Annotated in this window: 53 protein-coding genes and 1 tRNA gene (1 of these 54 only partly in view); 33 read left to right on the forward strand and 21 right to left on the reverse strand. The window is 67.1% G+C overall.

Annotated elements, in window-relative coordinates; all coding sequences use genetic code 11:
• The 6 genes from K0S66_RS13870 to K0S66_RS13895 all read left to right on the forward strand — a co-directional run.
• The coding region (locus K0S66_RS13870) for an aminopeptidase family protein P (RefSeq protein ID WP_301076065.1) at positions 1–1,474 on the forward strand (1,474 nt) is incomplete at its 5' end.
• Positions 1,435–1,569, forward strand: coding sequence for a hypothetical protein (locus K0S66_RS13875; RefSeq protein ID WP_301076066.1), 135 nt, complete (start codon positions 1,435–1,437; stop codon positions 1,567–1,569). The genes K0S66_RS13870 and K0S66_RS13875, both read left to right, overlap by 40 nt.
• Before the next feature lie 208 nt (positions 1,570–1,777).
• Positions 1,778–1,852, forward strand: a tRNA-Thr gene (locus K0S66_RS13880).
• A 282-nt stretch (positions 1,853–2,134) separates the two neighbouring features.
• The gene (gene hdhA, locus K0S66_RS13885; protein WP_301076067.1) at positions 2,135–2,917 is read left to right on the forward strand and encodes a 7-alpha-hydroxysteroid dehydrogenase; all 783 of its coding nucleotides are present in this window, start codon (positions 2,135–2,137) and stop codon (positions 2,915–2,917) included.
• A 102-nt stretch (positions 2,918–3,019) separates the two neighbouring features.
• Positions 3,020–3,610 (forward strand): MarC family protein, encoded by a 591-nt coding sequence (locus K0S66_RS13890; protein ID WP_301076068.1) that lies wholly within the window; start codon positions 3,020–3,022, stop codon positions 3,608–3,610.
• 88 nt (positions 3,611–3,698) lie between these two features.
• Positions 3,699–4,001, forward strand: a complete 303-nt coding sequence (locus K0S66_RS13895) for an alkylphosphonate utilization protein (protein ID WP_301076069.1) — start codon at positions 3,699–3,701, stop codon at positions 3,999–4,001.
• 61 nt (positions 4,002–4,062) lie between these two features.
• Here K0S66_RS13895 and K0S66_RS13900 read toward each other — a convergent pair whose 3' ends face one another.
• From K0S66_RS13900 to purD, 5 genes are all read right to left on the reverse strand, one after another.
• Positions 4,063–4,527 carry a PaaI family thioesterase gene (locus tag K0S66_RS13900; RefSeq protein ID WP_301076070.1) on the reverse strand — a complete coding sequence of 155 codons (465 nt, stop codon included), beginning with the start codon at positions 4,525–4,527 and terminating at the stop codon, positions 4,063–4,065.
• 68 nt (positions 4,528–4,595) lie between these two features.
• On the reverse strand, positions 4,596–6,113 hold the full coding sequence (locus K0S66_RS13905) for an oligosaccharide flippase family protein (protein ID WP_301076071.1): 1,518 nt from the start codon (positions 6,111–6,113) through the stop codon (positions 4,596–4,598).
• A 46-nt stretch (positions 6,114–6,159) separates the two neighbouring features.
• Positions 6,160–8,940 (reverse strand): DNA polymerase I, encoded by a 2,781-nt coding sequence (gene polA, locus K0S66_RS13910; RefSeq protein WP_301076072.1) that lies wholly within the window; start codon positions 8,938–8,940, stop codon positions 6,160–6,162.
• Positions 8,941–9,010: 70 nt separating this feature from the next.
• Positions 9,011–9,766, reverse strand: coding sequence for a hypothetical protein (locus K0S66_RS13915; RefSeq protein WP_301076073.1), 756 nt, complete (start codon positions 9,764–9,766; stop codon positions 9,011–9,013).
• Positions 9,767–9,882: 116 nt separating this feature from the next.
• On the reverse strand, positions 9,883–11,145 hold the full coding sequence (gene purD, locus K0S66_RS13920) for a phosphoribosylamine--glycine ligase (protein ID WP_301076074.1): 1,263 nt from the start codon (positions 11,143–11,145) through the stop codon (positions 9,883–9,885).
• Here purD and xseA point away from each other — a divergent pair.
• From xseA to K0S66_RS13935, 3 genes are read left to right on the forward strand one after another with little or no spacing between them, the layout of a single operon-like run.
• Positions 11,144–12,511 carry an exodeoxyribonuclease VII large subunit gene (gene xseA / locus K0S66_RS13925; RefSeq protein WP_301076075.1) on the forward strand — a complete coding sequence of 456 codons (1,368 nt, stop codon included), beginning with the start codon at positions 11,144–11,146 and terminating at the stop codon, positions 12,509–12,511. The two genes, purD and xseA, sit on opposite strands and share 2 nt — an antisense overlap.
• Before the next feature lie 10 nt (positions 12,512–12,521).
• Positions 12,522–12,722 (forward strand): DUF2093 domain-containing protein, encoded by a 201-nt coding sequence (locus tag K0S66_RS13930; protein WP_301076076.1) that lies wholly within the window; start codon positions 12,522–12,524, stop codon positions 12,720–12,722.
• Entirely contained in the window at positions 12,719–13,624 is a 906-nt protein-coding gene (locus K0S66_RS13935) for a peptidoglycan DD-metalloendopeptidase family protein (protein ID WP_301076077.1), read from the forward strand. The genes K0S66_RS13930 and K0S66_RS13935 overlap by 4 nt, the downstream gene beginning before the upstream one ends.
• Before the next feature lie 9 nt (positions 13,625–13,633).
• Here the strand turns inward: K0S66_RS13935 and K0S66_RS13940 are convergent, their stop codons facing one another.
• Positions 13,634–14,458 carry a MaoC family dehydratase N-terminal domain-containing protein gene (locus K0S66_RS13940; protein WP_301076078.1) on the reverse strand — a complete coding sequence of 275 codons (825 nt, stop codon included), beginning with the start codon at positions 14,456–14,458 and terminating at the stop codon, positions 13,634–13,636.
• Positions 14,459–14,579: 121 nt separating this feature from the next.
• Between K0S66_RS13940 and K0S66_RS13945 the strand changes: the two genes are divergently transcribed.
• Entirely contained in the window at positions 14,580–14,777 is a 198-nt protein-coding gene (locus K0S66_RS13945) for a hypothetical protein (protein ID WP_301076079.1), read from the forward strand.
• A gap of 52 nt (positions 14,778–14,829) precedes the next feature.
• Complete coding sequence (locus tag K0S66_RS13950) at positions 14,830–16,683, forward strand: AMP-binding protein (protein WP_301076080.1); 1,854 nt, start codon at positions 14,830–14,832, stop codon at positions 16,681–16,683.
• Positions 16,684–16,771: 88 nt separating this feature from the next.
• On the opposite strand, the gene K0S66_RS13955 is transcribed toward K0S66_RS13950, so the two are convergent.
• Complete coding sequence (locus K0S66_RS13955) at positions 16,772–17,599, reverse strand: arylamine N-acetyltransferase (RefSeq protein ID WP_301076081.1); 828 nt, start codon at positions 17,597–17,599, stop codon at positions 16,772–16,774.
• The gene (locus K0S66_RS13960; protein WP_301076082.1) at positions 17,596–19,278 is read right to left on the reverse strand and encodes an acyl-CoA dehydrogenase; all 1,683 of its coding nucleotides are present in this window, start codon (positions 19,276–19,278) and stop codon (positions 17,596–17,598) included. The genes K0S66_RS13955 and K0S66_RS13960 overlap by 4 nt, the downstream gene beginning before the upstream one ends.
• A 37-nt stretch (positions 19,279–19,315) precedes the next feature.
• On the opposite strand from K0S66_RS13960, the gene K0S66_RS13965 reads away from it, so the two are divergent.
• On the forward strand, positions 19,316–20,245 hold the full coding sequence (locus tag K0S66_RS13965) for an L-threonylcarbamoyladenylate synthase (protein WP_301076083.1): 930 nt from the start codon (positions 19,316–19,318) through the stop codon (positions 20,243–20,245).
• Positions 20,246–20,254: 9 nt separating this feature from the next.
• Here the strand turns inward: K0S66_RS13965 and msrA are convergent, their stop codons facing one another.
• A complete protein-coding gene (msrA, locus tag K0S66_RS13970; RefSeq protein ID WP_301076084.1) occupies positions 20,255–20,800 on the reverse strand; it encodes a peptide-methionine (S)-S-oxide reductase MsrA in 546 nt (181 codons plus the stop codon).
• A 65-nt stretch (positions 20,801–20,865) separates the two neighbouring features.
• Between msrA and galE the strand changes: the two genes are divergently transcribed.
• Entirely contained in the window at positions 20,866–21,879 is a 1,014-nt protein-coding gene (gene galE / locus K0S66_RS13975; RefSeq protein ID WP_301076085.1) for a UDP-glucose 4-epimerase GalE, read from the forward strand.
• Positions 21,876–22,712 carry a CoA ester lyase gene (locus tag K0S66_RS13980; protein ID WP_301076086.1) on the forward strand — a complete coding sequence of 279 codons (837 nt, stop codon included), beginning with the start codon at positions 21,876–21,878 and terminating at the stop codon, positions 22,710–22,712. Before galE ends, K0S66_RS13980 begins: the two co-directional genes overlap by 4 nt.
• Positions 22,713–22,729: 17 nt before the next feature.
• Here the strand turns inward: K0S66_RS13980 and phbB are convergent, their stop codons facing one another.
• The 7 genes from phbB to gmd all read right to left on the reverse strand — a co-directional run bounded on the left by phbB (position 22,730) and on the right by gmd (position 32,002).
• Entirely contained in the window at positions 22,730–23,452 is a 723-nt protein-coding gene (gene phbB, locus K0S66_RS13985) for an acetoacetyl-CoA reductase (RefSeq protein ID WP_301076087.1), read from the reverse strand.
• Positions 23,453–23,486: 34 nt separating this feature from the next.
• On the reverse strand, positions 23,487–24,494 hold the full coding sequence (hemH, locus tag K0S66_RS13990; RefSeq protein WP_301076088.1) for a ferrochelatase: 1,008 nt from the start codon (positions 24,492–24,494) through the stop codon (positions 23,487–23,489).
• Positions 24,491–26,719, reverse strand: coding sequence for a molybdopterin cofactor-binding domain-containing protein (locus tag K0S66_RS13995; RefSeq protein WP_301076089.1), 2,229 nt, complete (start codon positions 26,717–26,719; stop codon positions 24,491–24,493). Before K0S66_RS13995 ends, hemH begins: the two co-directional genes overlap by 4 nt.
• A 129-nt stretch (positions 26,720–26,848) precedes the next feature.
• Entirely contained in the window at positions 26,849–28,480 is a 1,632-nt protein-coding gene (locus K0S66_RS14000) for a long-chain-fatty-acid--CoA ligase (protein ID WP_301076090.1), read from the reverse strand.
• 226 nt (positions 28,481–28,706) lie between these two features.
• Positions 28,707–29,879, reverse strand: a complete 1,173-nt coding sequence (locus tag K0S66_RS14005) for an acyl-CoA dehydrogenase family protein (RefSeq protein WP_301076134.1) — start codon at positions 29,877–29,879, stop codon at positions 28,707–28,709.
• A 35-nt stretch (positions 29,880–29,914) separates the two neighbouring features.
• Complete coding sequence (locus K0S66_RS14010) at positions 29,915–30,898, reverse strand: GDP-L-fucose synthase (RefSeq protein ID WP_301076091.1); 984 nt, start codon at positions 30,896–30,898, stop codon at positions 29,915–29,917.
• A 36-nt stretch (positions 30,899–30,934) separates the two neighbouring features.
• Positions 30,935–32,002 carry a GDP-mannose 4,6-dehydratase gene (gene gmd / locus K0S66_RS14015; protein ID WP_301076092.1) on the reverse strand — a complete coding sequence of 356 codons (1,068 nt, stop codon included), beginning with the start codon at positions 32,000–32,002 and terminating at the stop codon, positions 30,935–30,937.
• A gap of 297 nt (positions 32,003–32,299) precedes the next feature.
• Here gmd and ahpC point away from each other — a divergent pair, with 297 nt between their 5' ends.
• The 16 genes from ahpC (at position 32,300) to K0S66_RS14095 (ending at position 49,797) form a co-directional block, all read left to right on the forward strand.
• A complete protein-coding gene (gene ahpC, locus K0S66_RS14020) occupies positions 32,300–32,863 on the forward strand; it encodes an alkyl hydroperoxide reductase subunit C (RefSeq protein ID WP_301076093.1) in 564 nt (187 codons plus the stop codon).
• A 277-nt stretch (positions 32,864–33,140) separates the two neighbouring features.
• Positions 33,141–34,718 (forward strand): alkyl hydroperoxide reductase subunit F, encoded by a 1,578-nt coding sequence (gene ahpF, locus K0S66_RS14025; RefSeq protein WP_301076094.1) that lies wholly within the window; start codon positions 33,141–33,143, stop codon positions 34,716–34,718.
• A gap of 124 nt (positions 34,719–34,842) precedes the next feature.
• Complete coding sequence (locus K0S66_RS14030) at positions 34,843–35,820, forward strand: NAD-dependent epimerase/dehydratase family protein (protein ID WP_301076095.1); 978 nt, start codon at positions 34,843–34,845, stop codon at positions 35,818–35,820.
• A gap of 144 nt (positions 35,821–35,964) precedes the next feature.
• Positions 35,965–36,501 (forward strand): glycosyl hydrolase 108 family protein, encoded by a 537-nt coding sequence (locus K0S66_RS14035; RefSeq protein WP_301076096.1) that lies wholly within the window; start codon positions 35,965–35,967, stop codon positions 36,499–36,501.
• A 12-nt stretch (positions 36,502–36,513) separates the two neighbouring features.
• On the forward strand, positions 36,514–36,921 hold the full coding sequence (locus K0S66_RS14040) for a holin family protein (protein ID WP_301076097.1): 408 nt from the start codon (positions 36,514–36,516) through the stop codon (positions 36,919–36,921).
• 139 nt (positions 36,922–37,060) lie between these two features.
• Complete coding sequence (gene hslV, locus K0S66_RS14045) at positions 37,061–37,624, forward strand: ATP-dependent protease subunit HslV (RefSeq protein WP_301076098.1); 564 nt, start codon at positions 37,061–37,063, stop codon at positions 37,622–37,624.
• Positions 37,625–37,712: 88 nt separating this feature from the next.
• Positions 37,713–39,134 carry an amidohydrolase gene (locus tag K0S66_RS14050; protein ID WP_301076099.1) on the forward strand — a complete coding sequence of 474 codons (1,422 nt, stop codon included), beginning with the start codon at positions 37,713–37,715 and terminating at the stop codon, positions 39,132–39,134.
• Positions 39,131–40,423 (forward strand): amidohydrolase family protein, encoded by a 1,293-nt coding sequence (locus K0S66_RS14055; RefSeq protein WP_301076100.1) that lies wholly within the window; start codon positions 39,131–39,133, stop codon positions 40,421–40,423. Before K0S66_RS14050 ends, K0S66_RS14055 begins: the two co-directional genes overlap by 4 nt.
• A gap of 67 nt (positions 40,424–40,490) precedes the next feature.
• Positions 40,491–42,434, forward strand: coding sequence for a heme lyase CcmF/NrfE family subunit (locus K0S66_RS14060; protein ID WP_301076101.1), 1,944 nt, complete (start codon positions 40,491–40,493; stop codon positions 42,432–42,434).
• Positions 42,431–42,958, forward strand: a complete 528-nt coding sequence (locus K0S66_RS14065) for a redoxin family protein (protein WP_301076102.1) — start codon at positions 42,431–42,433, stop codon at positions 42,956–42,958. The genes K0S66_RS14060 and K0S66_RS14065 overlap by 4 nt, the downstream gene beginning before the upstream one ends.
• On the forward strand, positions 42,955–43,380 hold the full coding sequence (locus tag K0S66_RS14070) for a cytochrome c-type biogenesis protein (protein ID WP_301076103.1): 426 nt from the start codon (positions 42,955–42,957) through the stop codon (positions 43,378–43,380). Before K0S66_RS14065 ends, K0S66_RS14070 begins: the two co-directional genes overlap by 4 nt.
• A gap of 79 nt (positions 43,381–43,459) precedes the next feature.
• A complete protein-coding gene (locus tag K0S66_RS14075) occupies positions 43,460–44,254 on the forward strand; it encodes a glutathione S-transferase family protein (RefSeq protein WP_301076104.1) in 795 nt (264 codons plus the stop codon).
• 28 nt (positions 44,255–44,282) lie between these two features.
• Positions 44,283–45,638: a cytochrome P450 gene (locus K0S66_RS14080; RefSeq protein ID WP_301076105.1), complete on the forward strand. Its 1,356-nt coding sequence runs from the start codon at positions 44,283–44,285 to the stop codon at positions 45,636–45,638.
• A complete protein-coding gene (locus tag K0S66_RS14085; protein WP_301076106.1) occupies positions 45,638–46,018 on the forward strand; it encodes a hypothetical protein in 381 nt (126 codons plus the stop codon). Before K0S66_RS14080 ends, K0S66_RS14085 begins: the two co-directional genes overlap by 1 nt.
• An 83-nt stretch (positions 46,019–46,101) precedes the next feature.
• Complete coding sequence (gene topA / locus K0S66_RS14090; RefSeq protein ID WP_301076107.1) at positions 46,102–48,672, forward strand: type I DNA topoisomerase; 2,571 nt, start codon at positions 46,102–46,104, stop codon at positions 48,670–48,672.
• Positions 48,673–48,816: 144 nt separating this feature from the next.
• Positions 48,817–49,797 (forward strand): acyltransferase family protein, encoded by a 981-nt coding sequence (locus K0S66_RS14095; RefSeq protein ID WP_301076108.1) that lies wholly within the window; start codon positions 48,817–48,819, stop codon positions 49,795–49,797.
• Here K0S66_RS14095 and K0S66_RS14100 read toward each other — a convergent pair.
• Together K0S66_RS14100 and K0S66_RS14105 are read right to left on the reverse strand one after the other, a co-directional pair.
• Positions 49,720–51,009 carry a WcaI family glycosyltransferase gene (locus tag K0S66_RS14100; RefSeq protein ID WP_301076109.1) on the reverse strand — a complete coding sequence of 430 codons (1,290 nt, stop codon included), beginning with the start codon at positions 51,007–51,009 and terminating at the stop codon, positions 49,720–49,722. The genes K0S66_RS14095 and K0S66_RS14100 overlap by 78 nt on opposite strands.
• Before the next feature lie 193 nt (positions 51,010–51,202).
• On the reverse strand, positions 51,203–51,814 hold the full coding sequence (locus K0S66_RS14105; RefSeq protein WP_301076110.1) for an ankyrin repeat domain-containing protein: 612 nt from the start codon (positions 51,812–51,814) through the stop codon (positions 51,203–51,205).
• 46 nt (positions 51,815–51,860) lie between these two features.
• Here K0S66_RS14105 and K0S66_RS14110 point away from each other — a divergent pair, with 46 nt between their 5' ends.
• Genes K0S66_RS14110 through K0S66_RS14120 form a run of 3 tightly spaced genes read left to right on the forward strand, consistent with a single transcriptional unit; the run spans position 51,861 to position 53,640 of the window.
• On the forward strand, positions 51,861–52,442 hold the full coding sequence (locus K0S66_RS14110) for an SCO family protein (RefSeq protein ID WP_301076111.1): 582 nt from the start codon (positions 51,861–51,863) through the stop codon (positions 52,440–52,442).
• The gene (locus K0S66_RS14115; protein WP_301076112.1) at positions 52,439–52,870 is read left to right on the forward strand and encodes a YcgN family cysteine cluster protein; all 432 of its coding nucleotides are present in this window, start codon (positions 52,439–52,441) and stop codon (positions 52,868–52,870) included. The genes K0S66_RS14110 and K0S66_RS14115 overlap by 4 nt, the downstream gene beginning before the upstream one ends.
• Positions 52,871–52,887: 17 nt before the next feature.
• Complete coding sequence (locus K0S66_RS14120) at positions 52,888–53,640, forward strand: SprT family zinc-dependent metalloprotease (protein ID WP_301076113.1); 753 nt, start codon at positions 52,888–52,890, stop codon at positions 53,638–53,640.
• Here K0S66_RS14120 and K0S66_RS14125 read toward each other — a convergent pair.
• The 3 genes from K0S66_RS14125 to K0S66_RS14135 all read right to left on the reverse strand — a co-directional run.
• Positions 53,604–55,739, reverse strand: a complete 2,136-nt coding sequence (locus K0S66_RS14125) for a PBP1A family penicillin-binding protein (RefSeq protein ID WP_301076114.1) — start codon at positions 55,737–55,739, stop codon at positions 53,604–53,606. The genes K0S66_RS14120 and K0S66_RS14125 overlap by 37 nt on opposite strands.
• 143 nt (positions 55,740–55,882) lie before the next feature.
• A complete protein-coding gene (gene msrB / locus K0S66_RS14130; protein WP_301076115.1) occupies positions 55,883–56,278 on the reverse strand; it encodes a peptide-methionine (R)-S-oxide reductase MsrB in 396 nt (131 codons plus the stop codon).
• Positions 56,279–56,336: 58 nt separating this feature from the next.
• Positions 56,337–56,808, reverse strand: the 3' portion of a protein-coding gene (locus K0S66_RS14135) for a class I SAM-dependent methyltransferase (protein WP_301076116.1). Its footprint extends 413 nt past the window's final position; 472 of the gene's 885 nt are visible here — the last part of the coding sequence; its start codon lies beyond the right edge, outside the window; it ends in the stop codon at positions 56,337–56,339.

Here is a 56,808-nt window from a genome sequence, read left to right on the forward strand (position 1 = left end):
TGATCCGTGGCTGCACACACGCGCCTGGGTGGATGAGGCAACGCGCGCGCTGGCGGCGGTCGGCGCGACGCTGATCCCGGTAGACACCAATCCGGTCGATGCGGTCTGGCCGGACCAGCCGGCAGCGTCGGACGCGCCGCTCGCGGTGCATGACGATACCCATGCCGGGCAGTCGTCGGCCGAGAAGCGCGCCGCCGTCGCCGACTGGCTGGAGGCGCAGCGCGCCGATGCGGTGGTGCTCGCCGCGCTGGAATCGACTGCCTGGCTGCTCAACGTGCGCGGCGGTGACGTGTCGCGCACGCCTGTCGCCCTCTCCTATGCGGTGGTGAACGCGGACGGCACCGCCGATCTGTTCATCGCGCCGGAAAAGATGAGCGATGCGGTCGCCGCGCATCTCGGCAACGCCGTGCGCGTGCATGACCGGCGCGCGTTCGCCGATGCGCTCGGCCAGTTCGCCGGCAAGCGCGTGGCGGTGGATCCCGCGCTCTCGGTTGCGGCCATTCCGCTCGCGATCGAGGCTGGCGGCGGCACGGTGCTGCCGCTCCGCGACCCGACCGTCATTCCACGCGCGACCAAGAATCCCGTCGAACAGGCCGGCCACCGCGCCGCCAGCATCCGCGATGGCGCCGCGCTCTCACGCTTCCTGCGCTGGATTGCGATCGAAGGGCCCAAGGGGCGCCAGACCGAACTGTCCGCCGCCGCCAAGCTGGAGGAATTTCGCCGCGAGACGGGCGTGCTGAAGGACCTGTCGTTCGACGCCATCTCCGCCACCGGCCCGCACGGCGCGATCCCGCATTATCATGTGACCGAGGAATCCAGCCTGCCGATCGAAATGGGTCAGCTCTACCTGATCGATTCGGGCGGGCAGTATGTCGATGGCACGACCGATGTGACCCGCGTCGTCCCGATCGGCTCGCCGACTGCCGAGATGCGCGATCGCTTCACCCGCGTGCTGAAGGGGCATATCGCGCTCGCCACCGCCGTCTTCCCGCGCGGCACGACGGGCGCGCAGCTCGACGCGCTCGCCCGCCTTCCCTTGTGGCAAGCCGGGCTCGATTTCGCGCACGGCACCGGGCACGGCGTTGGCAGCTATCTCTCGGTGCACGAAGGCCCCGCCCGCATCGCCAAGCCAAGCTATCCTGGCGCCGGCCCGTCGGAGCCGCTGCTGCCCGGCATGATCCTTTCCAACGAGCCGGGCTATTACAAGGCCGGCGAATACGGCATCCGGATCGAGAATCTGCTTCTCGTCGAGGAGCGGGACATCCCCGGCGGCGAGGCGACCATGCTCGCCTTCGAAACGCTCACCCTCGCGCCGATCGACCGTGACCTGATCGATCCGGCGCTATTGACCCCGACCGAACTGTCATGGCTCAATGACTATCATGCCCGGGTCGCAGCCACGCTTGCCCCCGTGCTCGAGGGGGAGGAACGCGAGTGGATCGTCTCAAGGTGTTCGCCCATCACTGCCGGGTAACCTTGCCCTGGGCGGTGGTCGGCGGGGCGGCGCTGACCATCGCCTATCTGGCGGGCGATTTCTGCTACGCGGTGGGGCGCTTCGTCGCCGACTGATCGTCGCCTTCGTCCGCCGCGGCAGACTCCTTTGCGCCGCGCGCCTGTTCCTTGCGCCGTCGCAGGTTCGCCCGCAGCGCCGCGGCCAACCGCGCGTCCCGTTCTTCCTTGCTTTCCATGGAAACGGGCTATCGCTCGACTTTAGCGCCTTGACAATCGGTCGCCGCTCGTCTCTAGCGCCCCCTCGCCCGCCGATCGCGGGCCGAGTGCTGCCGTAGCTCAGTGGTAGAGCGCATCCTTGGTAAGGCTGAGGTCGTGAGTTCAATCCTCACCGGCAGCACCATTTTCCCCAGACCTGTTCCGGCGAGACGATCGCCCGTGGCGTAGGGCGCCCGGGTGTCTTGGACGTCCCATTCACGCGAGCGGGGACAGCAAGACTGTTCTTCAGCAGGCGACGCACGCGTCCGGCGCGTCTGACCCTGAAAGTCTTCACGCCCCGCCGCCGCCAACGCCCCTTGGGTGATCTTACTGATTGCCGCGCAGCGCCCGCGCGCCGCATCTCACGTCGCGGCGGTTGGCCTGTGCGATTGCAGGCTCGATCGTACGCTGCGGCAAAGGATGACGTGTGGCCGATCGCTTGTTTGATCCCGAACGATTTCGCCTCACCGGTCAGGTGGCGGTGATCACCGGCGCGGGCAGCGGCATCGGGCGCGGCATCGCCAGGCTCTTTGCCGGGGCGGGCGCCGCCGTGGTGGTGAGCGATCTCGATCTCGACAAGGCAGAGGCCGTCGCGGCCGATCTTCGCGCAGGCGGCGCCCGCGCGCTCGGTGTCGCGTGCAATGTCACGCTGGAAGCGGACCTGGTGAGCGCGGTCGACGCCGCGATCAGGGAATTCGGTGCGCTCACCATCCTTGCGAACAATGCCGGCGGCGGCGGGCCCAAACCGTTCGACATGCCGATGGAGGATTTCCGCCGCGCCTTTGAACTGAACGTCTTCTCCTCGTTCCGGCTGGCGCAGCTTGCCGCCCCGCACATGGCGGCGCACGGTTCTGGTGCGATCCTCAACATCTCATCGATGGCGGGAGAGAACCGCAACCGCCACATGGCGTCCTACGCCGCGTCAAAGGCTGCGGTGAATCACCTCACGCGCAACATCGCCTATGACCTCGGGCCGTCCGGCATCCGCGTCAACGCCATCGCGCCGGGTGCGACCAAGACCGATGCGCTCGCCTCCGTCCTGACGCCGGAGATCGAGAAGGCGATGCTGCGCCATACCCCGCTGCCGCGCCTCGGCACCCCCGACGACATCGCCTATGCCGCGCTCTTCCTCTGCTCGCCCGCCGCATCCTGGATCAGTGGGCAGATCCTCACTGTGTCGGGCGGCGGCGTCCAGGAACTCGATGGATGATCGCGACGCCAGCCGCTGTTCCCGCTCGTGAGCTTTCACCCCGCCCGATCGTCGGGCGACTGCGCCGCGGAGGCGGCCGCCTGACACGGAAGCGAGGCTCCTATGGAATTCCCGGCGGGAATGCTCTTCGGTTTGCTCTTCATGACCATGGGGCCGATCCGCGCCGTGGCGGTATTCGCGACCGTCGGGACGGATGACAATGCGCCCGGCGTCCGCCGGCTGGCCGCGCGCGCCGCGCTGCTCACGGCACTCGCCTTCGTTCTTGCCGTCTATGGCGGCACCGGCACGCTCGCCTCGTGGGACGTGTCGCTTCCGGTACTGATCGGCAGCGCCGGCGTCGTGCTGCTGGCGCTCTCGCTCCAGTCGCTGCTCGTCCCCGCGGCTCAAAGCCCCGCGCTGCTCGATCCGCAGAAGCTGCGCCCGACCACGCTGGTCTTCCCCGGCCTCTTCCCGCCGATCGCGGTGACGATCCCGATCATCTTTGCCGCCGCCGTGCCGGATACGCGTGCCCAGCTGGAGATCATTGCCATCGGCCTTGGCATCATCCTCCTCAACTGGCTGCTGATGCTGCGCGCCAAGTGGCTGATGCGCAAAATGGGCCCCAGCCCGCTGGAGATCATGGGCGCGGTATTCGGCGTGCTGCAGGTGGCGCTGGCGATGCAGTTCATCGTCAACGCCGTGAAGATGCTGTGAGCGGCGTGGGGCATCATGTCCCATGGCGATCGGGCCACCACCGGCATACAAGCCGGCGCCGACGCGCTGCGCACAACAGGGAAGCAAGATGGCCGACGACGAATATGTCTATGACGAGGAAAGCGGCGAATGGCTGCCGGCGAACGAGCTTGCCGCCAAGCGCGCGCATGCCGATCAGGTGGAGGTGCGCGACGCGGTCGGCAATCTGCTGGCGGACGGCGATCAGGTCACGCTGATAAAGGATCTCGAGGTCAAGGGCGCGGGCCAGACGCTGAAGCGCGGCACGCTCATCAAGTCGATCCGGCTGACCGGCGACCCGCAGGAAATCGACTGCCGCTACGAAGGGATCAAGGGCTTGGTGCTGCGCGCCGAATTCGTCCGCAAGCGGTAGCGCGTGGGCGTTGGCCCGGTCCTTGTGCGACAAGGAACGGGCGCGCACCATCGGCGACCGTTCAGGCCGTTTTGGGACGCCGCGTGATCTTCTTGATCACCCCGGAATAGCTCATCACCGCGTCGCCTGCGTCGTCGATCACACCGCGCACGAAGATCAGGCTGCGCCCGGCCTTCACCACTTCGCCGCGCGCAGTCAGCAGGCGGCCGGGTACCGCTGCCCCGACGAACTCGGCGTTCAGCGTCGCCGTAACGCCATGGAACGCCGGCAGCACGGCCGATGCCACCATGAACAGCGAGAAATCGGCAAAAGTCAGCAGCGCGCCGCCATGGACATTGCCGCCGCCGTTGCGGTTCTTCGCCTCAGGGCGGAATCCGCATTCGATCTGGCCCGCGGCATCATAGCGGCCGAAGAACGGCCCGGCATGATCCTCGAACGGGTCGGTGCCCGGCCAGCTTAGCCACCCCTGCCATTCGCCCTCGTTGATCGGCGTCAGCGCGACGCCCGGATTGGTCGTGATGTCCACGATGCCCTCTCTTGGTTCCGTGATGTTGAACTGCGTTTCGCCCGCGCCGCTCCCCTTGGCGGCCGCGCTCAGCGCGCCGGCGATCCGACGTTCGGCAGCGTCGCCTCCTCCGCGTTGGGCATGTTCCCGAACAGCGCGCGATCGGCCGGCGTGAAGGCCCAGCGCCACAGGACGAACAGGTAAACAGCAGCAATCGCCGGAATACCGAACACGATCTCGGCCCACTCATAATCGTGCGGCAGCAAGGTGACCGCCCCGCCAACGACCAACGCCGCCAGCATCGCCCACAGCAATGGCCAGCGCAGCGGCGATACCGGTGCCGACAGGATGTGGCGAAGCAAGCGCGCCTTGACGACCGAGGTCAGCGCCACGCTCACCATCAGCGCCACCGCTGGGCCCGCCGCCTGCGCCTCTGCCGACCAGCCCAACTGCCGCATCGCGACGATCAGACCGAAACTCAGCGCCACCTGGAACACCAGCATCACCGCTGAAATCAGCAGATTGCGATGCCGCGCGGTATAGACCAGCGCCGTCTCGCACACCGCCCCGGTCGACGCGAGCACCTCGGCAAACAGCAGGAAGGCGAGCGCCGCGGTTCCGGCCACGAACTGCGGCCCGACCGTGCCCATTACCGCCTCGCCCGGGATCGACCCCATCAGCGCCAGGCCAAGCTGCGCCGCCATGATCCAGAAGGCGACCTGTCGCACCTGGTTGGCGATCGCCTGCCGGTCGTTCACCGCCAGGCTCTGCGTGATGACCGGGCCCAGGATCGGATCGAACGATGTCTTCAGCTTCTGCGGCAGGCTCGCGACCTGCTGGGCCATATAATAGATGCCGACGATCTTCGGCTCGAACATCACGCCCAGGATGAAGCGGTCGACGTTGCGTGATCCCCATTCGAACGCATCCGCGCCCGCGAGTGGCACATTGTCGCGGATCATGCCGATCAACTCGGTCACGCGCGGCGTCCACCCGCGCGGCAGGCCATAACTGCGCACCAGCGGGACGATCGAGGCGATCAGCGCCGCCGTCATCGACGCGACATAGCTCAGCACCAGCCCGTCGGTGATCGTGAAGAAGGAGAATATCCACGCAGCGATCGATATCGTCCACGGCTCCACCACCGCGCGCGCCGTCACTGCCGCCTTAACATTGTGGCGATAGGCGAGCGCCGCCAGGCTGACGTCCGACCAGGCGATCGCCAGCACGATCAACCCCAGCCATCGGTCCAGCCCGACGATGGGAGTGTTGGGGTACATGATCTCCGGCACGGTCCACAGCACCGCGCTGGCCGCCAGCGACATGATGGCCGCCACGACCAGGCCGTCGGCCACGACATGGACATGCGGCCGGTCGGTCCGGCTCAGTGCCTGCGCGAGCCCGCGTTTCAGCCCCAGCGTCGCGACCAACGCGGCCAGTTCCACCACCACCACCGCGATGGCGAAGCGACCGACCAGATCCGGGCCGTACAGCCGCCCGGCGATGAACAGGAACGGGATGCGCGCTGCCAGCCGCAGGATGAACCCGGCGACGTTCGTCCGCCCGCCCTTGGCGAGCTGCGCGATATCCTGCGAGGATTCGGTCATGCCCGTGCGGCCATCGGTCCGACGGTCGGGAAATCAGCCGGCGTGATCAATGCGCCGCTCCCCAGCTGGCGCCGGTGCCGATCTCCACTGCCAGCGGCACGTCGAGCTTCACCGATGGCTCGGCTGCGGTCGCCATTACGCGTTCGATCACCGGCTTCGCCGCCTCGACCTCACCTTCGGGCACCTCGAACACCAATTCGTCGTGCACCTGCAGCAGCATGCGCGTGCCGGTCAGCCCGGCCTCGGCCAGCGCCGGTTCCATCCGTGCCATGGCACGTTTGATGATGTCGGCGCTCGTGCCCTGGATCGGCGCGTTGATCGCGGCACGCTCGGCGCCCTGCCGCTCGTGCTGCACCTTGCTCTTGATCCGCGGGAAGTGGGTCTTGCGGCCGAACAGCGTCTCGGTGAAGCCCTGCTCGCGCACTGCCTGCAGCGTTTCCGCAATATAGCGGTTGATGCCGGGGAAGCGCTCGAAATAGCGGTCGATCATCGCCTGCGCCTCGTCCGCCGTGACGTCGAGCCGCCCGGCAAGACCCCAGCGGCTGATGCCGTAGAGGATCGCGAAGTTGATCGTCTTCGCCCGTCCGCGGGTGTCGCGATCGACCGTGCCGAACAGCTCCTGCGCGGTCAGCGAGTGAATGTCGTCGCCGCGCGCGAACGCTTCCTTCAGCGCCGGCACGTCCGCCATGTGCGCCGCCAGCCGAAGCTCGATCTGCGAATAGTCCGCCGCCAGGATGACGTTGCCGGGCTCGGCGACGAAGGCGTCGCGAATCTGCCGGCCGATCTCGGTGCGGATCGGGATGTTCTGCAAATTCGGGTCGGTGGATGACAGGCGCCCGGTCTGCGCGCCGGTCAGCGAATAGCTGGTGTGGACGCGGCCCGTCGCCGGGTTGATCTGCTCCTGCAGCGCATCGGTATAGGTGGATTTCAGCTTCGACAGCTGGCGCCAGTCGAGCACCCGCGCGGCAATTTCCTTGCCCGGCGAATCCTTGTCCGCCGCGATCCGCTCCAGCTCGTTTACATCGGTCGAATAGACGCCGCTCTTGCCCTTGCGGCCGCCCTTGATGCCCATCTTCTCGAACAGCACATCGCCCAGCTGCTTGGGGCTGCCGATCGTGAACGGTGTGCCCGCAATGCCGTGGATCACGCCTTCCAACTCGACCATCTGGGTAGCAAACTCGCTCGACAGCCCTGCCAGCCGCTCGCGATCCACCTTGATCCCGTGGCGCTCCATCCGCGCGATCACCGCGACGAGTGGCCGATCGACCATCTCGTACACCCGCGTTGCCCGCTCGATCGGCAAGCGCGTCCGGAACCTGCGCCACAGCCGCAACGTCACGTCAGCGTCCTCGGCGGCGTAGCGCGTCGCGGCGGCCAGATCGACCTGGTTGAACCCGATCGCCTTCTTGCCCGTGCCCGTCACGTCCTTGTACGCGATGCAGCTGTGCGACAGGTGGGTGGCGGCCAACTCGTCCATGCCGTGGCCATGCAGCCCGGCATCCAGGTCGAAACTCATGACGATCGTGTCGTCATACGGCGTGACGTCGATCCCCAGCCGCCCGAGCACGACCAGATCGTATTTCAGGTTGTGCCCGATCTTCAGCACCGCCGGATCCTCCAGCAGCGGCTTCAGCTTGGCGAGCGCCACATCACGATCGAGCTGCGCGGGCTTCTCGGCAAACATATCGCCGCCGCCACCCTCTCCGACATGCCCCAGTGGCACGTAGCAGGCGAGGTTGGGCGCCAACGCCATCGACACGCCGACCAGTTCGGCCAGCATCGGATCCTTGGCGGTCGTCTCGGTATCGATCGCGACCCAGCCCTGATGCCGCGAGACCGCGATCCAGCGGTCCAGCGCATCCTCATCGACGACGGTTTCGTAATTGTCGTGGTCGCAGGGTGGATCCTCCTCCTGCGGCACGCCGACCGGCTCGGGCGGGGTCGGATCGACGCCGTCGTTCTGCTCGGCCGCCAGCTTCGTGAGGAGGGACTTGAACCCGTGATGCTCCAGAAACGCGCGCAGCGGCGCTTCGGGAATGCCGTCGAGCGCCATTTCCTCCAGCGGATGCGGCAGCGGCACGTCGCACGCCAGTTCCACCAGCTTGCGCGATAGCCGAGCCTGATCGGCGAACTCGATCAGATTGTCGCGCAGCTTGCCCTTCTTCATCTCGGGCGCGGCGGCGAGAACCGCTTCGACGCTGCCATGCTCCAGGATCAGCTTCGCCGCCGTCTTGGGGCCGACCCCGGGCACGCCCGGCACATTGTCGACGCTGTCGCCCATCAGCGCCAGAACTTCGCCGAGCTTGTCCGGCCCGACGCCGAACTTCTCCACCACCTCCGGCGGGCCGAAGCGCTTGTCCTTCATCGTGTCGAGCATGTCGATGCCCGGTTCGGTCAGCAGCTGCATCAGATCCTTGTCGGAACTGACGATCGTCACTTGCCAGCCCTGCGCCAGCGCCGCCTTGCTGTACGACGCGATCAGGTCATCGGCTTCCCACCCCGCTTCCTCGATGCACGGCAGCGAGAAAGCGCGCGTGGCATCGCGGATCATCGGGAACTGCGGCTTCAGATCCTCGGGCGCTGGCGGGCGATGCGCCTTGTACTGATCGTATAATTCGTTGCGGAACGTCGTCTCGGATTTGTCGAGGATGACGGCCAGATGGCTTGGGCCATCCGCATTGTGCAGGTCGTTAGCCAGCTTCCACAACATGGTGGTGTAGCCATAGACCGCGCCGGCCGGCTCGCCGTGCTTGTTCGTGAGCTTCGGCAGCACGTGGTACGCGCGGAAAATGAAGCTCGAGCCATCGACGAGGTAAAGGTGCGGCATGGTGGCCGCTTAGCGGATCGGCGCGCCGCGAACAAACGGTCCGGTAGCGGCCGTGTCGCGGCCGCCGGGCTCAGAGCTTTCCGAACCTTTCCTCGAACGTCTTGATGTCACCGGCGGCAAGCAATTGCGCCTGTTCCAGCCAGCGATCGCGCCCCATGCGGCCGGTGAACGGCCCCAGATGCGCGTCCAGATCCTCCGCCGCGCGCTGGTCCAGCGCGGCCAACTGCCCGACGCTGGTGATGCCCAGTTCGGCAAGCCGCGCCGCGACCTTGGGGCCTAGCCCCTTGATCCGCGTGACTGGCGCCTCGCCATGCGCGGGGGTGGCGGCCGGCGGCGGCAAAGGCGCAGCTGCCGGTGGGGCCGGCGCGACTGGCTCCGGCTGCGCCTCGGCCGCTGGAGACGCATCGAGCGGTGCGGCGGCGGCGATCGGCTCATCGCGCAGCGGCGATGGTTCGTCCGGCGTCGCTTCCTTCGGCGCCGGCTCGGAGGGCGCGGGCGCGACGTCGGGCAGGTCGGTCAACGGCGGCGGGGGTGGCGCGACCGGCGGCTGCACCGGCGGCACCACTGGCGCAGCAGGCGGCTGCGACGGGACGGCAGGTGCCGAAGCCGGCGTCGCCACCTTGACGGGCGCGTCCGCTAGGGCAGGCGTGCGCCGCTGCTGCACTGGGGTGTCCCCCAGCCGCTCGCGCTCGGTCCGTTCCGCGTCGCGGCGGGCCCGCTTGTTGCGGCTTCCGACCAGCATGACGGCAATAGCCAGCACCGCGATAACCGCGATGATCGCCAGCACGATGCCGATCAATGTGTTGTCCACCGTGGTGGGCTGCATGAGACACTCCGCTACGCCGAACGCCAAGCCTTAGGGGCGCGCTATGGTTCCCGCAACGGGGGCGAAACGTTGCCGGCCATTGTTGTCGCCCCCGTTGGAAGACGGGCCCGCCGAGATCAGACCGCCCGCCACCCGATATCGCGGCGGCAGAACCCGGTCGGAAAGTCGATCAGGTCGACCGCCTCATAGGCACGGCGCTGCGCCTCGGCGACGTCGCGCCCGGTCGCCGTTACGGCGAGTACACGGCCGCCCGCAGCGACGATTTCCTCGCCATTGGCGCGCGTTCCCGCCTGAAAAACCACCGCGCCTGTTTCCTCGGCCGCAGCGATGCCGCGGATCGCGCCGCCGGTTTCCGGGGTGCCGGGATAACCCTTCGCCGCCATCACTACGGTCAGAGCCACATCATCGACGAACGCCGGCGCCGGCAGATCGGCGAGCCGCCCTTCCGCCACGGCGAGCAGCGTTTCCACCAGGTCGCCGGCGAACCGCGCCATCAGCACCTGACACTCCGGATCACCGAAGCGGACATTGTATTCGATCAGCTTGGGGCCGTCCGCCGTCAGCATCAGCCCGGCATAGAGCACGCCGACATAGGGCGTGCCCGATGCGGCGAGCGCGTCGATCGTCGGGCGCACGATCTCGCCCAGCGCCTGCTCCTCCAGATCGGCCGTCAGTACCGCCGCCGGCGAATAGGCGCCCATGCCCCCGGTGTTGGGCCCGGTGTCACCATCCCCGACGCGCTTGTGATCCTGCGCGCTGCCGAAGCTCGCGGTGCTGGTCCCATCGGACAGCACAAACAGGCTCGCCTCTTCGCCTTCCAGGAACTCCTCGATCACTGCCTCGGCCGGGCCGCTCGAAAACAAAGCCGCGATCGCCTCTTCGGCCTCACCGCGGGTGATCGCCACGACAACGCCCTTCCCCGCCGCCAGCCCGTCGGCCTTGATCACGCAGCGCAATTCGTCGCCGATCGCGAAATCGTCGAGGCAGGCGAGCGCGCCGTCGCGGCTGGTGACGCGGAAATAGCGCGCGGTCGGGATGCCGACCCGCGCGCACAAATCCTTGGTGAAGCCTTTCGACCCCTCCAGCTTCGCCGCCTCGCGCCCCGGCCCGAACACCGGCACGCCGATCGCGCGCACATTATCCGCCAGCCCGTCGACCAGCGGCTGTTCCGGCCCGATCACCACCAGACCGATGCTGTGCCGACGGACGAAATCGATCACCGCGCGGTGATCCGTCACCTCCAGCGCGGCAAGCGTCGCATGCTGGGCGATGCCGGGGTTGCCGGGCGCGGCATAGAGCGTATCTAAGCGCTCAGACTGCGCGAGTTTCCATGCCAGAGCGTGCTCGCGCCCGCCCGATCCGATCAGCAGGACGTTCATGCCCGACCCCTTATTTGACGTTTCCGCGCGGCTCGTAGCGGACCCGGTGCCTGGGGACAACGCAGCCGCGATGTCGGTGGGCGAGCTGTCCGCCCGGCTGAAGCGCGTAGTGGAGGGCGAATTCGGCCATGTCCGCCTGCGCGGCGAGATTTCGGGGTTCAAGCGGGTGGCGTCAGGCCATTGCTATCTCTGCCTGAAGGATGACGCCGCGGTGATCGACGGCGTGATCTGGAAGGGCCAGGCCGCCGCGCTCGCGTTCCGGCCGGAGGACGGGATCGAGGTGATCGCCACCGGCCGCCTCACCACCTATCCCGGCCGCTCCAAATATCAGGTCATCATCGAGCGGATGGAGCTTGCCGGCGCGGGCGCGCTGATGGCGCTGCTCGAACGCAACAAGGCGCGCTTCGACGCCGAGGGGCTGTTCGCCAAGTCAAAGGCACGCCGCGCACTGCCCTATCTGCCGCAGCGGATCGGCGTCGTGACGTCCCCCACCGGCGCGGTGATCCGCGACATCATCCACCGGCTGGAGGATCGCTGCCCCAGCCATGTGATCGTATGGCCGGTGAAGGTGCAGGGCGATGGCGCCGCGAACGAGATCGCCGCCGCCGTTCGCGGGTTCGATTCGCTGCCCGATCACTTGCGTCCCGATCTGGTCATCGTCGCACGCGGCGGGGGCTCGATCGAGGATCTGTGGGCCTTCAACGAGGAACCGGTGGTCCGCGCGGTCGCCGCCTGCTCGATCCCGATCATCTCCGCCGTCGGACACGAGACCGATACCACCTTGTGCGATTACGCCGCCGATCTGCGCGCGCCGACGCCCACCGCCGCGGCGGAACTGGCCGTGCCGGTCCTCGCCGACCTGCGACTCACCGTCGCGGCACATGCGCAGCGGACCGAACGGTGCGCGCGCCGCTATATCGATCGCGGACGCGAACGGCTCGACGCGATGGTGCGGCTTCTACCCACGCGCGACCGGCTGCTCGGGCCGCAGCGCCAGCGCACCGACGATCTGGGCGCACGGCTCGATCGTGGGCTCGAACGCCGCGTGGTCCGGGCCCGCGGCGAACTGGATCGCACCGGCGCGATCCTGCGCCCGGCGTTGCTTCAGCAGCGGCTGGATGGCGCGCGGCAGCGGCTGGAGGATCTCGGCCGGCTGCTCGCCTCGGTCGATCCCGATGCGCCGCTCGCGCGCGGCTATGCCCGCGTGACCGACCGTGCAGGCGCAACACTCACCACCGCCGCTGCCGCCCGCTCGGCTGGTGAGCTGACGCTCAAATTCGCCGATGCCGCGGTGGATGCAAAGGTTGAGGGCGCGCGCGCTCGCTCCTATCCGTCGAAGAAGCCGGAACAGCCGACGCTGTTCTAGGGAGATAGAGATGTTGATGTCGAATACCGATCGCCCCGCCCGCCTGCACTATATGGCCAACGGCTTCCGTGTCCTGACGCCGGGCGATCATGTCACCTGCGCCGTCAGCGGTGCCCGGATCGCGATCGAGGATCTGCGCTATTGGGACGTCGCATCGCAGCGCGCCTTTGCCTCGGCCGCACTCGCATCGGAGGCGATGGCGCCGCAATGATGCGCTGGCGGCGCGGGCTGATCATCGCGCTGACGCTGGCGGGCTGCGTCCCGCCGGCCGGCCCATCTGCGGCCGCATCCCGCCCCGCACCCGCGCGGCCCGCACCCCAGCCCGCCCCTGCGCGCGCGGCTCCGCTACCGCCGGCAATCATCAGCGTCGACGGTCCGGCGAACCAGGGCGGCCTGACGCTCGGCACCGCTCCTGAGGGCACCGAAAGCCTCACGCTCGACGGCCAGGCGGTTCCGCTCGCGCCCGACCGCCGCTTCTTGATCGCCTTTGATCGTGACGCTGGCCCGGTCGCCACGCTGGAGGCGCGGTTGCGCGATGGTCGCACGGTCAGCCGCACGATCGCGGTGGCACCTCGTGCGTGGCGGATCGAACGGCTTGATCGCGTTGCCAAATATCCGGTGCCCAGCGCCGAATTCCAGCGCCGCCGCCCCGAGGAGCTCGCCCGCATCGCGGCGGCCCGAGCGATCGATTCGCCCGTGGACGGCTGGCGACAGCCACTGACCTGGCCGGTCACCGGCCGCATCTCCGGCCTGTTCGGCGCCCAGCGCATCTATCGTGGGGAGCCCGGCTCCTATCATTCGGGCGTCGACGTCGCCCGGCCCACCGGCACGCCGGTGATGGCACCGGCGGACGGGGTGGTGGTGCTGGCCGCGGCGTCGCCCTTCACGCTGGAGGGCAACCTCCTCATCATCGATCACGGCATGGGGCTGAACAGCGCCTTCCTCCACCTGTCGCGGATCGACGTGCCGGTAGGCGCGCGGGTGCGGCAGGGGCAGTCGGTCGGCGCGGTGGGCGCCACCGGCCGCGCCTCCGGCCCGCACCTGCACTGGGCAATGAAGTGGCGCGACGCGCGGATCGATCCGCTGCTGATCGCAGGACCGATGCCGAACTGAGCGCGCGGGTCAGGCGGTCTGCGCCTCGGCCTCCATGCACGCGCAGCCATCTTGATCCGTAGTCCACAGCGCCACCTTGCTCTCCCCCGCCAGGTTCAGCGCCGCCGGACGATCGACGAACAGCGGGCGCGCCCCGCGAAAGGAGAAATGCGTCAGCCGCGTGCCCCGCCGTTGGCGCAGCAGGTGATCGGCCAGCAGCATCGCCTGATAGGGACCATGCACCACCAGATCGGGATACTGCTCCTCCTCGATCGCATAGGGCCGGTCGTAATGAATGCGGTGCGCGTTGAACGTCAGCGCGGAGAAACGGAACAGCGCCGTCGCATCGAACTGCACCGCCTGCTGCACCTGCGCGACGCGGGGACCGGCCGGGGCCGGCGGCGGCGTGCCGTTGCCTGCGCCGCGAAACACCAGATCCTGTTCCTCGACGATCGCCGTTTTGCCATCGACCAGGATGTCGTGGCGCACCGTGACAAAGGTCAGCCGCCCCGACCGCCCGTCCTTCACGCGCGCGTCCGTGACGATGCTTCGCCGCACGGCCTTCGCGCCGATCGGCAGCGGCGCATGAAAGGTGAGCCGTCCCCCCGCCCACATCCGGCGCGGCGCGTCGATCGGCGGCAGCGCGGCGCCGCGCGCCGGATGGCCATCGGTGCCGATCGTCGATTGCGGAGCCTCGGGCAGGAAATACAGCCAATGTGCGAGCGGCGGCAGCGCGTCCGCCGGCCAATGTGCGCCGTCATGATCGAACAGCGCGGCCAGACGGCGCAGTGGCGCGGCGACCAGATCATCCGTCTGCACCGCTTCCACCGGCGTCCAGCCCTCGAACTGCTCCATCGCTCTCCCTCCCTTTGTCTCGCAGCGGTGCGTAGCGTCCGCACGCTACCCCGCCAAGCTTGGCGGGCGGACCGATCACCGCTCTGCTGAACCCGCGCCCGCGTGTCGGCGTTAAGCACCCATGGCCAAACCACCGCATCACCACGCCACCGCCACGATCCGCGCCGGCAAGCGCGCGCGGATTGGCGCTAGTCTCGATATCACCAGCGCCGGCCTGCTCGCGATCGGCGGGCTTGTCTCGGCGATCCTCCTGTCCACTGCCGTCCTCGTCCGCGTCGCCGTGCGCGAGGGTGGGAAAGCCAAGGCAATTCAGCGCTAGGCGAAAGTAATACGGCTGGCTTATATCGGATCAAAATTAGGAGAGAGATCCGATGGCAACCGCGCCCGCCGTTACCAGCCCGCCCCCCTTCCGCCGTCTGCCGCAGAAGGGCCCGGACATCACCGTTGAGCATCGCCCCGATGGCTCCATCCTGATCAGCTCGAATCACGCGATGGGCACGCCGGCCCGCTCGATCCCGCACCTCATGGCGGAGCGGGCGTCGCTCCACCCCGATCGCCCCTGGCTGATGCAGCGCGCGCCCGGCCATGGCCCGTGGCAGGGCGTCAGCTATGCCGATGGGAAAAAGGCCGCCGACAGCGTCGCGCAATGGCTGCTCGATCAGGGCCTTGGCGCGAACGATGCGGTGATGTGCCTCAGCGGCAATTCGGTCGCGCATGGCATCCTGATGCTCGCCTGCTTCACCGCCGGCGTGCCGATCGCCCCCTTGAGCCCGGCGTACAGCCTGATCTCGACCGATCACGCCAAGCTCAAACATTGCTTCAACACCGTTCGCCCGCGCATCGTCTTTGCGGAAAACGCGGCACAGTTCGAACGTGCCTTCGCTACGCTGCGCGCCCTCGATCCTTCGCTGACCTTCGTATCGATGGATGGCGATGCGGGCACGATCGCCTTCTCGGAACTGACCGGCACGGTGGCGACCCCGGCGGTGGACGAAGCGCGCGATGCGCTGACGCATGAGACGGTTGGCAAATTCCTGTTCACCTCCGGCTCTACCGGCATGCCAAAGGGCGTGCCGCAGCATCAGGGCATGTTCGTCAATCTGATCGCCGCGTCCGAAGGTCTGCGTGATGATCCCGATCCGGTCGATCATCCGATCTCGCTCGACTGGATGCCGTGGAATCACATTTCGGCGGGCACGATCCACTTCAACGCCAATATCGCCGGCGGCGGGACGCTCTACATCGACGAGGGCAAGCCGGTGCCCGGCATGTTCGAGACGACGATCGCCAACCTGCGCGAAGTCTCACCGATGAGCTTCGGGTCGGCCCCCGTCGCCTTCGCCATGCTGGCCGACGCGATGGAGCGCGACCCGACGCTCAGGCAGGCGTTCTTCCGCAACCTGCGCGGCATGGGCTATGGCGGCGCCACGCTGTCCGACGACCTTTATGATCGCATGCAGGCGCTGGCGATCGCCGAGACGGGTGAGCGCATGCCCTTCACCACCATGTACGGCGCGACGGAAACCTTGGGCGTCACCGTCGTTCACTGGGCATCGGAACGCGTCGGCCTCATCGGCCTGCCGCTGCCGGGCTCGACGCTCAAGCTCGTGCCCAACGGCGCCAAGCTGGAAGTCCGCGTGAAGGGTCCGACCGTCACGAGAGGCTATCACAATGACCCGGAAAAGACCGCAGCGGCCTTCGACGAGGAAGGTTTCTACATGCTGGGCGACGCGGCGAAGTTCATCGATCCCGAGCGGCCCGAGCTCGGCCTTGTGTTCGACGGCCGCGTGACCGAGGATTTCAAACTGTCGACCGGCACCTGGGTCTCGGTCGGCACGCTTCGCCCGGACATCTGCGCCGCCTGCTCGCCGTACATTCAGGATGTGGTGATCGCGGGGCAGGACAAGCCCTATATCGCCATCCTCGCCTGGCCATCGCAAGCCGCGCTACAGACGCTGGCCGAGGCATCGCCCGGTGCCGATCCGATTCCGACGCTTGAGGGCTTGGTGAAGGAGAAGCTCGAGGCGTTCAACGCCACCGCCGGCGGCTCATCGCGCCGCGTCCGCCGCTTCGCCATCCTGCGCACGCCCCCGTCGATCGACGCCGGTGAGATCACCGACAAGGGCTATGTGAACCAGCGCGCGACGCTCACCGCCCGCGACGATGTGGTGAAGTCGCTGTTCACCGAGGAACTGAGCGACGGCGTGATCGAGGTCGACGCCTGAACCCGCAAAGGCGGGAATCCATATTCTCGAACGCCGCGGCTCCATCAGGACCGCGGCGTTCATGTATCGGCTCTTTCGGACGCGCCGCTCAGAACAGCCCGAGCGCCGCGACATCCTCCTTCGACAGATCGATGCCGAACATCATGCTCAGCCGCATGCGATAGACGCGCGGATCCTCGATCACCGCCGCCGTCTCTTCCTCGCCCGCCCGCCGGCGATACTGCCGATCGGTCAGCGTCGCGAGGCCATGCGGCAGCACGATGCTCACCACCTTCAATGTCGTGAAGCGCGTGTCCGGCGCGGTGGACGTCCAGCGGTTCGACAGCTCCAGATCCACCGGCCACACGGTGTCGGTGGTGAAACTGTACTGCGGCTGGAACCCCTCGCCCCCGCCGCGGCCATCGGTCGTGGCGCTATGGCCATCGCGCAGCAGCATCCAGCCATGCTCGGCATCGCGCGTCAGCCGGAACGTCGCCCCGTCGGGCGCTTCCGCCTCGGCGCCATCCACCAGCGGCAGCGGCGGGGTGTAGCTGCCGCCGAAGCCCGGGTCGGCGATCCATTGCTCATCGCCGAAGGTGACGAGGCTCAGCGTATGCGTCTTGGGCGGCACCCCGCCGCCGTTCAGCCAGACCCGCGCCAGCAGCGGCCGCGCCTCGAACCCCAGCGCCTCCAGCGCATCAAGGAACAGCCGATTATGCTCGAAGCAATAACCGCCACGCCCCGCCACAACGAGCTTGCCGAACACCGCGTCCGACGAAATGTCGATCCCGCGCCCCAGCGGCACGTCGAGGTTTTCGAACGGGATCGCCAGCCGATGCGCGCGCTGCACCGCGGCCAGGCCGTGGTGATCGACCGTCGCACGTGCCGGCAGGCGGATACGCTCGAGATAGGCGGGCAGGTTGAAAGGCAGGCTCATGCGGCAAACGCCTCCGCCTCGAGTGCATAGAGCGGCGCCGCCGACGCCTCGGCCGCGGCGCGCAAGCCCAGCGCCTCGGGCACGATCTGGTCGAGATAGAAGGCGACCACCGCCTTCTTTGCCTTACCGAAAGCATCGTCGCCGGCCTCGGCCGCTTCCCGCTCCAGCAGCCAGCCGCAGGTCGCGACCGACAGCATCGTCAGGAACGGATAGCTCGCCGCCAGCCGATCGTCGGCATCCGCCGTCTGCAACCGCCGGCCGACCGCGTCGCACGCATCGACCAGGTCGCCCAGCGCGAGATGAGAGGCACTCCGCAGATCCTCGATCAGCGTTGCGAACGCCGCCCCGTTGGACAGCGACAGCTTGCGGCCGACGAGGTCTGCCGCCTGGATGCCGTTCGTCCCCTCGTAGATCGGGGTAATACGCGCATCGCGGAAGAACTGCGCCGCACCCGTCTCCTCGATATAGCCCATGCCGCCATGAACCTGCACGCCGAGGCTCGCGACCTCGTTACCGATGTCGGTGCCATGCGCCTTCGCCAGCGGCGTCGCGATCTCCAGCCGGTCGCGCGCCGCCGCATCGCCCAGGTTCGCGCGGTCCACCTGCCCCGCGGCATAATAGACCAAGGCGCGCGCGGCCTGCGTCTGCGCCTTCATCCGCATCAGCATACGGCGAACGTCGGGATGCTCGATGATCGCCGCGGCCTTGCCCTCGCGCGCGCCCTGGATTCGCTCGCGGGCATATTCCACCGCCTTCTGCGTCGCGGCCTCGGCTACCTGCACGCCCTGCAAACCGACGTTGAGGCGCGCATTGTTCATCATCGTGAACATCGCGCGCATGCCGCCGAACTCCGCGCCGATCAGTTCGCCGACGCAATCGTCATGGTCGCCGAACGAAAGCACGCAGGTCGGCGAGGCATGAAGCCCCATCTTGTGCTCGATCGAGACGACGCGAACGTCGTTGGGCGTGCCGTCGCTGCGCACCTTGGGCACCAGGAACAGCGAGATGCCCTTGGTCCCCTTGGGTGCATCGGGCGTCCGCGCGAGCACCAGGTGAACGATGTTGTCGGCCAGGTCATGGTCGCCGAACGAGATGAAGATCTTGGTGCCCTTGATCGAATAGGTGCCATCGCCGCGCGGCGTGGCGGTGGCGCGCAGGGCGCCGACATCGCTGCCCGCCTGCGGCTCGGTCAGGTTCATCGTGCCGGTCCACTCGCCGGTCGCTAGCTTGGGTAGCCACGTCGCCTGCTGTTCGGGCGTGCCATGATGCTGCAACGCCTCGATCGCGCCCACCGACAGGATCGGCGCCAGCGCAAAGCCCATGTTGGCGCTGCCCAGCGTCTCCAGCACCGCGCATTGCACGGCAAACGGCAGCCCCTGCCCGCCGAATTCCTCCGGCACGCCGATCGTGCCCCAGCCGCCCTCGACATAGGCCTTGTACGCCGCCTTGTAGCCGTCAGGCATCACCACGCCGTCCGGCGTCCACTTGGCGCCGACCGTATCGCCAGCGCGCGCCAGCGGCGCCCATTCGCCTTGCGCCAGCTGCCCGATTCCCTCCAGCACCGCCTCGATCACATCGGGGCTGGCGGAATGATAGCGTTCCGTAGCGGCAAGCTCGGCGATACGCACGATATGCTCGAGTACGAAACGCTGCTCGGCGACCGGGGCGGTGTAAGGCATGTTCTTCTCCAGTGTCGCGCCGCTATACCGTCCGGCGATGACGGCTCAAATCCCTCGAATTTTGCCCTTTGGTGATGCGGCGATCACCGAGGCGGCGGCGCTGATCCGCGCTGGCGGGATCGTCGCCGTGCCGACGGAAACGGTATATGGGCTCGCCGCCGACGCAACCAATGCCGACGCGGTCGCGCGGATCTATGCCGCCAAGGGCCGGCCCAGCTTCAACCCGCTGATCGTCCACCTGCCCGATCGCGCGGCGGCGGAGCGGATCGCGCTGTTCGACGGATCTGCGCGTGCGCTGGCGGATCGCTGGTGGCCCGGCCCACTCACCCTCGTCCTGCCGCTGCGCCCGGATGCGGGGATCGCCGGCCTGGTCACCGCCGGCCTCGACACCATCGCGCTCCGGGTACCCGCCCACCGCGCGATGCAGGCGCTGCTGCGCGCTTCCGCCCGCCCGCTCGCCGCTCCGTCAGCCAATGCCAGCAACGCGATCAGCCCGACCCGCGCCGAACACGTCGCCGCCAGCCTCGGCAACCGCGTGCCGCTGATCCTGGACGACGGGCCGACGACCGCCGGCCTCGAATCCACCATCGTGGGTTTCGGCGTCGGAAACGGCGCGATCCTGCGCCCCGGCCCGATCACCGCCGAACAGCTCGGCCTGTCAGCCGCCGCCCCCAGCGCGAACGTCACCGCCCCGGGCCAGCTCGCCACCCATTATGCGCCCGCCAAGCCGCTGCGCCTCAACGCGACCCAGCGTGACGGCGACGAATGGCTGATCGGTTTCGGTGAGATCGCAGGCGACGACACGCTGTCCGCCACCGGCGATCCCGTAGAGGCCGCCGCGCGCCTGTTCGATGCGCTTCACCGCGCCGACGCCGTCGCGCCCCCGCGCATCGCCATCGCCTCCGTGCCCGACAGCGGCATCGGCGCGGCGATCAACGATCGCCTGCGCCGCGCCGCGCATCGCTAATCGCGCTGATCAGGCGGTGACGGTCGCCGCCTTCGAGCGCGCCGCGAAGCTCTTGCGCAGCTTCTGCAGCTTGGGCGGGATCACCGCCATGCAATAGGGGTTCCGCTGCCCCTCGCCGTTCCAATATTCCTGGTGGTAATCCTCGGCCGGATACCATTCATCGGCATATTCGACCGTGGTGACGATCGGCTTGTCATGGTCGGCCTGCGCCCGGGCGATCGCCTGGTTCGCCTGCTCCTCCTGCATCACCGTCATCGGGAAGATGGCCGAGCGATACTGCGTGCCCACGTCATTGCCCTGGCGGTTGAGCTGCGTCGGATCATGCGTCGCGAAGAAGATGTCGAGCAGGTCGCCATAGCTGATCTGCTGCGGATCGAAGCCGACCCGGATCGCTTCGGCATGGCCGGTATCGCCGTTGCACACCTGCTTGTACGTCGGGTTGGGCACGGTGCCGCCGATATAGCCGCTCTCGACGCTTTCCACGCCGATCACGTCCTTGAACACGGCCTCGGTGCACCAGAAGCAGCCACCGGCAAGCGTCGCATATTCGGTCATGGATGCAGTCTCCTTTGCGGCCAATGTAGGAAGCCGCTAGGTCCCGCGCAAAGAGGGAGATCGACATGGCGCTTGGCGGCGAGACTTTGGGCGGCAAGGTGATGGTGACGGGCGGTGCCGGCTATATCGGCAGCCACGCGGTGCTCGCGCTGCTCGATGCCGGCCATGACGTGGTGGTGATCGACAATCTCGTCACCGGATTCGACTGGGCGATCGATCCGCGCGCGGCCTTCGTCAACATCGCAGTCGAGAATCCGGGCGTGCGCGACGTGATCCGTCAGCACAACGTCCGCGCGATCATGCATTTCGCCGGCTCGGTCGTGGTGCCGGAATCGGTCGAGAACCCGCTCAAATATTACCGCAACAACACCGCCGCCACGCGCAGCCTGATCGAAAGCGCGGTGGCGGAGGGCGTCCCGCACTTCATCTTCTCCTCCACCGCCGCGACCTACGGCAACCCGACCAGGGTGCCGATCACGGAGGCCGATCCGCAAGCGCCGATCAACCCCTATGGCATGTCGAAGCTGATGACTGAGGCGATGCTGCGCGATGTCGCTGCGGTGCATCCGATGAACTATGGCGCGCTGCGCTATTTCAACGTCGCGGGCGCCGATCCGCAATCGCGCAGCGGCCAGTCCACCGTCGGCGCCACCCACCTCATCAAGATCGCGGTCGAGGCGGCGACCGGCAAGCGCGCCGCGGTTGGCGTTTTCGGCACCGATTTCGCCACCCGCGACGGCACCGGCGTGCGCGATTACATCCACGTGTCCGATCTCGCCGACGCGCATGTCGCCGCGCTGAAGCAGCTGATCGCCGCGCCGACCGAAAGCTTCACCTTCAACTGCGGCTATGGCCGCGGCTTCTCGGTCCTCGAAGTGCTCGACGCGGTCGACCGCGTCACCAACATGACGATCGAGCGCCGCATCGAGGGCCGCCGCGCCGGCGATCCCGCCGAACTCGTGGCAGACAACGGCGCGATCCTCGCCGCGCTCGATTGGCAGCCCAGGCGCGCCGATCTCGACGGCATCGTGCGCGATGCGCTCGCCTGGGAACGCAAGCTTGCGGAGATGGGTAAATGAAGTTGCGATCGCTCCTGTTCGTCCCCGGCGACCGGCCGGAACGCTTCCCCAAGGCGGTCGCAACCGGCGCCGACGCGCTGATCCTCGACCTCGAGGATGCCGTCGCCCCGGATCGCAAGCCCGAGGCGCGCGCCGCCGTCCGCGCCTGGATCGAGGCGCCGCGCGACGACGGCCCGGCCATCTTCGTGCGCATCAACCCGATCGACAGTGACGAGGTCGCCGCCGATCTGGAGGCGCTCGCCGGCCTCGCGCTCGACGGCGTCGTCCTGCCCAAGGCGGAGGGCGCGTCCTCCGTCGCCACGCTCACCGATCGCCTGCCCGGCGATTACGCGATCCTCCCCGTCGCCAGCGAGACGGCGGCGGCGGTGTTCCAGCTCGGCACCTTCGGCAGCGTCGCCGGCCGGCTCGCCGGCATCACCTGGGGTGCGGAGGATCTCCCCGCCGCGATCGGCGCGACCAGCGCGCGCGAGGAGGACGGCAGCTACACCGATCCCTATCGCGTCGTCCGCGCGCTCACCCTCTTCGGTGCCCACGCCGCCGGCGTCCCCGCGATCGAAACGGTCTACCCCGATTTCCGCAACCTCGACGGCCTCGCCGCCTACGCCGCGCGTGGCCGCCGCGACGGCTTCACCGGGATGCTCGCGATCCACCCCACCCAGGTCGCCGTCATCAACCAGGCCTTCACCCCCAGCGAGGCCGAACTCGCCCACGCCCGCGCCGTCATCGCCGCGTTCGAGGCGAATCCCGGCGCCGGCGCGCTGCAACTCGACGGCAAGATGATCGACGCCCCGCACCTGAAAAGCGCGCGGCGACTGCTCGCGCTGGTGGGCTAGCCACCGGCGCGCGGCGGTCAGTACATGTGCTGGCCGCCGTTGATGCTCAGCGTCGATCCCGTGACGAACCCGCTGTCCTCGGAACAGAGAAAGACGACCCCGCGCGCAATCTCCTGCGCCTTGCCCAGCCGCCCGACCGGGATCTTGGCGACGATCTTGTCCAGCACGTCGGCCGGCACAGCTGCCACCATGTCGGTGTCGATATAGCCAGGCGCGATCGCGTTGACGGTCACGCCGACGCGCGCAGCCTCCTGTGCCAGCGCCTTGGTGAACCCATGGATCCCGCTCTTCGCCGCGGCATAGTTCACCTGGCCATATTGCCCGGCCTGGCCGTTGATCGATCCGATGTTGACGATCCGGCCCCATTGCCGCTCGCGCATCCCCGGAAACACGGCCTTGGCCATGTTGAAGCAACCGCCCAAGTTGGTGTCCATGACCTCCTTCCACATTTGGTAGGTCATCTTCATCAACGTGCCGTCGCGGGTGATCCCGGCATTGTTGACCAGCACGTCGACCGGGCCGAGCTCCGCCTCAACCTGCGCCACCCCGGCAAGGCAAGCGTCATGGTCGCCGACGTCCCATCGATAGGCGCGGATGCCGGTACGCTCGGCGAAGTCCGCCGCGCGCGCGTCGTCGCTGGCGTAATTGGCGGCGACGGTCAGCCCCGTGTCGCGCAGCGCGACGCTGATGGCTTCTCCGATCCCCCGCGTGCCGCCCGTGACAATCGCAACCCGGCCCATCAACGCCCTCCCTCGTTCGCAGTGACGGCAAACGCTAGGAGACGGGCAACCAGCCTTCAAGCTCGCGGCGGATCAGCGTTCGTAACAAATCAAGTCCGACCGGGCTGTCGTTCAGGCACGGCAGATAGGCAAAGTCGGTGCCGCCCGCCTCGATGAACGTCTCGCGCCCGCGGATCGCCAGTTCCTCCAGCGTTTCCAGGCAATCGGCGGAGAAGCCCGGCGCGACGATCGCGACCTTGCGGATGCCGCGCTCGGGCAGGCCGGCCAGCACCACATCGGTTGCCGGCTCCAGCCAACGTGCCCGGCCGAAACGTGACTGGAAGGTGATCGTCACCTCACGCCCCAGCGCCTCGCCCAGCAGCCGCGCGGTCTTCTGGCACTGGCAATGATAGGGGTCGCCCAGTCGCAGCGTGCGCTCGGGCATCCCGTGGAAACTGGCGAGCAGCGCGTCGGGCGTGAAGGGCAATGCGGCGATCTGCTCGCGCACTGACGTGGCCAGCGCGCCAATATAGGCGGGGTCATCGTGATACGGCGGCAGCGTGCGGATCGCCGGCTGCCAGCGCATTTGCGCGAGCTTGGCAAAGGCCTTGTCGTTCGCCGTCGCCGTCGTCGCGCCCGAATATTGCGGGTACAGCGGCGCCAGCAGGATGCGGTCGCACCCTGCATCCTTCAGCGCCTGAATCCGGTCGCCGATCGCGGGACGGCCGTAGCGCATGGCATAATCCACCGTCACGTGCGGACCAAAGTCATCGACCAGCGCCAGCGCCTGCGCGCGGGTGATCGCGGCGAGCGGCGATCCATCCTCGCGCCACACCTGCTGATAGGCATGCGCCGATTTCTTCGGCCGGGTGGTCAGCACCGCCCCGCGCAGGATTGGTTGCCAGATCAGCCGCGGGATCTCCACGACGCGCCGGTCGGACAGGAACTCCGCGAGATAGCGGCGCACCGCCGGCGGGTCGGGCGCGTCGGGCGTGCCGAGGTTGATCAGCAGCACACCGATCCGGCGCGGCGCTATCGGGGGATGATCGGGGGGCGGGGTCATGATGCTCCAAACGGCAGGGTGCGCGGGCGGTTGCCGGCGCCGGCGGCCAGCGCATTGGCGATGGCGGGTGCGACCGCCACGACACCCAGATCGCTGACCCCGCCCGGATCGCTCCGACTGGGGATCAGTTCGACGGTGATCTCCGGCGTGTCGGCCAGTCGCGGCAGCCGCAGGTCGCCCAGCGTACAGGTGTCGGCCAGCCCCGCGGTGAAGCGGGGCGCGCGCCCGGTGGCCAGCGCCAGCCCTAGCAAAATGCCACCTTCCACCTGCTGGCGGACGATATCGGGGTTGATCGCGCGGCCGCAATCCACCGCAGCGACGATCCGGTCGACCTTCACGCCGCCGCTGCCGTCATGCTGCGCCTCTGCCAGCAACGCGATGCGGCTGCCGGCCATGGCGTGGCAGGCGAGCCCCTGCCCGCTGCCGGCGCGCCCGCCGTCCCATTCGCCCAGCGCCGCGGCGGTGCTGAGGCACCGTGCCAGTTGCGGATCATGGCCCAGCATCCCGATCCGGTAGGACATCGGTTCGGTGCCGCTGCGATGCGCCAGTTCGTCGATGAAGCATTCGGTGAAGAACGCATTGGCGCGGTCCGCCCCACCACGCAGGTGACCCACGGTCAGCGGAATATCGGCTGGGTGGTGAAGGATCGACGCTGCCGGAAACCGATAGGGCGGCAGCGCGCCGGCCATTGCATAACCGTCAGCCTGCTCGGGCAGGAACATCGTCGATCGCGCCAGCGCATCATGGCCGATCAAGCGACGGGCCAGCGCGGCGCCTGTCGCTGGCGTGGCGATCCGCGCCTGCCAGTCGAGGATCCGCCCGTCACTCGCCAGCCGCGCCGCCATGCGCGCCCGTGCCGGTGCGCCGAAGCGGTCGTGCAACGTCGCCTCGCGCCGGGTCCAGACCAGTTGCACCGGCCGCCGCAGCGTTGCGGCCAGGATCGCCGCCTGCTCCACCGCCTCATGATCGAGCGCGCGGCCGAACGATCCGCCGATCATCATCGGGTGGATGGTGACGGCCTGTTCCGGCACCCCGATGGCGCGCGCCGCTGCGGCACGGGCGAGGCCGGGTGCCTGCGTCGGCGCCCATAGCTCCAGCCGGTCGCTGTGCCACCACGCCGTCGCGCACGGCGTCTCCAGCGAGGCATGGACGCCCGGGCCGATGACGTAGCTGGCGCGCGCCACATCGCCGCTCAGCGTGTCCGCCGCCTCGCCCTGTCGCACAAACGCCAGGCCGGCCCGGTCGAACGCCGCCTCCAGCCCCGCATCGATCGTCGATGTCTCGGCCAGTGTCCCGCGCGTCTCGAACCGCGGGCGAAGCGCCGCGAGGCCCTGGATCGCGGCCCAGCTGGTGTTGGCGATGACGGCTACCCAATGCGGGTTCTCGACCACCCCGGTCACGCCCCGCACGCGATCGGCGGCCTGCTTGTCGACCCGGACCAGCCGGCTGCGGCCCGTCCCACCCGCCTCTCCGCCGGCAGGCCCCTGCGCAATCGTGGCAAAGACCATGTCGGGCAGCCGAACGTCGGCGGTGAAATTGACCGACCCGTCCACCTTAGCCGGCGCGTCGAGCCGTGGCAGCGACTGGCCCGTCAGCCGCCCTTCGTCGCCAAAGCGCAGCGGCAGTTCCTCTGGCAGGTCAAACGCCGCCGCCGCCGCGGCCAGATCGCCGAAGCGAAGCCGCTGCTTGCCGTTGACCACCAACCCGTCTGCGGTGTCGCATTGCTCCCAGTCGACGCCCCAGCGCGCCGCCGCCGCCTTCGCCAGCAACACCCGCGCCGCCGCCCCTGCCTCGCGCAGCGGCGCCTCGAACATCCGGACGGAGGTCGATCCCCCCGTCAGCACCAGCCCGGATCGTATCCAATGTTCGCGCCGGACCGCGTCGGGCACATGCGACAGCCCACCACTAAACAGCGCGGCCGCCGCCATCGGATTGGCATAGGTCGGCCCCGGCAGCGCCGCCTCAACCCCGATGGTTCGCCAGTCGGCGCCCAATTCGTCCGCCACGATCTGCGGCAGCGTGGTGTACACGCCTTGGCCATGCTCGGCCTGCGGGACCGCGATGGTGATCCGGCCGTTTTGCGCGATCTTCAGCCAGGCGCCGATCGCGGTCTCGTTGCGCTCGGGCGCGAGGTCGACGGCATAGTCGCGCGGCCACACCGCCCAGGCCAGCGCCAGTCCGGCTCCAGCGCCTCCGGTCACCAGCAGGGATCGCCGCGAAATCATCGCCGGTCTGTAGCGCGCGCCAACCGCCCCGTCATCGGCTGCGTCACCCACCTGCACCATTGGGTAGCCGGCCCCAGATGTTGCGTATTCCTGGGGCGGAGGGGGCAGCGCTTCCGCCGCCCCACCGGCCTAGTCGACGGTCACCGCCAGAACATAGCCTTCCATCCGCTGGCGGATCAGCTTCTTGTCGATCTTCCCCGTCGCGCCCAGCGGGATCTCGTCGACGAAGACGACGTCGTCGGGCATCCACCATTTGGCGATCTTCCCTTCCAGGAAAGCGAGCAGGTCGTCGCCGGTCGCTTCTTCGCCGGGATTGAGCTGGCACAGCAGGATCGGGCGCTCGTCCCATTTCGGGTGTGCCACCCCGATCACCGCCGCGATCGCGACGGAGGGGTGGCCGACCGCGATATTCTCGATCTCGATCGAGCTGATCCATTCGCCGCCCGATTTCACCACATCCTTGGCCCGGTCGGTGATCTGCATATAGCCGCGCCCGTCGATCGTCGCGACGTCACCGGTGTCGAAATAGCCCTCGCCATCCAGGATCTCGCCGCCCTCGCCGCCGAAATAGGACGATACGATCGTCGGCCCCTTGATCTTGAGGTGGCCGAAGGTCTCGCCGTCGTGCGGCAGCGGGTTGCCGTCATCGTCGGTCAGCTTGAACTTCAGCCCGCACATCAGACGGCCCTGCTTGATCTTGTGCGCGACCTGCGCGTCGTCATCCATCGCCGCTACCTCGGCAGAGGGGGTGGACAGCGTCGCCAGCGGCGATGTCTCGGTCATCCCCCAGCCTTGCGTAACTTCCACGCCGAATTCATCGCGGAAGGCGCGGACGAGCGCCTCGGGCACGGCCGACCCGCCGATGGTCACGCGCTGGAGCGAATCGATCCGCCGCCCCGATGTACGCAGATACTGGAGCAGCCCCTGCCACACGGTCGGCACTGCCGCCGAATAGGTGACGCCCTCGGCCTCGATCAGGTCGCAGATCGATTCGCCATCCATCCGCGGCCCCGGCAGCACCAGCTTCGCACCGACGGCGGGGGCGGAATAGACCACGCCCCACGCATTGGCATGGTACATCGGCACCACCAGCAGCACCGTGTCACGCGCCGACAGCGCGAGCGCATCGGCCTGCAGCGTCAGCATGGTGTGCAGATAATTGGAACGGTGCGAATACAGCACGCCCTTGGGATTACCGGTCGTGCCGCTGGTGTAGCAGAGGCCGCAGGCGAGGTTTTCGTCGAACCCGCCCCAGGCATATTCCGCCGGCTCGCCTGCGATCCAATCGTCGAACGCGGTGGCGGCATAATCGGTCGCCGGCATCGAGGCTGCGTCGCACAGGAAGATCACCCGCTCGATCGACGGCGCCTGCGGCAGCAACTGCGCAACAAGATCGGCGCAGTTCGGATCGGCCAGCAGGATGCGATCACCGGCGTGGTTGGCGATATAGACGATCTGCTCCAGGAACAGCCGCGGGTTCAGCGTGTGGAGCACCGCGCCCATGTTCGTCGCGCCATACCAGGCGGCGAGATGGCGATGGCTGTTCCACCCCATCGTCGCGACGCGGTCACCCTGGCGGATGCCGGCGCGCGCCAGCGCCGCGGACACTTGCTTTGCGATGTCGCGGACGCCGGCATAATCGCTGCGCGTGACGAGGCCAGCGGCATCGCGCGACACGACTTCGCGCGTCGGCTGCCAGGTGGCCGCATGGTCGAGGAAGGTATCGACGGTCAGTTGCCCCGACTGCATCAGCCCCAGCATCAGTTTCTCCTAATATGTTTTTGACCCCGGCAGTGGGATGCGCGGGGCGCCGTTCGGTCGGCATTATGGTGGCGAGAGAAGAAGAAGCGGCGCGGCTGGTCAAGCACTGACTGCCGCCCCTTCATGCGCCGCGTCAGGCAATGCGGCGAATGAACGGTCGCGCGCGCTGTCCCACCCGGGAAGATCCCCCGGCCGGCCCCGGCGTACGGCGGGGAAACACTTGGGGTCAGGCGCCCTGCGCAGCTTTCCAGTCACGCTTCACCTTCTTCGCGAGGCTCCATTTGTGAACCTCCGTGGGGCCGTCATAGATGCGGAAGGCGCGGACCTCGCGGAACACCTGCTCGACGATCGTGTCGCCGCTGACGCCGGTCGCGCCCATCACCTGGACGCAGCGATCGGCGATACGCATCAGCGCCTCCGACACCGCGACTTTCGCCATCGAGCTTTCGACCGTGCCCAGCACGCCGGTGTCGAGCACGTCGGCGCACCAGTCGATCATCAGTTCGGCCTGCTTCAGGTCGATCAGGTTTTCCGCCAGCATGAAGCCGACGCCCTCATGGTCGACCAGCGGCTTGCCGAAGGCGTGGCGGCGGTTGGCGTAATCGGTCGCGATCTCGTGCGCGCGGGCGCAGGCGCCATGCCAGCGCATGCAATGGGTCAGCCGCGCCGGCGCAAGCCGGACCTGCGCCAGCTTGAAGCCGTCGCCGGGGTCGCCCAGCATCTGGTCGGCCGGCACGCGCAGATTGTCGATCGTCACCACCGAATGGCCGCCCGGCATCGAGCTGTCGATCGTGTCGAGCACGCGTTCGATGCGAATGGCGGGATCGGGCAGGTCGACGAGGAACATCGACGCGCCCTCATCAGCCTTGGCCATCACGATGCCGACCTTCGCCCCATCCGCGCCGGTGATGAAGGTCTTGCGGCCGTTGATGACCCAATGGTTGCCGTCGCGCACCGCCGTGGTGCGCATCATCGACGGGTCGGACCCTGCGCCGCCGCCGCCCTCGCCGTCCATTGCGGGTTCGGTCATGAAGAAGGCACTGCGCGCCTCGCCGCTGACCAGTGGCTTCAGGAAGCGTTCCTTCAGCTCCGGGCTCGCTTTCTGGCCGAGGAGGTACATGTTGCCCTCGTCCGGCGCCATCACGTTGACCGCGAGCGGCCCCAGCGGCGACAGGCCGGAGGCGCGCAGCACGTCCGCCGTTTCGCGGTGGGTCAAATGACCGCCATCGGGCAGGATGTGCGGCGTGAGAACGCCCGCCTCGCGCGCCAGCCCGCGCATTTCCTGCACGAGTTCGTCCGACGGCCCATGCGAACCGCAGCGCGGATCGCGCTCATAGGGGACGATCCGCTCGCGCACGAACGCCTCGACCCTGGCGGCGATCTCCTGGCCTTTGTTCATCCCCATTCCCGCATGATTGTTGTCAGATGAGGGGGCTAATGTCGTGTTTCGTTTCGTGTCGCCAGTCTTATCACCGCCCCCTCGGCGTCTAGAAACCAGCGGTAGGTCGCCTCAATCCCCTCGCGAAGCGCGATGCTGGGTTGCCATCCCAGGCCCCGAAGCATCCCCGAATCCATCAGCTTGCGCGGCGTCCCGTCCGGCTTTGTTTCGTCGCGAGCGATCGTGCCGGTAAAACCGACCGCGTCCGCCACCATCTTGGCCAGTTCGTGGATCGTCACGTCCTCGCCAAAACCGACGTTGATCGGGCCGTCGCCTGAATATTCCCGCATCAGGAACACACAGGCATCCGCCAGATCATCGACGTGCAGGAATTCGCGCCGCGGCGTGCCGCTGCCCCAGATCTCCATCGTCGCCGCGCCCTGCCCCCGCGCCTCATGTGCCTTGCGGATCAGCGCCGGCAGCACGTGGCTTGATTGCAGGTCGAAATTGTCGCCCGGCCCGTACAGGTTGGCAGGCATGGCGGAGATGAAGTCGCAGCCATGCTGCCGCCGATACGCCTGCGCCAGCTTGATCCCGGCGATCTTGGCGATCGCATACCATTCGTTGGTCGGCTCCAGCGCCCCGGTCAGCAGCGCGTCCTCGCGGATCGGCTGGGGCGCCAGCCGGGGGTAAATGCAGGAGGAGCCAAGGAACAGCAGCTTCTCCACGCCGCTGCGATACGCCGCGTCGATGACGTTCGCGGCGATCATCAGATTGTCGTGGAGAAAATCGGCGGGATGATGATCGTTGGCCAGGATCCCGCCCACCTTCGCGGCGGCGACGAAGACCGCGTCGGGGCGGTTCACCCGGAACCATGCGCGCACGGCTGCCTGATCCTTCAGGTCCAGGTCGGCGCGACCGATGGTCAGGATGGTGCAATGCTCCCCGCGGAGCCGACGCACCAGCGCGGAACCGACCATGCCGCGATGCCCGGCGACGAACACGCGCTTGCCCGCCAGCTCATACCGCGCGCCGATCATGCCGCTGGGCCCGTCGTGTTCCGTGCCGCGCGCATGTCATGCGCCCCGGGCGATCGGGGCGGTCTCCATCTCCTCCAGATCCGCGAGCACCATTTCGCGCGCGAGGTCACGCACCGGCGTCTCGTGCGTCCAGCCCAGCTTTTGCTTCGCCTTGCGCGGGTCGCCGATCAGCAGGTCGACTTCGGTCGGGCGGAAATAGAGCGGGTCAACTTCCACCCGGCAATCGCCGCTGCGCTCGCAATAGCCCTTCTCGGCCACGCCCTCACCGTCCCAGCGCAATGTGATCCCGACATCGGCGAACGCCCATTCGACGAACCGGCGCACCGGCGTCGTCTCGCCCGTCGCCAGTACATAATCGTCGGGCTCGTCCTGCTGCAGCATCATCCACATGCCGCGGACATATTCGCGCGCATGGCCCCAGTCGCGCCGGGCATCGAGGTTCCCCAGGTACAGCCGCTCCTGCCGCCCCAGCCTGATCGCGGCGGCCGCGCGGGTAATCTTGCGGGTGACGAATGTTTCGCCGCGTAGCGGGCTTTCGTGGTTGAACAGGATGCCGTTCGACGCATGCATCCTATAGGCCTCGCGATAGTTCACCACGATCCAATAGCCGTACAATTTGGCGACGCCGTAGGGGGATCGCGGATAGAAAGGCGTGGTTTCGCGCTGCGGCACTTCCTGCACTAGGCCGTAGAGCTCCGACGTTGATGCCTGGTAGAACCGTGTGGTCTTCTCCATCCCCAGGATGCGGATCGCCTCCAGCAGCCGCAGCGTGCCCAGCGCATCTGCGTTGGCGGTATATTCCGGGGATTCGAAGCTCACCTGCACATGGCTTTGCGCGGCCAGATTGTAGATTTCGCTCGGGCGCACCTGCTGCACCAGCCTGATCAGATTGGTCGCATCAGTGAGGTCGCCATAATGAAGGTGAAAGCGCTGATCCTGTTCGTGGGGATCCTGATAGATGTGTTCGATCCGCCCCGTGTTGAACGAAGACGATCGTCGCTTCACGCCATGGACGTGATAGCCCTTCGCCAGCAGCAACTCTGACAGATACGCCCCGTCCTGCCCCGTCACTCCGGTGATCAGCGCCACCTCGCGTTCCGACATCCTGTTTCCCCGCCCCGTTAACCCTGAGGCTAGGTGGCACATCGGCGCCCGGCAAGCCGGCTCCGCAGGTATTCGGCCGATCGGCCTGTCGCATTTTGACGCGCTGCGGCGCATGTTAATCCGGGTCGGCGGCGCTATTGCGCCCAGCGACTTGCGCGTAATCGGCTAAGCCACTCAACCAGCATCGTTTCATTCGCTTGCTGATCGACGCAGTCGATCAGCGAGAGCGAAGATAAACGATTTGATCACTCGCTGCGGCGCACTATCTGGGGGGAGCATTCACCCAAGGAGTTACGCATGTCGCTTATCGGCACGACCATCAAGCCGTTCGAGACCCAGGCCTATAAGGATGGCAAGTTCATCACCGTCACCGACGCGGACACGCGCGGCAAGTGGGCGGTGTTCTTCTTCTATCCGGCCGATTTCACCTTCGTGTGCCCGACCGAGCTGGAGGACCTCGCCGACCATTACGAGACGTTCCAGAAGATGGGCGTCGAGATCTACTCGGTGTCCACCGACACGCACTTCAGCCACAAGGCATGGCACGATACCTCGCCGGCGATCGGCAAGATCAAGTTCACCATGCTGGGCGACCAGAACCACACGATCTCGAACAATTTCGACATCCTGCGCGCTGGTCAGGGCCTGGCCGATCGCGGCACCTTCGTCGTTGATCCGGATGGCGTGATCCAGCTGATGGAAGTCACCAGCGAGGGCGTCGGCCGCAACGCGGTCGAGCTGCTGCGCAAGATCAAGGCGGCGCAGTACATTGCGGCGCACCCGGGTGAGGTTTGCCCGGCGAAGTGGGAAGAGGGTGAAACCACGCTCGCCCCGTCGCTCGACCTCGTCGGCAAGATCTGAGCCCACGCGCAACGATCCTGGACGGGGCAGCGTAACCGCCCCGTCCAGCCACGCCGTCATGCCGGGCCCGTCCCGGCATCCACCACCCCGCAGGCGCGCCCCCGCGCCCGGTAAGCGGGACAAGGATGGGCCCCGGCCACCCGGCCGGGGCGACGACGTTCCCTCACCTGCCCTCATGCCAGCGGTGCGGCGCAACTCCCCCCGCGTCTCCCCCTGTCCCCGATGCGGGGCCGCACCGCTGACATGACGGCAGCCACCAATCACAGGAGGGCTCTTGATGCTCGACCAGAATCTGAAGACCCAGCTCAAGGGGTATCTTGCCAACATCCGCCAGCCGATCGAGCTGGTCGCATCCGCGAACGACAGCACCAAGTCGCGCGAGATGCTGGAACTGCTGGATGAAATCGCCGCGCTGTCTGATCAGGTCAGCGTGGTGGGCGCCGACGACGATCAGCGTCGCCCCTCGTTCCTGATCCGCCGCGTCGGCACCGACATCGGGGTGCGCTTCGCCGGCGTGCCGATGGGGCATGAATTCACCTCGCTCGTCCTCGCCCTGCTCCAGGTCGGCGGCCACCCGCCGAAGCTGTCGCAGGAGGTGATCGAACAGGTCCAGGCGCTCGACGGCGACTATCAGTTCGAAAGCTATTTCTCGCTCACCTGCCAGAATTGCCCCGACGTGGTTCAGGCGCTGAACCTCATGAGCGTGCTCAATCCGCGCATCCGCCACGTCGCGATCGAAGGTGGCGCGTTCCAGGACGAGGTCGAGGCGCGACAGATCATGTCGGTGCCGGCGATCTTCCTCAACGGACAGCCGTTCGCGCAGGGCCGCATGGACGTGGAGCAGATCCTCGCCAAGCTCGATACCGGCGCCGTCGCGCGCACCGCGGAGAAGATCTCGGCCAAGGAGCCGTTCGAGGTGCTGGTGGTCGGCGGCGGTCCCGCTGGCGCGGCCGCGGCGATCTATGCCGCGCGCAAGGGCATCCGCACCGGCATCGCGACCGAGCGGTTCGGCGGGCAGGTGCTCGACACCATGTCGATCGAGAATTTCATCTCGGTCCCGCACACCGAGGGCCCCAAGCTGGTGGCCCAGCTCGAACAGCATGTCGGCGACTATGACGTCGATGTGATGAACTTGCAGAAGGCGGCGAAGCTGGTCCCGGCCAGCCAGGAAGGCGGCCTCCACGAAGTGACGCTGGAAAGCGGCGCGACGCTGAAGGCGCGGACCGTGATCCTGTCCACCGGCGCGCGCTGGCGCCAGATGAACGTGCCGGGCGAGGACGCCTACCGCAACAAGGGCGTGACCTATTGCCCGCACTGCGATGGCCCCTTGTTCAAGGGCAAGCGTGTCGCCGTGATCGGCGGCGGCAATTCGGGCGTCGAGGCGGCGATCGACCTTGCCGGCATCGTTGCGCACGTCACGCTGATCGAATTCGATCGCGAGCTGCGCGCCGACGCGGTGCTTCAGCGCAAGCTCGCCAGCCTGCCGAACGTGAAGGTCATCACCTCCGCGCTCACCACCGAGGTGAAGGGTGACGGCAGCAAGGTGACGTCGCTCACCTACAAGGATCGCAACAACGATACGCTGCACGAGATCGAACTGGAGGGCATCTTCGTCCAGATCGGCCTCGTCCCGAACACCGAATGGCTGAAGGATGCGGTCGCGCTGTCGAACCGCGGCGAGATCGAGATCGACCATCGCGGCGAAACCTCGCGGCCGGGCATCTTTGCCGCGGGTGACTGCACGACCGTGCCGTACAAGCAGATCGTGATTGCCATGGGCGAAGGCTCGAAGGCGTCGCTGTCCGCGTTCGATTATCTCATCCGCCTGCCGGCCGACCTCGCCGAGGCGGCCTGAACCTGCCGCCCCGGCGCTGCGATCGGCGCCGGGGCGCACCGCTTTCCCGCATTTGTCTTAAGCTCGCCGCAATCCTCATGCGATAGGCGGCGCCGGACGACGCCGGACAAGGGAAGCGGAGTATATGGCCTATCTCGTCACCGGCGCGGCCGGGTTCATCGGTGCCGCGGTCGCGCGGCGGCTGCTGGATCGCGGCGAGCAGGTCGTCGGCATCGACAACCTCAACGATTATTACGACGTCCAGCTGAAGCGCGATCGGCTGGCGACGCTCGCTGGCGCTGCCTTCACCTTTGCCGAAGTCGATATCGCCGACAATGCGGCGCTCACCGCCGCGCTCGCGCCGCACCGGATCACCCACATCATCCATCTCGCGGCACAACCTGGCGTGCGCTACTCGATCACCAATCCCCACGCCTATGTGCAGTCCAACGTGGTGGGCCAGCTCAACCTGCTGGAATATGCCCGCGGCCTGGATGGTCTTGTCTCGATTAGCTACGCCTCGTCCAGCTCGGTATACGGCGGCAATACCAAGCTGCCGTTCGCGGAAGACGACCGGGTCGATACGCCCGTCTCGCTTTATGCCGCGACCAAGAAGGCGGACGAGCTGATGGGCCATGTCTATGCCCATCTCTATCGCCTGCCCCTCACCGGCCTGCGCTTCTTCACCGTCTACGGCCCATGGAGCCGCCCCGACATGGCGACGTGGCTGTTCGCCGACGCGATCCTGAACGGCCGGCCGATCCGCGTCTTCAACCATGGTGACATGAGCCGCGACTTCACCTTCATCGACGACATCGTCTCAGGCGTGATCGCAGTGACCGACAGCCCGCCGATCGATGATGGCAGCATCCCGCCGCACCGCGTCTACAATATCGGCAACAACAAGCCCGAACCGCTGCTGCGCATGATCGACGTGCTGGAGGATGCGCTCGGCATCAAGGCGGTGCGCAGCCTGGAGCCGATGCAGCCCGGCGACGTCCCCGCCACCTACGCTGACATCACCGCGATCCAGCGCGATCACGGCTTTGCCCCCGCCACTCCGATCGAGGTCGGCATCCCCCGCTTCGTCGACTGGTTTAAAAGCTACCACAAGATCGCCTGACCCCTCCCCCGAACCTCCGGCGTCATTCCCGCGCGGGCGGGCTCGATAACCGCGGCCGTTGCGGCTCCTGCGCCGACACCCGCCGCTGTCCTACATCTGCCCAGCCGATTATGTTCCCTTTCTGTTCCCACGCAGGAGAGGACCATGATCGACGATCTCATCGACGCAGTGATCGACCGCGAAGGCGGCTACACTCATCACCCGGCGGACCGCGGCGGCGCGACTCGCTGGGGCATTACCGAGGCGGTGGCGCGCGCCAACGGCTATGCCGGCGACATGCGCCATTTCGCGCGCGAGGCCGCCGCCGCCATCTACCGCCGTATCTATTGGCAGCGCCCGCGGATCGACGATGTCGCGACGCGCGCGCCGCTGATCGCGGCGGAATTGTTCGACACCGGCGTCAACATGGGGCCGTCGGTCGCGATCGGCTTCTTTCAGCGCGCGCTGAACGCGCTCAATCGCGGCGCGCGCGATTATCCCGACGTGCTGATCGACGGGCGCATCGGCCCGCAGACGCTGGGTGCGCTCGACGGCTTCCTCGCGACGCGCGGGGCGGCCGGTGAAACCGTGCTGCTCAAGGCACTCGAGGCGCTGCAGGGCGAACGCTACCTCACCCTCGCCGAACGGCGGCCCGCGAACGAGGCGTTCCTCTACGGCTGGCTCGCCAACCGCCTCGCCTGAAGGAGAAGGCTCATGGCATTGCTCGACACGATCATCGGCCCGGTCGCCGGGCTTCTCGACAAGATCATCCCAGATCCCAAGGCGCGCGAGGCGGCGAAGCGCGAACTGCTGCGGCTTGAGGGGTCGCAGGAACTCGACGGGATCAAGACGCAGATGGCCGCCGTGCTGGCGGAGGCGGAATCGCCCGATCCCTGGACCAGCCGGGCGCGCCCGAGCTTCCTTTATGTCATGTATGTGCTGCTGCTCTGGTCGATCCCGATGGGGATCATCGCCGCGGTCAGCCCGGCGACGGCGCGGGTGATCGCCGGCGGGATGAACACCTATCTCGCCGGCATTCCGGAGCCGCTCTACGCGCTCTTCGGCACCGGCTACCTCGGCTACACCGTGGCGCGTGAATGGGGGAAGGCGCAGGGGCGGTAGAATGGGGGCGCGAAACTTCCCGGCCGGCAGACTTTATGCGCGCATGCACAAGGTTCGAGAAGTTTCACCCCCGGGATCGTCGCGGTCGCCGCTCTCGGGGGTCTGTTCCACGCCGGCCATCCACCCTACATCGCGCGCCATGAGTGAACATAGCAGCATGCCCGTGTGGCACGGCACGACGATCCTGTCGGTGCGCCGCGGCGGGAAGGTGGTCGTCGCGGGCGACGGCCAGGTATCGATGGGCCAGACGGTGATGAAGCCGAACGCGCGCAAGGTCCGCACGCTCGGTCCGGAGGGCAAGGTGATCGCCGGCTTCGCTGGCGCCACTGCCGACGCCTTCACCCTCTTTGAACGGCTGGAGGCAAAGCTGGAACGCCACCAGGGGCATCTGATGCGCGCGGCGGTGGAACTGGCCAAGGACTGGCGCACGGACAAATATCTGCGCAATCTGGAGGCGATGATGATCGTCGCCGATCGCGACGTAACGCTGATCCTGACCGGCAACGGCGACGTGCTGGAACCCGAGGCGGGCATTGCCGCGATCGGGTCGGGCGGCAATTTCGCGCTCGCCGCTGCGCGTGCGCTGGTCGACTATGAAAAGGACGCCGAGACGATCTGTCGCAAGGCGATGGCGATCGCGGCAGAGGTTTGCGTCTACACCAATGACCGGCTGGTGGTGGAAACGCTCGACAGCGCGACGTAATCCGCGCCGACCGTGATTGCGACGGATTGCGCTGGAGCAGCGGCTAAGCGCTTGTCTTCCGACGCGCGTCCGTCCAATCACGGCGCCCATGACCCTCCGCACCCTCACCGTCGGGCGCTTGCTGGCGGCCGGCGTCGCCGCGCTTTCGCTCGTCGCCTGCTCGCAGGGCGATGCCCGCCCCAAGACCGCATCGTCCAAGGCTCCGGCCAAGCCCTATTCGCGCGATCCCTACCCCTCCACCTACCGCGCCTATCCGGGCGTGCCGACGGTGGTGCGCAACGTCACGATCTTCGATGGCGAGGGCGGCCGGATCGACAACGGCCAGGTGCTGTTCGCCGATGGCAAGATCGTCGCGGTCGGCCAGTCGGTCGATGCGCCGGCCAACGCACAGGTGATCGACGGCACCGGCAAGTGGGTGACCCCGGGGATCATCGACATTCACAGCCATCTCGGCGATTACCCGACCCCCAGCGTCCAGGCGCACAGCGACGGAAACGAGGCGACCAGCCCGATCACCGCGGATGTCTGGGCCGAACACAGCGTCTGGCCGCAGGACCCGGGCTTCAGCCGCGCGCTCGCCAATGGCGGCGTCACCACGCTGCAGATCCTGCCCGGCTCGGCGAACCTCATGGGCGGCCGCTCGGTCACGCTCAAGAACGTCTATTCGCGCACCATGCAGGGGATGAAGTTCCCCGGCGCGCCCTACGGCCTGAAGATGGCGTGCGGCGAAAACCCGAAGCGCGTCTACGGCTCCAAGAACCGCCAGCCCTCCACCCGCATGGGCAATATCGCGGTCGACCGAGCAACTTGGGCCAAGGCGCAGGACTATCGCCGCAAGTGGGACAAATATGAGGCCGACGGCGGTGAGCCGCCCGCGCGCGACATTGCGATGGATACGTTGCGCGGCGTGCTGGCGGGCGAGATCCTGATCCAGAACCATTGCTACCGCGCCGACGAAATGGCGATCGTCGAGGATATGGCGAAGGAGTTCGGCTACAAGGTCACCGCCTTCCACCACGCGGTCGAGGCGTACAAGATCGCTGACCTCCTGAAGGCGAACGGCACCTGCGCCGCCGTCTGGGCCGATTGGTACGGCTTCAAGATGGAAAGCTATGACGGGATTGGCGAAAATCTCGCCATCCTCGAAAATGCCGGCACCTGCGCGATGATCCACTCGGATGACGAAAACGGCATCCAGCGGCTGAACCAGGAAGTCGCCAAGGTGCTCGCCTCGGGCCGCCGCGTAGGCATCAACATCGCGCCGGAGGTGGCGTGGAAGTGGCTGTCGCTCAATCCCGCCAAGGCGATGGGCATTGCCGACCGGACCGGCAGCCTCGTCCCCGGCAAGATGGCCGATGTCGTGCTGTGGAACGGCGATCCGTACAGCGTCTATACCCGCCCGGAAAAGGTGTGGATCGACGGCGCGCTGCTGTTCGATGCCAATGATCCCAAGCGTCGCCCGGTAAGCGACTTCGAGCTTGGCCAGCCCGGTTCGGGAGACGTCAAGTGAAGCGCGCTTTCCTCCTCCTCGCCACCATGCTGGCGAGCCCAGTCGCCGCGCAGACGGTCGCGATCACCAATGCGACGATTGCGGTCGGCGATGGCAGCGCGCCGGTCGAAGGCGGCACGGTCGTGTTCCAGAACGGGCGCATCGTCGCGGCCGGCTCCGGCGTCGCCGTGCCTGCCGGCGCGCAAGTGATCGACGGCAGCGGCAAATGGGTCGCCCCCGGCTTCGTCGCTGGCTTCAGCGATCTCGGCATCAGCGATGCGGGCGGCGTGCGCGAAAGCAATGACACGGGCGCGCGCACCGCGCCGTTCAACGCCGCGATCGACATTTCTACCTCGATCAACCCGGCCGAGGTGAAGATCGCCAACGAGCGATTGGGCGGCGTCACGCGCGCGCTGGTCGCGCCGGAGGCGTCGAACTCGATCTTCGCCGGCCAGGGCGCGGTGATCGATCTCGGCAATGATCCCAATGCCGTAACGCGCCCGCGCGCCTTCCAGTTCGTCGAGCTGGGCGAAGCGGGCGGGCGTCTCGCCGGCGGCAGCCGCCCGGCGGCCTATGCCGCGCTGCGCGACGCGCTGGCGCAGGCGGAGGATTTTCGCCGCAACCCCGCCGCCTTCGGTGGCCGCGAAAAGGATTCGATGGTCAAGCGCGGCGACGCCCAGGCGCTGCTGCGTGTGCTCGACGGCACCGTTCCGCTCGTCGTCCATGTCGAGCGGGCGAGCGACATCCTCACCGTCCTCGCGCTCCCGCGTGACTATCCCAAGCTGAAGCTGGTGCTGACCGGCGTCACCGAGGGGTGGATGGTCGCGCGCGAGATCGCCGCCGCCCGCGTCCCCGTTATCGCCGCCGCGCTCGCCGATCTGCCTGCGCAGTTCGAATCGCTTGGCGCGACCGAATCCAACGTCGGCCGCATGCGCGCCGCCGGCGTCCAGGTCGCGCTCGCCTCTACCGGCAACAGCGGCGGGGAGCACAATCTGCGCCAATATGCCGGCAATCTCGTCGCGATCACGCGCGTGCCTGGCCACACAGGGCTGACGTGGGGTGAGGCGCTCGCCGCGATCACCTCCGGCCCGGCCGCCGCGCTCGGCATGGACAATGAGATCGGCTCGCTGCGTGCCGGCCGCCGCGCCGACGTCGTGCTGTGGGACGGCGATCCGCTGGAGATTGCCTCCGCCCCCACCGCGGTGTGGATCGACGGCCAGCCCCAACCGATGCGCTCGCGCCAGTCGCAGCTGCGCGATCGCTATCTGGTGCCGACCGAAGGCGCACTGCCCAAGGCCTATGAGCGCTGAGCAGCAGGTGAGCGGCGGTGGCTGACATGATCGAGACCGGAAGCGCGGGCGCAAAGGGCGCCGGCGCATGATGGCGGAAGTTGGCCTCGCCGCTCTGTGGTTCGCCGCGGCGCTCGCGGCGATGCAATTGCTGCTCGCCGCGCTGGCGGTGAAGCGTGGCGACGACACGCTCGCCGCCGCGGTCCGCCCCGTTGCGATCGTTCAGGGCGGGCTGTCGCTGCTCGCCATGGCGGCGTTGATCGGGGTGTTCCTCAAATCGGACATGTCGGTCGCGCTGGTCGTGGCCAACAGCCACTCGGCCAAGCCGTGGCTTTACAAGTTCGCCGGCGCCTGGGGGAACCATGAGGGCTCGATGCTCCTGTGGGTCACCATCCTCGGGCTGGCCGGCGCGGCGGTCGCCGCGCTCGAACGCCGCCTTGCCGAACGCACGCTCACCGCGACGCTCGGCGCGCAGGCGCTGATCGCGCTCGGCTTCTACGCCTTCCTGCTCTTCGCCTCGAACCCCTTCGCGCGGCTCGTCAATCCGCCTGCGGACGGCCAGGGGCTCAACCCGTTGCTGCAGGACCCCGGCCTCGCCTTCCACCCGCCGACGCTCTACGCCGGCTATGTCGGCCTGTCGGTCGCCTTCTCCTTCGCCGTCGGCGCGCTGGTCACCCGCGATGTCGGCCCCACCTTCGCCCGTGCGATGCGCCCCTGGGTGCTCGCCGCCTGGGTATTCCTGACGATCGGCATCACCGCCGGCAGCTATTGGGCCTATTATGAGCTCGGCTGGGGCGGCTGGTGGTTCTGGGATCCGGTGGAGAACGCCTCGTTGATGCCCTGGCTCGCCGCGACTGCCCTGCTCCACTCGGTCAGCGTGCTCGCCACGCGCGATGGCCTGCGCGCGTGGACGGTGATGCTGGCAGTGGTCGCTTTCTCCATGTCGATGCTCGGCACCTTCCTGGTCCGCTCGGGCATCCTCACCAGCGTCCATGCCTTTGCCGTCGATCCCGAACGCGGCCTCTTCATCCTGGTGCTGCTGTCGCTCTACATCGGCGGCGCGCTGGTGCTGTTCGCCACCCGCATCGGCGTGGTGCGCGCGGGCAATACCTTCGAACTGCTGAGCCGCGAAGGCAGCCTGGTGGCCAACAACCTCCTCCTCTCGGTGATCCTCGGCATCGTCCTGATCGGCACCTTCTACCCGATCGTCGCCGGCGCCATGGGTACGCAATTGTCGGTCGGCCCGCCCTTCTTCGAAAAAGCGGCGGGGCCGATCGCGCTGATCCTGGTGGCGGTCATGGCCGCGGGGCCGCTGCTGCGCTGGCGCAAGGATGATGCACAGGCGCTGGTGCAGCGGATGACTTGGCCGATCGCCGCCACCGTCTTCACCGCCGCCGCGCTGGTCGTGTTCGGCGGCGGCATCGGCATCATGCCGCTCATCGCCATCGCGCTTGCTGCGGGCCTCGCGGTCGCCAGCGTCGCACCGCTGTTCGGCCGCAACCTGCGCCGCACGCCCTTGTTCGTCTACGGCATGGTGGTGGCCCATCTCGGCATCGCGGTCAGCCTCGTCGGCATGGCCGCGTCGTCGGCCTATACCAGGGAAACGCTGGTCGCCGCCGGCATCGGCGAGCCCGCGCGCGTCGGCCCCTATCGTGTCACACTGCGCGGCATCCGCCCGGTGATCGGCGACAATTGGACCGCGCTGGAGGCACGGCTCGAAGTGCAGCGCGGCGATCGCCCAATCCGCTTCCTCGCGCCGCAATCGCGCTATTTCTCCAGTCCGCCGACCACCACCAATGAAAGCGCGATCCTCACCAGCGCGGATGGCCAGCTCTACACCGTCATCGGCCAGCCCGACGGTGCCGGGCGCTGGCAGCTGCGGCTGTGGTGGAAACCGTGGGTGACGCTGATCTGGTACGGCGGCGCACTGATCGCGCTGGGCGGCGCGCTCTCGATCCTCGGCCATTGGCTGCGCGATCGCCGGCAGAAGAAGCGCGCGGATGAAGCGGCGGAGGCGCTCGCCTGGGCATGAAGCGCTGGCTCCTCTGGCTGCCCCTGGTCGTGTTCGTCGTCCTCGCCGGCTTCGCCGTGCGTGAGCTTCGCCGGCCGAGCGACCGCACCGTCTATTCGGCGATGGTGGGCAAGCCGGTGCCCGACATCACCCTGCCACCGATCGTCCCGGGCAAGCCCGGCGTCGCGCCCGCCGATCTGCGGACCGGCCAGCCGCGCCTCCTCAACATTTTCGCCAGCTGGTGCGTGCCGTGCATCGCGGAGGCGCCGCAGCTGATGAAGCTGAAGGCGATGGGCATTCCGATCGACGCCGTCGCGATCCGCGACACCGGCCCCGCTATCGCCACCTTCCTCGCCCGCCACGGCGATCCCTACCAGCGGATCGGCGACGATCGCGACAGCCAGGTGCAGCTCTCGCTCGGCTCCTCCGGCGTGCCCGAAACCTTCGTGATCGATGGCAAGGGCGTGGTGGTGAAGCAGCATGTCGGCGACATCCGCGACGATGACGTGGCCGCGCTGGCCGAGGCATGGCGCAACGCACGGTGAGCGCGCTTCTGCCCCGCATCATCGCCGCCCTCGTGCTGGCGATCGCCGCCCCCGCCGCCGCACAGACGCGCCCGCCCGCCGATTACGCCAACGTCCAGCTGCGCGACCCTGCCAAGGAGGCGGAGGCGAAGGCGCTGATGGAAACGCTTCGCTGCCTCGTCTGCCAAGGCCAGTCGATCGCGGATAGCGACGCCGACATGGCCGGTGACATGCGCAGCCTGGTGCGCCAGCGCATTGCCGCGGGCGACAATCCCGCTGAGGTCCGCGAATGGCTGATCGCGCGCTACGGCGATTACGTCACCTATGATCCGCCGATGAGCGCGGTGACGCTGCCGCTCTGGCTCACCCCGATCGCCCTGCTCGCGATCGGCATCTGGATCGCGCGATCCAGCTTTCGCCGGCGCCGACGCCGACACAAGTGAAAGTAGCGAAATAGGACTGGATTTGTCCGCCGCCGCCGCATAGCCTCTTCCACAACAAAAGTTATGGAGAGGGTGCGGCATGACCGTCACATTGTGGGATCACCCGCTGTCGCCATATGCGCAGAAGGTGAAGATCGCGCTGCGCGAAAAGGGCGTGCCTTTCGAAACGGCGGTCCCCGGAGGCATCGGCGTCGGCGGCGCGGCAGGCGATTTTCTCGCGGCCAATCCGCGCGCGGAGGTGCCCGCGCTGATCCATGACGGCACCGCCATCTTCGATTCGACCATCATCCTCGAATATATCGAGGATTGCTGGCCGGAGCCGTCGCTGCTCCCGGCCACCCCCGCCGATCGCGCCCGGGTGCGGATGATCGAGGAAGTGGTGGACACGCATCTTGAGGCGGTGAACTGGGGCCTCAGCGAATTGCGCTGGTTCCGCCGCGCCGAAGGGCCGCTGGGTGAAACTCTTGCCGGCAAGGCGGCGGAGCAGATCCGCGGCTATCACAGCTGGCTCGAACGCGCGCTTGGTGATCGCGCCTGGTTCAACGGCGACAGCTTCGGCTGGGGCGATCTTTGCGTGGTTCCCTATATCAACGGTTCCGCAGGGCACGGCGTGCCGCCCGCCCCGGGATCGAAGCTCGCCGAATGGCTGGCGCGCGCCAATGCTCGCTCTTCGGTGCGCGATACGGTCGCCGATGCCGCGGCGAACGCCACCGCCGGCGGCATGGGTGATGTCGCGGCGCTGCTCGAACAAGGGCTCTTCAAGCGCGAATATCGCGACCACCGGCTCGAATGGATGGTGAAATCCGGCGGGCTGGAGGTCGTCACCAAGGGTCTTGAGAAAGGCAACATCCGCTTCTCACCCGATCTCGCCTGATCCTCATCCGATAGACAGAGAACCAGACATGCATCTCGTCAGCGACCATATCATCGAGGGCCGCCATGGCCCGACCCTCGGCCAGGCCTATCCGACGCTGCCCGGCGTCGACCTCATCGACATCAAGCGCTTCACTGCCGGCCAGCCGTGGGACGATTTCCAACGCATGCGTGAAGAGGCGCCGGTGATGTGGCACCCATTGCCCAACAACGGCGTCGGCTTCTGGGCGGTCACCAGCTACGAAGGCGTGAAGCGCGTCAACGGCGATCCGGAAACGTTCAGCAGCGAGAAGGGCGGCATCCTGATGGCGCTCGGCCCGCAGGAAACGCGCCACCCGGTGCTCTTCTCCGCCTCGACCAATTCGATGATCAACCTCGACGCGCGCCCGCACCGTGAGCTGCGCCGCGAGCACATGCCCTATTTCACCGCCAGCTACATGAAGGGGCTCCGCGCACGCGTCTCGGCGGAGGTCACGCGCCTGCTCGATACGATGGCCCCGCTCGGCAAATGCGACCTGGTCGAGAAATTCTCGCAGCGGTTGCCGATCTTCACCCTGTGCGAAATGCTCGGCGTGCCCGAGTCCGATCGCGAGCGGTTCATCGGCTGGATCCACTTCCTCGAAATGGCGCAGCAGGTGGCGACGGAACAGGCGCAGCAGATCGCCAGCGGCGGCGAACTCAGCCCGCAGATCCTCGCCTTCATCGAGATGTTCAACAAGAACATCGCCGAGATGTTCGACTATGGCCGCCACATGCTGGCCAAGCGCCGCGCCGACCCGCAGCCGGACCTCATGAGCGCGATCGCCAATGCGATGGTGGAGGGTGAGCCCCTGCCCGATCCCTATCTCGACGGCGCGTGGCTGCTGATCGTCTTCGCCGGCAACGATACGACGCGTAACTCGATCTCCGGCGCAATGAAGCTGTTCACCGAAAATCCCGCCGAAAAGCAACGGCTTCAGGCCGATGGCAGCCTGCTGACCAATGCGGTGCACGAGATCACCCGCATGGTCTCCCCGGTCATCTACATGCGCCGCACCGCCACCCGCGATACCGAGGTCGAGGGGCAGAAGATCGCCGAGGGGGAAAAGGTCATCATGTATTACGGCGCGGCGAACCGTGACTCGAAGATGTTCGCAGATCCCGACCGTTTCGACATCACGCGCGCCAATGCCGAAAAGAACATCGCCTTCGGCCACGGCCCGCACATCTGCATCGGCCGCATGACCGCGCAGCTGCAGCTCGAGGAAGCGTATCGCCAGATCTTCGCCCGCTTCCCGGACATCCGCTGGACGGGTGACATGGATATCGCGCCAAACAATTTCGTCCACGCCGTCCGCCGGCTGGAGGTGGAATTCACCCCCGAACGCGCGGCGCAGGCGGCCTGATGGCCGGCGGCAGCGCTGCGGCGGGCGCGCCGCGCTGGGTAAGCCTGTGGTTCCGGGGCGCGGCGATCTTCGGCCTCGTCGCGCTGCTGCCGCAATATCTCCTGCCGCAACCGACGGGCGCGGAGCTGGTTGCTTACGGCTTCATCGGTACTGCCGCCGCCTTCCAGCTCGTCTTCTGGGTGATCGGCAGCGATCCGGTCCGCTACCGCGCGCTCATGCTGCCCTCGGTGGCGGAAAAGCTGGCGTTCGGCGTGCCCGCGGTGCTGCTGTTCGCCAGCGGCAAGGTGCCCGCGCCCGTGCTGCTGTTCGGCGCGATCGACCTCCTCCTCGGATTGGGCTTCTTCCTCGCTTGGCGTGCCATACCAGCCCATCGCGCCTGAAATAGGGATTACGCCGGCTTGACGGCGGGGGCCGGCGCTCTCCACCCTCGCGCATACGTGTGAGGATCACTAGTTAGGCGCCAATGCAGCTTGTAATTGTCGAATCGCCCGCAAAGGCGAAGACCATCGAAAAATACCTCGGTTCCGATTATCGCGTTCTCGCGAGCTACGGCCATGTTCGCGATCTGCCGGCGAAGGACGGCTCGGTCGATCCCGACGCCGGCTTTGCGATGGAATGGGAAAATTATGCCGACAAGGCCAAGCAGCTGAAGGCGATTGCCGATCTGGCGAAGGGCGCGGATCGTCTGATCCTCGCCACCGACCCTGATCGCGAGGGGGAAGCGATCAGCTGGCACGTCCAGGAAGTACTGGCGAAGCGCAAGGCGCTGCCCAAGGACGTTCAGCGCGTCACCTTCAACGCCATCACCAAGGCCGCGGTGACGACCGCGATGGCGAACCCGCGCGAACTCGATACCGATCTGATCGACGCATACCGCGCCCGCCGCGCGCTCGATTATCTCGTCGGTTTCACGCTCTCGCCGGTGCTGTGGCGCAAGCTGCCCGGCGCCAAGTCCGCCGGCCGCGTCCAGTCGGTCGCGCTTCGCCTGATCGTCGATCGCGAGCGTGAGATCGAGGCGTTCCGTGCGCAGGAATACTGGTCCGTCACTGCCGCCATGGAGAAGGACGGCACGCCCTTCACCGCGCGGCTGGTGCAATGGGAGGGCAAGAAGCTCGATCGCCTGTCGATCGGCAATGAAGGCGATGCGCTAAAGGCCAAGGCAGCGGTCGAGGCCGGTCGCTTCACCGTCGAACGGGTCGAGACCAAGCCCGCCACCCGCAATCCGCCGCCGCCCTTCACCACCTCGACGTTGCAGCAGGAGGCAGCGCGCAAGCTCGGCTTCTCCGCCGATCACACGATGCGGATCGCGCAGCAGCTCTACGAGGATGGCGCGATCACCTATATGCGTACCGATGGCGTGCAGATGGACGGCAGCGCCATTGATGCCGCGCGCGGTGCGATCGCCAACCGCTATGACGCGAGCTACGTGCCGGACAAGCCGCGCCAGTATCAGACCAAGGCGAAGAACGCGCAGGAAGCGCACGAGGCGATCCGCCCGACCGACTTCTCGCGCGACAAGGTCGGTTCGGGCGACCATGCGCGGCTGTACGATCTGGTGTGGAAGCGCGCGCTTGCCAGCCAGATGGCTTCCGCCCGCATGGAGCGCACCACGGTCGACATGGCCGACGGCACCGGCCGCAACATGCTGCGCGCGACCGGCCAGGTCGTCCTCTTCCCCGGCTATCTCGCGCTCTACGAAGAGGGGCAGGACGACAGCACGGACGAGGATGCCAAGCGCCTGCCACGGATGCGCGATGGCGATTCGCCGGCCAAGAAGAGCGTCGACGCCGAACAGCATTTCACCCAGCCGCCGCCACGTTTCTCCGAAGCCTCGCTGGTCAAGCGGATGGAGGAACTCGGCATCGGCCGTCCCTCCACCTACGCCTCGATCATCAAGACGCTGAAAGACCGCGCCTATGTGCGGGTCGAAAAGAACCGCTTCTTCGCCGAGGAGAGCGGACGGCTCGTGACGGCGTTCCTGGAACGCTTCTTCGAACGCTACGTCGGCTATGATTACACCGCCGAGTTGGAAGAGGAGCTGGACGACGTCTCCGGCGGCCGCGCGCAATGGCAGGCGGTGCTCGAAAGCTTCTGGCGCGATTTCAAGCCGCGCACGACGGAGGTGATGGAGTTCAAGCCGAGCGAAGTCACCGAACAGCTCGACGCCTTCCTCGCACCCTATCTCTTCCCCGAGCGCGCTGACGGCAGCGACGCGCGCCTGTGCCCCAATTGCACCACCGGCAAGCTCGCCTTGCGCGGCGGGAAGTTCGGCGCGTTCATCGCCTGCTCCAATTACCCGGAATGCAAATACACCCGCCGTTTCGCACAGCCGGGTGGCGAGGCGGGCGACAGCGGCGAGCCGGAGCAGCTCGGCCAGGATCCGGAAACCGGCCTGCCGGTGGAGCGCAAGTCGGGGCGGTTCGGTCCCTATATCCAGCTGGGCGAGGGCAAGGACGCGAAGCGCGCCTCGATCCCCAAGGACGTGGGCGAGCTCGATCTGGAGATGGCGCTGAAGCTCCTCAGCCTGCCGCGTACGATCGGCCAGCACCCCGAAACGGGCAAGGACATCGTCGCCTCGATCGGTCGCTACGGCCCCTATCTGCAGCATGACGGCAAATACGCCCGGCTGACGAGCACCGCCGACGTGTTCGAAACCGGCATGAACGCTGCCGTCGTGAAGCTCGCTGAGGCCGCCGCCGGTGGCGGCCGCCCGCAGCGTGGCTCGCGTGAGCCGCTGAAGGTTCTGGGCAAGCACCCGCGCACGGAGGCGGAGATCAAGCTGATGGAGGGGCGCTACGGCCCCTATGTCACCGACGGCGAGACCAACGCCACGCTGCCCAAGACGATCGCGCCCGACGCGCTGACGCTGGAGGAAGCCGCGCAGCTGATCGACGCACGCGCCGCCATGCCAAGCAAGGGCAAGACGAAGAAGAAGGCACCGGCCAAGAAGGCTGCCCCGAAGAAAGCGGCGGACGCACCGAAAAAAGCGGCCGCAAAGAAGCCTGCTGCCAAGAAAGAAGCCGCCGCGAAGTAACGGCGCCGGATCACTACGTCGCGTCGTCCTTCCTCTTATGGGGAGGTCGACGCCGACCGGCCGCTGATCGCCAGCTAACCTCACGATCTTTGACAGGAGGCCGCATCCACTTGCGTTGCCCCCTGCGGCTGATACGCTTCGTCCATGGAGGATCGGATCGGCTGGCTCGATATGGCGCGCGCGATCGGGATCGTCGCGGTGGTACTGGGTCATTCCACCAGCTACCCGCTGCTGTGGTCGGCGATGTTCCACTTCCACATGCCGCTGTTCTTCATGATGTCCGGCATGGTCTTTGGCGCCCCCGCGCCCGCTCTTCTGGCCCGTCGCCGCATCGCGACGCTCCTCCTGCCCTATGCGGCCTGGCTGCTCGTCGTCGCGCTCGCAGACATCGCGATCGGTGCCCTGCCGGGTCACTCGGCGCATCTCCCGTGGGGCGAGCCAGCGGTCGCCCTCACCCGCTTGCTGCTCGGCGGCACGTTCCTGGTCGAACCTTTCGGCATCTTCTGGTTCGTGACCTGCCTCTTCCTCGTCCAGATCATCGCAGCCCTGCTACTGTTCCATCATGCGCAATGGCTGCCTCTTGTCACCGCCGCATCGGTTGTCGCCGCCCTGGTGATGCCCCGCCTGCCCAATCCTTGGGGCATCATCAGCGTCCCGCTGGCGCTGTTCTTTTTCCTGATGGGCATCCTCCACCGCCGGCACACCGACCGGCTCGGCGTGCGGTTGACGATGCTGGCCGGTGCCCTCGCGCCGCTCGCGCTTCTATCGCGTCCGCTGGACCTCAAAGTCGCCGACGCAGGGACACCTGTGCTCAGCGTGCTGGCCGCGCTTGGCTTGTGTCATTTGGTTCTGGCGGGCGCGCGGCAACTGCCGCGATGGCCGGTGGTAGAGGTGCTCGGCCGCGCCAGCCTCGTCATCATGTATGTCCATCTCACGATCTTCTACGCGCTCCGCGGCACGATCGGCGTACCGCTGCTCGTCCTGCTGTCGCTGGCGACCGGCGCGGGTCTATGGATGTTGCTGGACAGGTTCGACGTGACCCGAACGTTAATGCTGGGGCAGCAGCGGCCGCGCGAGGCTGACCGGAGGCCGTTCCTGCGCCGCTTCCGCCACAAGAGTGCGTAAATCCCGGCCAAACGCATCCAATATCGCGTCCCTGTTCCAGCGCTCCCGCGCAAGCCGCCGACCCTCCAGCCCCATCGCCGCGCACCGCTCCGGGTCGTCGAGCAACTGCTCGATCGCATCGGCGAGCGCGGCGGCATCGTGCGGCGGCGTGATGAGCCCAGCCCCGAACAGCTCGCCCGCTATCCCGGTCCCCTCCTCCGCCGTCGCGATCACCGGCCGCCCGGAGGCCAGCATGTTCGGCAGCTTCGACGGTAGGACGAGATCAGCAGCGCCCGCAATTTGTGGCAGGATGTGCACGGTCGCGAGCGCGAGCAGTTCAGGAAGCCGCTCGATCGGCTGAAGATCGCGGATCAGAATACCGCTCCCCTGCGCGGCATCCTCAAGCGCTGCGCGATTCGCGCCGTTGCCGCAGATAACGAACTGAATATCACCGCGGTGAGCGCACCGGTGAGCCGTCTCGACGACGATCTCAACACCCTGTTTTGCAGCGATGTTTCCGGAATAAAGCACGACGTGAGGCCGGTTGATCCCCCATTCCTGCCGGTACGAGGATTCCCCGTGCTCGCGGCAGGCGATCGCCGGATCCGCCCAGTTCCTGAACTCGCGGATGTCCTGCGCAACAATCTGCTTTGCGGCGAGCCGCGCGCACATTGCGGGCGAGATGCTGCTGACGCGATCGCCGCTCAACGCCCAGCGTTCGACGATCCGCAGCAATGTTGCACTGAACCTGCCGCCCGGCAGCAAACCGGTAGCTTGCGCCACGTCCACCTCAAGATCCTGGACATGGATCCACAGCGGGCGCCGGATGCAGACAGCGAAGACCCGCGCGACGATCGTCGACATGAGAGAGGGCGCAATCGCGACGATGACATCCGGCCGACGTTGCCGACACGCCCGATACGACGCGCGCACCGCCAGCATGGCAAAGCTGAGATGGTGGAGAGCGCGAAGCCAGCCGCGGGGGACTAACGGGACGAAGTGGGGAAGGCGGGTCACCTCGACGCCCTCTTCACAGCCATGCGTCACGCCGCGGCGCGCATACCCCTTCATCACAGCCCAATGTGGATAGCTGGGCACCCCACAAATCACCCGAACATGATGATCAGATGCCGCGAGCATCTGCGCCATGCCCGTAGTATAAGGCGCGATGCCGACGGGCTCGGGTGCGTAATTGTGGCCCAAGATTAGGATATCGAGCGGCTGCTCGGTCATCGTGAGTAGTCAATCAGGCGACCCAAATACTGGCTCCCCGTTGATGACGAATCGCACCTATTTCCCGTCGTGTCGCCCCCCGGCCTGCATTTCGGCAGGGGCAAGCTTCACCGAGCGGCGGGAAATGTCCAGAAGGGATTAACTATATTTGTCCGAGGCGGGTCACGATGATGAACCCGTCCGCCGCGCTGTTCTAGAACTTTGGCCCGGCTACAGCACGCACCGCACGCTTCGGCTTTTCATCAATCAACTTCGCGATCGCTGGGGATCGCGAGTCCGCATGGGCGTAGTCGCGCGCCGACATCCCGGCGACATTGTCGGTCTGGTCGGGGTTGGCGCCGGCAGCGAGAAGGGCACGCACCAGCGGAAGATCGCGCTTTTGAACCGCGCGGATCAACGGCGTTTCACCGCCGCCGTTGCCAAGGTTAGGGTTGGCCTTGTTGGCGGTCAGCACATCGACGATCGCGTTCTGACCATATTGGACAGCCAGGATCAGCGGCGTGTCGCCGCGGCCATCACGCATGTTGGGATCGGCGCCACGCTGCAGCAGGAAGCGCAGGTACGTCGAGTCGCCGCGCTTCACCACGATGTGCAACGCCCCTTCGCCGGTCGTTACGTCGCGCGCGTTGACGATACGCTGCCCGGGCTGGTCGAGCATCTTCACCACCGCGTCCCCGTCAGCTTTGCGGACCGCCTCCAGGAACTTGTAGCCCTGCGACTGCTGCTGGGCAGCGGCCGGCACGGCGGCGGTGATCAGGAGGGGAACGAGCAGGCGACGCAGCGTCTTCACAGGTAGAAGGTCCATCCGATGGTTGCGATCGGCGCCTTAACAGATCAAGGCTGGCGATGCCATGAACGTCCGACTTCTCATCAGCCTAGCTCCCCTCGCCCTGCTTGCTTGCTCACCCGCGGCCACACCTGCCCGACCGCCGCTGGAGGGTGCGCGGATCGGCGGGCCAATGAAGCTGATCGATCAGGACGGGAAGCCGTTCAGCGATCAGGCACTGTCGGGCAAATACCGGATCGTGTACTTCGGCTACACCTTCTGCCCCGACGTATGCCCCGTCGACGTGCAGAACATCGCCGCCGGGCTGAAGCTGCTGGAACGGAGCGATCCAGCATTGGCGGCCAGGATCGTGCCGGTGTTCATCACGATCGACCCGGAACGCGATACCCCCGCAGTGCTCAAGCAGTTCGTCTCCGCCTTCCATCCGCGGATGATCGGCCTCACTGGAACGCCGGACCAGATTGCCGCGATCGCAAAGGATTACGCGATTTTCTACCAGCGTGGTAAGGGGACGTCAGGCGGCTATCTGATGGATCACAGCCGCCAGGCCTATCTGATGTCGCCTGACGGCAAGCCGCTCGCGCTGCTGCCGCAGGAGGGACCGCCGCAGGCCGTTGCCGATGAGATCAAACGCTGGGCTGAATGACGCGCTTCTGGGAAGATACACCGCTCGAGAAACTCGACCGCGCGCAATGGGAGGCGTTGTGCGACGGGTGCGGGAAATGCTGCCTGCACAAGCTTGAGGATGAGGAGACGAACGAGCTCTTCCCGACCAACGTCGCGTGCCGCCTGCTCGATCGACGCAGCGGCTTTTGCTCCAACTACAAGCATCGCCACGCCTATGTGTCGGAGTGCGTCCGTCTATCGATGCGCAACGTCGATATGATTGAGTGGCTGCCCTCCACCTGTGCCTATCGCCTCCGATTGCATGGTGAGCAGCTTCCCGAGTGGCATTATCTTGTTTCCGGTGATCGCGAGGCCGTTCACCGCGCAGGCGAGTCAGTGCGCGGCTGGACCATCAGCGAAGACGACGCGGGCGAACTGGAATATCACATGGTCGACCGCACGCTGTGAGCGGTCCGTCTCGGCCGATGGCGCCGGGACATTTGGGTCCTGCCGCCAACCTCACCATTGCTGACACCGACCCGTATACGACGCCAGCCGACGTAATCGATGTGGTCCGCCACCCCACCGCCCGCCGCGTGAAGCTGAGCTTCGATCCCTTGAGCGGCCGTGTCCGCCTCACGATCCCGAAGCGGGCGTCGGCGACAAAGGCGCTGTCCTGGGCCGCGCAATATGGCGAATGGATCGCCGCTCAGCGCGAGCGCCTGCCCCAGGCCCGCCCGTTTGTGGATGGCGCGCAGATCCCATTCGGAGGTGGCCTTCTCACGATCGCATGGCAGCCGGGCGCCTCGCGGATTGTTAGGCGAGAGGGCGATAGCTTGACGCTCTCGGGGCCGGCTGAGACAGTCGCTCGGCGGGTGGAGGCATGGCTGCGCCGGGAGGCGCTGTCGCTTCTGGAGAGCGACACGCGCTTTTATGCGGATCGTGCCGGCGTCACCGTCGAGCGGATCTCGATCGGTGATCCGCGCGGCCGCTGGGGAAGCTGCACCACCGCCGGTGCGATCCGTTATAGCTGGCGCCTGGCGCTGGCGCCCGTTGCCGTTCGACGCGCGACGGCCGCGCACGAAGTGGCGCATCGCATTCATATGGATCATTCGCCGGCATTTCATGCGCTGGTCGAGCGACTGTATGGCAGCGACCCGACGCCTCACCGCCGATGGCTACGCACCCACGGCGCCACGCTTCACTGGTACGGGCGGTCCTCGGCCGGAGGCGGCTGATACCGCCGATCCGCACGCGGCTCACGGGCCGGCGCGCGCGGATCCCTTCCCGTGACCCGGTCGATCCAATCCTGATCCAGCCGCTGCGGCGGCGGCGCGGCAGCAGGCACTTCAGCATCCGGATCGTCGCTCAGCGGGCGTTCCGCGCGCGGCGACGGGCGCTCTATACCGCGGCCATAGTCATCCTCCGGCAGCGGCGCTGCATCTCCGGGCAGTGGATCGCCATTATCATCAACGAACACGCTATTGTCCGGTTCGCCGAAATAGCTCTCCTCATCGGGCTCAAGCTGCCATTCGGGGAGGGTCACTTCGGTCTCGAACTGCTCGATTGGCCGCTTGGCGACCGCCTTCGTCATGAACTGGGCAAACGCCCGGGCAGGCGCGGCGCCGCCCTGCAGGCCACCGATCGGCCGCGCATCATCGCGGCCCATCCACACGCCGGTGGTCAGCCCGGACGAGAAGCCAAGGAACCAGCCATCCTTCGACGATGACGTGGTGCCAGTCTTTCCCGCGACCGGGCGCCCGATCTGCGCAGCGCGGCCGGTACCGGTATTGACTGCGGTTTGCAGCAGATCGGTCATCTGCGCCGCCACGTAAGGCGCGACGAGAACACGACTGCGGTCCACCTCGTGCTGATAGATCACCTCGTTGTTCGCCGTCACCTTGGTGATGCCATAGGGGGTCACCGCCACACCTTTGTTGGCGACGCTGGCGAAAGCCCGGGTCATATCGATCAGCCGAACGTCGGACGTGCCGAGCACCATCGAGGGCTGCGTATTTATCGGGGTCGTGATGCCGAAGCGGCGCGCCATATCGGCAACGGTGGCGAACCCGACCTGCTGGCCGAGACGCGCTGCCACGGTGTTGAGCGAATAGGCGAACGCCGTGCGCAACGTCACCTGACCCGAATAGCGTCGGGAGCTGTTGCGTGGGCTCCACCCGCTGATCGTGATCGGTTCGTCAACCACCGTCGTCTCAGGCGTCATGCCCGCCTCAAGCGCCGCAAGATAAACGAACAGCTTGAACGCCGACCCCGGCTGGCGCTGCGCCTGCGTCGCGCGATTGTATATCGACGACACGTAGTCCTTGCCGCCGACCATCGCACGCACCGCCCCATCACGGTCGAGCGATACGAGCGCACCCTGCGCGCCGGCGGGCGCATTGGTGCGCACGGCGGCATCCGCTGCACGCTGCATGTTCAGATCAAGCGTCGTCCAGACTTCGAGGGGCTTTTCGGTTTCATCGATTAGCAGCTCCAGCTGCGGCAGCGCCCAGTCGGTGAAATAGCGTACGCTGTTCTGCTTGGGCTCAGGCGCGAGCTTCACCGACTGCGGATCGGCATCCGCCGCCTCAGCAGGCGAGATCACGCCATTCTCCGCCATCACACGCAGCACGACCTGCGCCCGGTCAACCGCGGCCTGTGCATCGGCTGTCGGCGAATAGTTCGACGGGGCCTTCACCAGACCGGCGATGATCGCAGCCTCGCTCAGCGTCAGGCGATTGGCGCCGTGACCGAAGAACTTGCGCGCGGCCGCATCGATGCCATAGGCGCCGCCGCCATAATAAACCTTGTTGAGATACAGCTCGAGCACCTGCTCCTTGGTGAACTTGCGCTCCATCGCGAGCGCCAGGATCCACTCACGGAACTTACGCCCGAACTTCTTCTGATTGTTGAGGAAAACGTTCCGCGCGAGCTGCTGCGTGATCGTCGACCCACCCTGAACCCAGCGTCCGCGATCCAGCCGCACCTTCACCGAACGGGCGACGCCGATCGGATCGACCCCGACATGGCTGTAGAAGCGCTTGTCCTCCACCGCGATCGTCGCGTCGCGCATCACACGCGGAATACGATCGAACGGCAGCCACTCACCATAGCTCGGGCCGATCGATACCAGCACCGTGCCGTCGGCGGCATGGACGCGGATCATCTGGCCGTTAGGCGAGGATTTCAGTTCATCGAATGACGGGAGCTGCGCCCGCGCGATGTAAACGGCGGTCAGCAACGCGCCAAAGGCAACGACAGCTAGCGCGATCAGGATCTTGATCGCGATCGACAGGCGTCGACGCCAGGGCGAGCGGGGAATGGGGCGGCGGGCCATCGGGTGCGATGTGGCGGATAGAAGCTTAGGCTGGGCTTAACAAGATCATCGCGTCGCGCGTGGCAAAGGAACCTGTCATCGCGAAAAAGTTATGCGGCGAATCGGCACACGGCGGAGGATATCGGGCCGCCGTGTGCCAGCATTTACCCGCGCGGGCGAAAATCCAGGCTGACCGAGTTCATACAATAGCGCAGCCCTGTAGGGGGTGGCCCGTCGGGAAATACATGGCCGAGGTGGCTGTCGCATCGCCCGCAACGCGATTCGATACGAACCATGCCGTGGCTAGTGTCGCGATGATCGGTCACCGCGTCCGGCGCGATCGGCTGCGTAAAGCTGGGCCAGCCCGATCCCGAATCGTATTTGTCGGCGCTGTCGAACAGTTCCAGCGCGCAGGCGGCGCAGTGGTAGATGCCGTCGGCCTTATAATCATTGTACTTGCCGGCAAACGCCCGTTCGGTGCCGGCCTCGCGCAGCACATGATATTGTTCGGGAGTCAGCCGCTGTTTCCATTCGGCTTCAGACAGGTTCAACTGATCCATTGGCGACGGGTCTCCGTGATTGACCCTGCATCTGGGTTCGCGGGATGCGGGGTGCAAGTCAGTCGTTCGACCACCGCGCCCAGATTGCCGTGGGCAGCACCAGGCCGCGCGCCTCCTCTCGCACGCCCAGTTCGCCGCATTCCACCTTGCCTGGCAGGTCGGCGAACACCTGACGCAACATCTCGCCGATCGCCAGCGCGGACATGCGCACTGCGTAGACGGTGAGAAACAGTGCGCGCGATTTTTCATCGAGCAACTGCCGACAATCGGCGATGAGCGCCGGGAGATGTTCCTCCAGCCGCCAGATCTCGCCCTCCGGGCCACGGCCGTATTTGGGGGGATCGAGCAGGATCGCGTCGTAGCGGCGGCCCCGGCGCACCTCGCGCGCGACAAACTTGGCCGCATCGTCGATGATCCAGCGGATCGGGCGATCGGCCATGCCGGAAAGCTTCGCGTTGGCCCGCGCCGCCTCGACCGACTTCTTGGACGCATCGACATGGACCATCTTTGCCCCCGCCGCCGATAAAGCG

Origin of the sequence: Sphingomonas sp., assembly GCF_029239295.1 — a bacterium.
In the GTDB taxonomy this organism is placed as follows: domain Bacteria; phylum Pseudomonadota; class Alphaproteobacteria; order Sphingomonadales; family Sphingomonadaceae; genus Sphingomonas.

Bases quoted from the DNA above. Each gene is read 5' to 3' on its own strand.
- K0S66_RS13890 (WP_301076068.1), top strand. From the start codon at position 3,020: ATGGAATTCCCGGCGGGAATGCTCTTCGGTTTGCTCTTCATGACCATG.
- K0S66_RS13895 (WP_301076069.1), top strand. From the start codon at position 3,699: ATGGCCGACGACGAATATGTCTATGACGAGGAAAGCGGCGAATGGCTG.
- K0S66_RS13905 (WP_301076071.1), bottom strand. From the start codon at position 6,113: ATGACCGAATCCTCGCAGGATATCGCGCAGCTCGCCAAGGGCGGGCGG.
- polA (WP_301076072.1), bottom strand. From the start codon at position 8,940: ATGCCGCACCTTTACCTCGTCGATGGCTCGAGCTTCATTTTCCGCGCG.
- K0S66_RS13915 (WP_301076073.1), bottom strand. From the start codon at position 9,766: ATGCAGCCCACCACGGTGGACAACACATTGATCGGCATCGTGCTGGCG.
- xseA (WP_301076075.1), top strand. From the start codon at position 11,144: ATGCCCGACCCCTTATTTGACGTTTCCGCGCGGCTCGTAGCGGACCCG.
- purD (WP_301076074.1), bottom strand. From the start codon at position 11,145: ATGAACGTCCTGCTGATCGGATCGGGCGGGCGCGAGCACGCTCTGGCA.
- K0S66_RS13930 (WP_301076076.1), top strand. From the start codon at position 12,522: ATGTTGATGTCGAATACCGATCGCCCCGCCCGCCTGCACTATATGGCC.
- K0S66_RS13935 (WP_301076077.1), top strand. From the start codon at position 12,719: ATGATGCGCTGGCGGCGCGGGCTGATCATCGCGCTGACGCTGGCGGGC.
- K0S66_RS13940 (WP_301076078.1), bottom strand. From the start codon at position 14,458: ATGGAGCAGTTCGAGGGCTGGACGCCGGTGGAAGCGGTGCAGACGGAT.
- K0S66_RS13945 (WP_301076079.1), top strand. From the start codon at position 14,580: ATGGCCAAACCACCGCATCACCACGCCACCGCCACGATCCGCGCCGGC.
- K0S66_RS13950 (WP_301076080.1), top strand. From the start codon at position 14,830: ATGGCAACCGCGCCCGCCGTTACCAGCCCGCCCCCCTTCCGCCGTCTG.
- K0S66_RS13955 (WP_301076081.1), bottom strand. From the start codon at position 17,599: ATGAGCCTGCCTTTCAACCTGCCCGCCTATCTCGAGCGTATCCGCCTG.
- K0S66_RS13960 (WP_301076082.1), bottom strand. From the start codon at position 19,278: ATGCCTTACACCGCCCCGGTCGCCGAGCAGCGTTTCGTACTCGAGCAT.
- K0S66_RS13965 (WP_301076083.1), top strand. From the start codon at position 19,316: ATGACGGCTCAAATCCCTCGAATTTTGCCCTTTGGTGATGCGGCGATC.
- msrA (WP_301076084.1), bottom strand. From the start codon at position 20,800: ATGACCGAATATGCGACGCTTGCCGGTGGCTGCTTCTGGTGCACCGAG.
- galE (WP_301076085.1), top strand. From the start codon at position 20,866: ATGGCGCTTGGCGGCGAGACTTTGGGCGGCAAGGTGATGGTGACGGGC.
- K0S66_RS13980 (WP_301076086.1), top strand. From the start codon at position 21,876: ATGAAGTTGCGATCGCTCCTGTTCGTCCCCGGCGACCGGCCGGAACGC.
- phbB (WP_301076087.1), bottom strand. From the start codon at position 23,452: ATGGGCCGGGTTGCGATTGTCACGGGCGGCACGCGGGGGATCGGAGAA.
- hemH (WP_301076088.1), bottom strand. From the start codon at position 24,494: ATGACCCCGCCCCCCGATCATCCCCCGATAGCGCCGCGCCGGATCGGT.
- K0S66_RS13995 (WP_301076089.1), bottom strand. From the start codon at position 26,719: ATGATTTCGCGGCGATCCCTGCTGGTGACCGGAGGCGCTGGAGCCGGA.
- K0S66_RS14000 (WP_301076090.1), bottom strand. From the start codon at position 28,480: ATGCTGGGGCTGATGCAGTCGGGGCAACTGACCGTCGATACCTTCCTC.
- K0S66_RS14005 (WP_301076134.1), bottom strand. From the start codon at position 29,879: ATGAACAAAGGCCAGGAGATCGCCGCCAGGGTCGAGGCGTTCGTGCGC.
- K0S66_RS14010 (WP_301076091.1), bottom strand. From the start codon at position 30,898: ATGATCGGCGCGCGGTATGAGCTGGCGGGCAAGCGCGTGTTCGTCGCC.
- gmd (WP_301076092.1), bottom strand. From the start codon at position 32,002: ATGTCGGAACGCGAGGTGGCGCTGATCACCGGAGTGACGGGGCAGGAC.
- ahpC (WP_301076093.1), top strand. From the start codon at position 32,300: ATGTCGCTTATCGGCACGACCATCAAGCCGTTCGAGACCCAGGCCTAT.
- ahpF (WP_301076094.1), top strand. From the start codon at position 33,141: ATGCTCGACCAGAATCTGAAGACCCAGCTCAAGGGGTATCTTGCCAAC.
- K0S66_RS14030 (WP_301076095.1), top strand. From the start codon at position 34,843: ATGGCCTATCTCGTCACCGGCGCGGCCGGGTTCATCGGTGCCGCGGTC.
- K0S66_RS14035 (WP_301076096.1), top strand. From the start codon at position 35,965: ATGATCGACGATCTCATCGACGCAGTGATCGACCGCGAAGGCGGCTAC.
- K0S66_RS14040 (WP_301076097.1), top strand. From the start codon at position 36,514: ATGGCATTGCTCGACACGATCATCGGCCCGGTCGCCGGGCTTCTCGAC.
- hslV (WP_301076098.1), top strand. From the start codon at position 37,061: ATGAGTGAACATAGCAGCATGCCCGTGTGGCACGGCACGACGATCCTG.
- K0S66_RS14050 (WP_301076099.1), top strand. From the start codon at position 37,713: ATGACCCTCCGCACCCTCACCGTCGGGCGCTTGCTGGCGGCCGGCGTC.
- K0S66_RS14060 (WP_301076101.1), top strand. From the start codon at position 40,491: ATGATGGCGGAAGTTGGCCTCGCCGCTCTGTGGTTCGCCGCGGCGCTC.
- K0S66_RS14065 (WP_301076102.1), top strand. From the start codon at position 42,431: ATGAAGCGCTGGCTCCTCTGGCTGCCCCTGGTCGTGTTCGTCGTCCTC.
- K0S66_RS14075 (WP_301076104.1), top strand. From the start codon at position 43,460: ATGACCGTCACATTGTGGGATCACCCGCTGTCGCCATATGCGCAGAAG.
- K0S66_RS14080 (WP_301076105.1), top strand. From the start codon at position 44,283: ATGCATCTCGTCAGCGACCATATCATCGAGGGCCGCCATGGCCCGACC.
- K0S66_RS14085 (WP_301076106.1), top strand. From the start codon at position 45,638: ATGGCCGGCGGCAGCGCTGCGGCGGGCGCGCCGCGCTGGGTAAGCCTG.
- topA (WP_301076107.1), top strand. From the start codon at position 46,102: ATGCAGCTTGTAATTGTCGAATCGCCCGCAAAGGCGAAGACCATCGAA.
- K0S66_RS14095 (WP_301076108.1), top strand. From the start codon at position 48,817: ATGGAGGATCGGATCGGCTGGCTCGATATGGCGCGCGCGATCGGGATC.
- K0S66_RS14100 (WP_301076109.1), bottom strand. From the start codon at position 51,009: ATGACCGAGCAGCCGCTCGATATCCTAATCTTGGGCCACAATTACGCA.
- K0S66_RS14105 (WP_301076110.1), bottom strand. From the start codon at position 51,814: ATGGACCTTCTACCTGTGAAGACGCTGCGTCGCCTGCTCGTTCCCCTC.
- K0S66_RS14110 (WP_301076111.1), top strand. From the start codon at position 51,861: ATGAACGTCCGACTTCTCATCAGCCTAGCTCCCCTCGCCCTGCTTGCT.
- K0S66_RS14115 (WP_301076112.1), top strand. From the start codon at position 52,439: ATGACGCGCTTCTGGGAAGATACACCGCTCGAGAAACTCGACCGCGCG.
- K0S66_RS14120 (WP_301076113.1), top strand. From the start codon at position 52,888: ATGGCGCCGGGACATTTGGGTCCTGCCGCCAACCTCACCATTGCTGAC.
- K0S66_RS14125 (WP_301076114.1), bottom strand. From the start codon at position 55,739: ATGGCCCGCCGCCCCATTCCCCGCTCGCCCTGGCGTCGACGCCTGTCG.
- msrB (WP_301076115.1), bottom strand. From the start codon at position 56,278: ATGGATCAGTTGAACCTGTCTGAAGCCGAATGGAAACAGCGGCTGACT.